At 37.3% G+C, this 57,671-nt stretch carries 57 protein-coding genes, 3 pseudogenes and 1 riboswitch (2 of these 61 cut by a window edge); of the genes and pseudogenes, 38 read left to right on the forward strand and 22 right to left on the reverse strand.

What is annotated here, in order from left to right; all coding sequences use genetic code 11:
* A protein-coding gene (locus BR30_RS36900) for a hypothetical protein (RefSeq protein WP_026567067.1) crosses the window boundary here: on the forward strand, positions 1–42 show its end. The gene continues 204 nt to the left of window position 1, outside the view; only the last 42 of its 246 coding nucleotides appear in the window; its start codon lies beyond the left edge, outside the window; its stop codon occupies positions 40–42.
* 236 nt (positions 43–278) lie between these two features.
* Here BR30_RS36900 and BR30_RS0123090 read toward each other — a convergent pair whose 3' ends face one another.
* Positions 279–500 carry a hypothetical protein gene (locus BR30_RS0123090; protein ID WP_026567068.1) on the reverse strand — a complete coding sequence of 74 codons (222 nt, stop codon included), beginning with the start codon at positions 498–500 and terminating at the stop codon, positions 279–281.
* A 122-nt stretch (positions 501–622) separates the two neighbouring features.
* Here BR30_RS0123090 and BR30_RS38135 point away from each other — a divergent pair.
* A pseudogene (locus BR30_RS38135) lies at positions 623–742 on the forward strand (GNAT family N-acetyltransferase); the annotation flags it as partial.
* 34 nt (positions 743–776) lie between these two features.
* Positions 777–1,103, forward strand: coding sequence for an antibiotic biosynthesis monooxygenase family protein (locus tag BR30_RS0123095; protein ID WP_026567069.1), 327 nt, complete (start codon positions 777–779; stop codon positions 1,101–1,103).
* An 84-nt stretch (positions 1,104–1,187) separates the two neighbouring features.
* On the opposite strand, the gene BR30_RS0123100 is transcribed toward BR30_RS0123095, so the two are convergent.
* Both BR30_RS0123100 and BR30_RS0123105 read right to left on the reverse strand, forming a co-directional pair.
* Positions 1,188–1,406 carry a hypothetical protein gene (locus BR30_RS0123100; protein WP_026567070.1) on the reverse strand — a complete coding sequence of 73 codons (219 nt, stop codon included), beginning with the start codon at positions 1,404–1,406 and terminating at the stop codon, positions 1,188–1,190.
* A gap of 38 nt (positions 1,407–1,444) precedes the next feature.
* Positions 1,445–1,762: a hypothetical protein gene (locus BR30_RS0123105; RefSeq protein ID WP_026567071.1), complete on the reverse strand. Its 318-nt coding sequence runs from the start codon at positions 1,760–1,762 to the stop codon at positions 1,445–1,447.
* Between the two features lie 311 nt (positions 1,763–2,073).
* On the opposite strand from BR30_RS0123105, the gene BR30_RS0123110 reads away from it, so the two are divergent.
* Both BR30_RS0123110 and BR30_RS0123115 read left to right on the forward strand, forming a co-directional pair.
* Positions 2,074–2,652 (forward strand): DeoR family transcriptional regulator, encoded by a 579-nt coding sequence (locus BR30_RS0123110; protein WP_026567072.1) that lies wholly within the window; start codon positions 2,074–2,076, stop codon positions 2,650–2,652.
* A 19-nt stretch (positions 2,653–2,671) separates the two neighbouring features.
* Entirely contained in the window at positions 2,672–3,325 is a 654-nt protein-coding gene (locus BR30_RS0123115) for a YcnI family copper-binding membrane protein (RefSeq protein ID WP_026567073.1), read from the forward strand.
* A gap of 81 nt (positions 3,326–3,406) precedes the next feature.
* Here BR30_RS0123115 and BR30_RS0123120 read toward each other — a convergent pair whose 3' ends face one another.
* Positions 3,407–4,144: a metallophosphoesterase family protein gene (locus BR30_RS0123120; protein ID WP_026567074.1), complete on the reverse strand. Its 738-nt coding sequence runs from the start codon at positions 4,142–4,144 to the stop codon at positions 3,407–3,409.
* A gap of 72 nt (positions 4,145–4,216) precedes the next feature.
* Entirely contained in the window at positions 4,217–5,311 is a 1,095-nt protein-coding gene (locus BR30_RS0123125; protein WP_026567075.1) for an AbrB family transcriptional regulator, read from the reverse strand.
* Between the two features lie 163 nt (positions 5,312–5,474).
* Here BR30_RS0123125 and BR30_RS0123130 point away from each other — a divergent pair, with 163 nt between their 5' ends.
* Positions 5,475–5,990 carry a hypothetical protein gene (locus tag BR30_RS0123130; RefSeq protein WP_026567076.1) on the forward strand — a complete coding sequence of 172 codons (516 nt, stop codon included), beginning with the start codon at positions 5,475–5,477 and terminating at the stop codon, positions 5,988–5,990.
* 50 nt (positions 5,991–6,040) lie between these two features.
* On the opposite strand, the gene BR30_RS0123135 is transcribed toward BR30_RS0123130, so the two are convergent.
* Positions 6,041–7,306, reverse strand: coding sequence for an MFS transporter (locus BR30_RS0123135; RefSeq protein WP_026567077.1), 1,266 nt, complete (start codon positions 7,304–7,306; stop codon positions 6,041–6,043).
* A 236-nt stretch (positions 7,307–7,542) separates the two neighbouring features.
* On the opposite strand from BR30_RS0123135, the gene BR30_RS34345 reads away from it, so the two are divergent.
* From BR30_RS34345 to BR30_RS0123160, 5 genes are all read left to right on the forward strand, one after another.
* The gene (locus BR30_RS34345; RefSeq protein ID WP_081825547.1) at positions 7,543–8,343 is read left to right on the forward strand and encodes an HAD family hydrolase; all 801 of its coding nucleotides are present in this window, start codon (positions 7,543–7,545) and stop codon (positions 8,341–8,343) included.
* 130 nt (positions 8,344–8,473) lie between these two features.
* Entirely contained in the window at positions 8,474–9,037 is a 564-nt protein-coding gene (locus BR30_RS0123145; RefSeq protein ID WP_026567078.1) for a DUF2062 domain-containing protein, read from the forward strand.
* 103 nt (positions 9,038–9,140) lie between these two features.
* Positions 9,141–9,962: a histidinol-phosphatase gene (locus tag BR30_RS0123150; protein ID WP_035445821.1), complete on the forward strand. Its 822-nt coding sequence runs from the start codon at positions 9,141–9,143 to the stop codon at positions 9,960–9,962.
* A gap of 50 nt (positions 9,963–10,012) precedes the next feature.
* Positions 10,013–10,192 (forward strand): hypothetical protein, encoded by a 180-nt coding sequence (locus tag BR30_RS0123155; RefSeq protein ID WP_026567080.1) that lies wholly within the window; start codon positions 10,013–10,015, stop codon positions 10,190–10,192.
* A 130-nt stretch (positions 10,193–10,322) separates the two neighbouring features.
* The gene (locus tag BR30_RS0123160; protein ID WP_026567081.1) at positions 10,323–11,306 is read left to right on the forward strand and encodes a glycerophosphodiester phosphodiesterase family protein; all 984 of its coding nucleotides are present in this window, start codon (positions 10,323–10,325) and stop codon (positions 11,304–11,306) included.
* Positions 11,307–11,364: 58 nt separating this feature from the next.
* Here the strand turns inward: BR30_RS0123160 and BR30_RS0123165 are convergent, their stop codons facing one another.
* From BR30_RS0123165 to BR30_RS0123175, 3 genes are all read right to left on the reverse strand, one after another.
* Positions 11,365–12,183 carry a GDSL-type esterase/lipase family protein gene (locus tag BR30_RS0123165; protein WP_026567082.1) on the reverse strand — a complete coding sequence of 273 codons (819 nt, stop codon included), beginning with the start codon at positions 12,181–12,183 and terminating at the stop codon, positions 11,365–11,367.
* 192 nt (positions 12,184–12,375) lie between these two features.
* Positions 12,376–13,071 carry a YhcN/YlaJ family sporulation lipoprotein gene (locus BR30_RS35400; protein ID WP_026567083.1) on the reverse strand — a complete coding sequence of 232 codons (696 nt, stop codon included), beginning with the start codon at positions 13,069–13,071 and terminating at the stop codon, positions 12,376–12,378.
* A gap of 98 nt (positions 13,072–13,169) precedes the next feature.
* Entirely contained in the window at positions 13,170–14,081 is a 912-nt protein-coding gene (locus tag BR30_RS0123175) for an MBL fold metallo-hydrolase (protein WP_035445822.1), read from the reverse strand.
* Positions 14,082–14,330: 249 nt separating this feature from the next.
* Here BR30_RS0123175 and BR30_RS38735 point away from each other — a divergent pair.
* Together BR30_RS38735 and BR30_RS38140 are read left to right on the forward strand one after the other, a co-directional pair.
* A pseudogene (locus tag BR30_RS38735) lies at positions 14,331–15,444 on the forward strand (amino acid permease); the annotation flags it as partial.
* Positions 15,445–15,610: 166 nt separating this feature from the next.
* A complete protein-coding gene (locus BR30_RS38140; protein ID WP_231507775.1) occupies positions 15,611–15,763 on the forward strand; it encodes a hypothetical protein in 153 nt (50 codons plus the stop codon).
* A gap of 129 nt (positions 15,764–15,892) precedes the next feature.
* On the opposite strand, the gene BR30_RS0123185 is transcribed toward BR30_RS38140, so the two are convergent.
* On the reverse strand, positions 15,893–16,078 hold the full coding sequence (locus BR30_RS0123185; protein WP_026567085.1) for a hypothetical protein: 186 nt from the start codon (positions 16,076–16,078) through the stop codon (positions 15,893–15,895).
* Positions 16,079–16,764: 686 nt separating this feature from the next.
* On the opposite strand from BR30_RS0123185, the gene BR30_RS0123195 reads away from it, so the two are divergent.
* From BR30_RS0123195 to BR30_RS0123220, 6 genes and pseudogenes are all read left to right on the forward strand, one after another.
* On the forward strand, positions 16,765–17,772 hold the full coding sequence (locus BR30_RS0123195) for a DUF3231 family protein (RefSeq protein ID WP_026567087.1): 1,008 nt from the start codon (positions 16,765–16,767) through the stop codon (positions 17,770–17,772).
* A 246-nt stretch (positions 17,773–18,018) separates the two neighbouring features.
* A complete protein-coding gene (gene htpG, locus BR30_RS0123200; RefSeq protein ID WP_026567088.1) occupies positions 18,019–19,899 on the forward strand; it encodes a molecular chaperone HtpG in 1,881 nt (626 codons plus the stop codon).
* 222 nt (positions 19,900–20,121) lie between these two features.
* Positions 20,122–21,365: pseudogene (hmpA, locus tag BR30_RS34360) on the forward strand (NO-inducible flavohemoprotein).
* A 172-nt stretch (positions 21,366–21,537) separates the two neighbouring features.
* A complete protein-coding gene (locus BR30_RS0123210) occupies positions 21,538–22,305 on the forward strand; it encodes a TSUP family transporter (RefSeq protein ID WP_026567089.1) in 768 nt (255 codons plus the stop codon).
* Positions 22,306–22,463: 158 nt separating this feature from the next.
* Complete coding sequence (locus BR30_RS34365; protein WP_051633737.1) at positions 22,464–23,204, forward strand: GGDEF domain-containing protein; 741 nt, start codon at positions 22,464–22,466, stop codon at positions 23,202–23,204.
* A gap of 117 nt (positions 23,205–23,321) precedes the next feature.
* Positions 23,322–24,356 (forward strand): DUF3231 family protein, encoded by a 1,035-nt coding sequence (locus tag BR30_RS0123220; RefSeq protein ID WP_026567090.1) that lies wholly within the window; start codon positions 23,322–23,324, stop codon positions 24,354–24,356.
* Positions 24,357–24,466: 110 nt separating this feature from the next.
* On the opposite strand, the gene BR30_RS0123225 is transcribed toward BR30_RS0123220, so the two are convergent.
* Both BR30_RS0123225 and BR30_RS0123230 read right to left on the reverse strand, forming a co-directional pair.
* On the reverse strand, positions 24,467–24,844 hold the full coding sequence (locus tag BR30_RS0123225) for a VOC family protein (protein ID WP_026567091.1): 378 nt from the start codon (positions 24,842–24,844) through the stop codon (positions 24,467–24,469).
* 471 nt (positions 24,845–25,315) lie between these two features.
* Positions 25,316–26,209, reverse strand: a complete 894-nt coding sequence (locus BR30_RS0123230) for a DMT family transporter (protein WP_026567092.1) — start codon at positions 26,207–26,209, stop codon at positions 25,316–25,318.
* A 508-nt stretch (positions 26,210–26,717) separates the two neighbouring features.
* On the opposite strand from BR30_RS0123230, the gene BR30_RS0123240 reads away from it, so the two are divergent.
* Positions 26,718–27,164, forward strand: coding sequence for a PaaI family thioesterase (locus tag BR30_RS0123240; protein ID WP_026567093.1), 447 nt, complete (start codon positions 26,718–26,720; stop codon positions 27,162–27,164).
* A gap of 142 nt (positions 27,165–27,306) precedes the next feature.
* Here BR30_RS0123240 and BR30_RS0123245 read toward each other — a convergent pair whose 3' ends face one another.
* Both BR30_RS0123245 and BR30_RS0123250 read right to left on the reverse strand, forming a co-directional pair.
* A complete protein-coding gene (locus tag BR30_RS0123245) occupies positions 27,307–28,746 on the reverse strand; it encodes a PH domain-containing protein (RefSeq protein WP_026567094.1) in 1,440 nt (479 codons plus the stop codon).
* Positions 28,743–29,258: a PH domain-containing protein gene (locus tag BR30_RS0123250; RefSeq protein ID WP_026567095.1), complete on the reverse strand. Its 516-nt coding sequence runs from the start codon at positions 29,256–29,258 to the stop codon at positions 28,743–28,745. Before BR30_RS0123250 ends, BR30_RS0123245 begins: the two co-directional genes overlap by 4 nt.
* A 179-nt stretch (positions 29,259–29,437) precedes the next feature.
* Here BR30_RS0123250 and BR30_RS0123255 point away from each other — a divergent pair, with 179 nt between their 5' ends.
* The 5 genes from BR30_RS0123255 (at position 29,438) to BR30_RS0123275 (ending at position 35,908) form a co-directional block, all read left to right on the forward strand.
* Positions 29,438–30,487 carry a threonine aldolase family protein gene (locus BR30_RS0123255; RefSeq protein ID WP_026567096.1) on the forward strand — a complete coding sequence of 350 codons (1,050 nt, stop codon included), beginning with the start codon at positions 29,438–29,440 and terminating at the stop codon, positions 30,485–30,487.
* Between the two features lie 105 nt (positions 30,488–30,592).
* Positions 30,593–30,672, forward strand: a riboswitch (ZMP/ZTP riboswitch).
* 148 nt (positions 30,673–30,820) lie between these two features.
* The gene (locus BR30_RS0123260; RefSeq protein WP_026567097.1) at positions 30,821–32,020 is read left to right on the forward strand and encodes a phosphoglycerate dehydrogenase; all 1,200 of its coding nucleotides are present in this window, start codon (positions 30,821–30,823) and stop codon (positions 32,018–32,020) included.
* A gap of 213 nt (positions 32,021–32,233) precedes the next feature.
* Positions 32,234–33,319, forward strand: coding sequence for a GerAB/ArcD/ProY family transporter (locus BR30_RS0123265; protein WP_231507776.1), 1,086 nt, complete (start codon positions 32,234–32,236; stop codon positions 33,317–33,319).
* Complete coding sequence (locus BR30_RS0123270; protein ID WP_026567099.1) at positions 33,285–34,751, forward strand: spore germination protein; 1,467 nt, start codon at positions 33,285–33,287, stop codon at positions 34,749–34,751. Before BR30_RS0123265 ends, BR30_RS0123270 begins: the two co-directional genes overlap by 35 nt.
* Entirely contained in the window at positions 34,748–35,908 is a 1,161-nt protein-coding gene (locus BR30_RS0123275; RefSeq protein WP_026567100.1) for a Ger(x)C family spore germination protein, read from the forward strand. Before BR30_RS0123270 ends, BR30_RS0123275 begins: the two co-directional genes overlap by 4 nt.
* 125 nt (positions 35,909–36,033) lie before the next feature.
* Here the strand turns inward: BR30_RS0123275 and BR30_RS0123280 are convergent, their stop codons facing one another.
* Positions 36,034–37,635, reverse strand: a complete 1,602-nt coding sequence (locus tag BR30_RS0123280) for a PucR family transcriptional regulator (RefSeq protein WP_026567101.1) — start codon at positions 37,633–37,635, stop codon at positions 36,034–36,036.
* A gap of 169 nt (positions 37,636–37,804) precedes the next feature.
* Between BR30_RS0123280 and allC the strand changes: the two genes are divergently transcribed.
* The 3 genes from allC to BR30_RS0123295 all read left to right on the forward strand — a co-directional run bounded on the left by allC (position 37,805) and on the right by BR30_RS0123295 (position 42,208).
* Positions 37,805–39,046: an allantoate deiminase gene (gene allC, locus BR30_RS0123285; RefSeq protein ID WP_051633738.1), complete on the forward strand. Its 1,242-nt coding sequence runs from the start codon at positions 37,805–37,807 to the stop codon at positions 39,044–39,046.
* Positions 39,047–39,059: 13 nt separating this feature from the next.
* Positions 39,060–40,310 carry a pyridoxal-phosphate-dependent aminotransferase family protein gene (locus tag BR30_RS0123290; protein ID WP_026567103.1) on the forward strand — a complete coding sequence of 417 codons (1,251 nt, stop codon included), beginning with the start codon at positions 39,060–39,062 and terminating at the stop codon, positions 40,308–40,310.
* Between the two features lie 320 nt (positions 40,311–40,630).
* A complete protein-coding gene (locus BR30_RS0123295; protein WP_026567104.1) occupies positions 40,631–42,208 on the forward strand; it encodes a phytoene desaturase family protein in 1,578 nt (525 codons plus the stop codon).
* Positions 42,209–42,296: 88 nt separating this feature from the next.
* Here BR30_RS0123295 and BR30_RS0123300 read toward each other — a convergent pair whose 3' ends face one another.
* Positions 42,297–42,908 carry a cell wall hydrolase gene (locus BR30_RS0123300; protein ID WP_026567105.1) on the reverse strand — a complete coding sequence of 204 codons (612 nt, stop codon included), beginning with the start codon at positions 42,906–42,908 and terminating at the stop codon, positions 42,297–42,299.
* Between the two features lie 285 nt (positions 42,909–43,193).
* On the opposite strand from BR30_RS0123300, the gene BR30_RS0123305 reads away from it, so the two are divergent.
* From BR30_RS0123305 to BR30_RS0123340, 6 genes are all read left to right on the forward strand, one after another.
* On the forward strand, positions 43,194–43,661 hold the full coding sequence (locus tag BR30_RS0123305) for an SRPBCC family protein (protein ID WP_026567106.1): 468 nt from the start codon (positions 43,194–43,196) through the stop codon (positions 43,659–43,661).
* Positions 43,662–44,134: 473 nt separating this feature from the next.
* On the forward strand, positions 44,135–44,656 hold the full coding sequence (locus tag BR30_RS0123315; protein WP_026567107.1) for a cupin domain-containing protein: 522 nt from the start codon (positions 44,135–44,137) through the stop codon (positions 44,654–44,656).
* A 528-nt stretch (positions 44,657–45,184) separates the two neighbouring features.
* A complete protein-coding gene (locus BR30_RS0123320) occupies positions 45,185–46,132 on the forward strand; it encodes a bifunctional helix-turn-helix transcriptional regulator/GNAT family N-acetyltransferase (RefSeq protein ID WP_026567108.1) in 948 nt (315 codons plus the stop codon).
* 2 nt (positions 46,133–46,134) lie between these two features.
* Positions 46,135–46,671, forward strand: a complete 537-nt coding sequence (locus tag BR30_RS0123325) for a sugar O-acetyltransferase (RefSeq protein ID WP_026567109.1) — start codon at positions 46,135–46,137, stop codon at positions 46,669–46,671.
* Positions 46,672–47,424: 753 nt separating this feature from the next.
* On the forward strand, positions 47,425–47,604 hold the full coding sequence (locus tag BR30_RS0123335) for a hypothetical protein (protein WP_026567110.1): 180 nt from the start codon (positions 47,425–47,427) through the stop codon (positions 47,602–47,604).
* Positions 47,605–48,150: 546 nt separating this feature from the next.
* Entirely contained in the window at positions 48,151–48,549 is a 399-nt protein-coding gene (locus BR30_RS0123340) for a hypothetical protein (RefSeq protein ID WP_026567111.1), read from the forward strand.
* Between the two features lie 422 nt (positions 48,550–48,971).
* Here the strand turns inward: BR30_RS0123340 and BR30_RS0123345 are convergent, their stop codons facing one another.
* Positions 48,972–49,205: a hypothetical protein gene (locus tag BR30_RS0123345; protein WP_026567112.1), complete on the reverse strand. Its 234-nt coding sequence runs from the start codon at positions 49,203–49,205 to the stop codon at positions 48,972–48,974.
* A 209-nt stretch (positions 49,206–49,414) separates the two neighbouring features.
* On the opposite strand from BR30_RS0123345, the gene BR30_RS34375 reads away from it, so the two are divergent.
* A complete protein-coding gene (locus BR30_RS34375; RefSeq protein ID WP_051633739.1) occupies positions 49,415–50,146 on the forward strand; it encodes a spermidine synthase in 732 nt (243 codons plus the stop codon).
* 332 nt (positions 50,147–50,478) lie between these two features.
* A complete protein-coding gene (locus BR30_RS36910) occupies positions 50,479–50,634 on the forward strand; it encodes a hypothetical protein (protein WP_155928779.1) in 156 nt (51 codons plus the stop codon).
* A 184-nt stretch (positions 50,635–50,818) separates the two neighbouring features.
* Here the strand turns inward: BR30_RS36910 and BR30_RS0123360 are convergent, their stop codons facing one another.
* The 3 genes from BR30_RS0123360 to BR30_RS36170 all read right to left on the reverse strand — a co-directional run bounded on the left by BR30_RS0123360 (position 50,819) and on the right by BR30_RS36170 (position 55,154).
* A complete protein-coding gene (locus BR30_RS0123360) occupies positions 50,819–51,691 on the reverse strand; it encodes a DMT family transporter (RefSeq protein ID WP_026567113.1) in 873 nt (290 codons plus the stop codon).
* A 295-nt stretch (positions 51,692–51,986) separates the two neighbouring features.
* Complete coding sequence (ppsA, locus tag BR30_RS0123365) at positions 51,987–54,587, reverse strand: phosphoenolpyruvate synthase (protein WP_026567114.1); 2,601 nt, start codon at positions 54,585–54,587, stop codon at positions 51,987–51,989.
* Positions 54,588–54,824: 237 nt separating this feature from the next.
* Positions 54,825–55,154 carry a helix-turn-helix domain-containing protein gene (locus tag BR30_RS36170; protein WP_231507777.1) on the reverse strand — a complete coding sequence of 110 codons (330 nt, stop codon included), beginning with the start codon at positions 55,152–55,154 and terminating at the stop codon, positions 54,825–54,827.
* Between the two features lie 794 nt (positions 55,155–55,948).
* Between BR30_RS36170 and BR30_RS34380 the strand changes: the two genes are divergently transcribed.
* Positions 55,949–56,263, forward strand: a complete 315-nt coding sequence (locus tag BR30_RS34380) for a DUF192 domain-containing protein (RefSeq protein ID WP_051633740.1) — start codon at positions 55,949–55,951, stop codon at positions 56,261–56,263.
* Between the two features lie 281 nt (positions 56,264–56,544).
* A complete protein-coding gene (locus BR30_RS36915; protein ID WP_155928781.1) occupies positions 56,545–56,682 on the forward strand; it encodes a hypothetical protein in 138 nt (45 codons plus the stop codon).
* Positions 56,683–56,790: 108 nt separating this feature from the next.
* Here the strand turns inward: BR30_RS36915 and madM are convergent, their stop codons facing one another.
* Together madM and madL are read right to left on the reverse strand one after the other, a co-directional pair.
* A complete protein-coding gene (gene madM, locus BR30_RS0123385) occupies positions 56,791–57,555 on the reverse strand; it encodes a malonate transporter subunit MadM (RefSeq protein WP_026567116.1) in 765 nt (254 codons plus the stop codon).
* Positions 57,556–57,569: 14 nt separating this feature from the next.
* Positions 57,570–57,671 carry the final stretch of a malonate transporter subunit MadL gene (gene madL, locus BR30_RS0123390; RefSeq protein ID WP_026567117.1) on the reverse strand. It continues 315 nt past the right edge of the window, so the window shows 102 of its 417 coding nt (coding positions 316–417); the start codon falls outside the window, past its right edge; it ends in the stop codon at positions 57,570–57,572.

Below are 57,671 nucleotides of genomic sequence, written 5' to 3' on the forward strand. Positions count from 1 at the left end.
AACCTTGAGGATGTTGATGATGCCACTGCTCCCAAGGCATAAATTGAGATTGTGATTGACCATGACCGTGAGTCATTCATTTCACCTACTTTATAATAAATTCTATATAGCTTATGCAAAGCATGTTTTTAAGGGTATATTTCATCTGAATTTAGGCAGGATTGACGAATATTTACGCAATTGAAATTAAAAACACATGGATGTCCATACTTAAAAAAACGGACATAAAAAGAACGCACATATTAGATCAAATCTAACATGTACGTTCTTTTTCACGTTTATCGCTTTTTCTTTTTGGAATTATCGACAACAAATGTACTTTTTTTATTAACGACCTCTATGGTAACTTGAACATGGACATGTAGTTCATCAACATTTTTAACACTCGATACCTTAGCTTTACGACCTTTAATTTTTAACTCTTCACCTTCAGTTGGAACACGTTGAAGCAGCTGAGTTAATAAAACATTATTGTTTTCGATAAAATGAACAGCATACATGTTAGTCTCACCTATTTCTTTTGGTATGTGATACATAAAAAAAGCTCATATAAAATATATGAGTTAGATGAAGAGCACATTACTAATAATAAAAATTTGAAAACTGCTGCCCATATCAAACGGACGAAGCAGGGATACGGCTATATAATAAAATGGGATTTGAGATTGAAGGAACCAAACGGCATTCGTTATACATTGACGGTGAATTTGTGGATGAATACTATTTGGCAAAGCTTTTGTAATTCAATTAGAATAAACGCAGAGGGGGACGAGAATTTGAGTGGGATTGCGAAAACACCTGAACCACCTTACTACGCAGTGATTTTTGCATCACAACGAACAGAAGGTGACAAAGGATATGGAAAAATGGCGGACAAAATGGTGGAGTTAGCCGCCATGCAAAAGGGTTTCTTAGGTGTGGAAAGTGCGAGGGATGAGCAGTTAGGAATTACAGTTTCCTATTGGGATACTTTAGAATCCATTAAAGAATGGAAGGAAAATGCCGCTCACAAAGTAGCACAAGAAAAGGGGAAATCAGATTGGTACAAAAGCTTTTCCCTTAGAGTTTGCCGTGTTGAGAGAGATAATTTTTTTGAGATGTAGATATGATTTTTCAGATATGGAAATGAGTATATGTAATGTCTTTAATAAGTTTCATCTGCCATCGCAGGCAGGTGAAACTTTTTTTTAGACCAATATCTTCACATCTATTATTCTTACAAAACGTACTAAAGATGAATCAATTTTAAAAGTCCCTTGATCATTTTTCACGATAAAGTATTTGTTTTGATTCAGCTTTTCAACTACTTCTTGTTCAACATCTTCTTTTTTGACATTAGCTTCTTTAAAAAATTTTTCGATAATTATTTCATTATCAAATGTATAGCATACCGTATATTCTTTCAAACTAATTACCCTTTCTATAATTAATATGTAGATACTATTTATTTCTTTTCGACTTTGACTAACCCGTTGCCTAAATTATTCTTATCGAAATAACATATAACGACATCATGAATTTGTATCTTATCACCTGAAAGTATGTTCTTAGAAGAAAAAATTATGTCTGTACCGTCGTCACTTTTTCCGTAATATTGATTCCCTTTAATTTTAGTAATCTTATATTCTACTGTAGTGAATTTAGATGAAACTTGTTTATTTGATATTGATTCATTAACAGGAGCTGAAGTATGATTTCGTACTAATACTAAAGCTAATAATATTGATGAGAGCACCGAAAGGATGATTACTCTTTTAAACATTTGATCTCAACCTCCTTCTATGTATTTTAAGAGATAAGCAGGGAAAGTAAATCCTTCTATCTTCCTCTAGTCTTTAGACCTATGTCGGAATGCAATCGTTTTCCTGTTGATATTTATAGGTATTTTTTACCGTGCAACTGAAATAAATCCAACTGGACCTTCATACAATTATTAACATGTTACTTTTTGTGAGAAATTGTGAATTCGCTGTTGAAAATTCACATATTGTTCACATTAATACATTGTAAATGTATTAATAGCACTTTAATCTATTTATAGAGATGAAGTTTTACCCTGAAGGAGGTGCAAGTATGTTACCTATTGAACGTCGACAGCAACTATTTACCTGGTTAAATCAAGAAGGCACTCTTTCGATAACAGAGATTAGCAATCGTTTACAGGTTTCTGAAATGACCGTTTATCGAGATATTAAGCCTTTAATTGAAGAAAAAAAGATCATTAAAACTTCAGGAGGAATCTCAATAGCACAAGTTACAAATGTATCATCAACAGCATGTACATATTGCTTGAAGGAATCAAACAGCCGCCATCCTGTTCAAATTATTACACATGAGTTAAGGGTAGAACAACTATGTTGTCCTCATTGTGGTTTATTACGATATAAGGACATAGAAAAAGATGTTTCACAAATCATTTGCCGTGACTTTCTTCAAGATACGACCATTAGTGCTAAAATGGCTTACTTCTTATTGGATTCCGATTTTAATTTGAATTGCTGCCAGCCCCAAGTATTAGCATTTGATTCATTAAAACATGCAGAGCAATTTCAAAAAGGCTTTGGCGGAATTGTTCTTCGATTCGAAGAAGCTATATTAGAAATACAAATAAGAATGAATGGTCAAAGTGGATGTGGATGTAATAATAAATAAACAAAGAGGAGCAATCTAAATGAAACGTATAATGAAAAAGGTCTCTAAAGTAACTTTACCAGCATTATTAGGTTTGTTTTTATTTTCAAGTGTGGCAAGTGCCCATGTAACAGTAGTGCCGAAAACTTCAACAACTGGTGCGTGGGAAACGTATACGGTCAAAGTTCCAGTTGAAAAGGATGTAGCTACAACCAAATTCACGTTAAAAGCACCTGCTGGAGTTGAAATTAAGTCCTATCAGCCTGTCCCTGGTTGGAAATATTCTGATGAAAAAGATGAGAAGGGCATAGTAAAATCAATTACATTCGAAGCAACAGGGGAAGGGATCTTAGCAGGTCAATTCCAACAATTTACCTTTGTTGGAAAAAACCCTGAAAATGCAACGAAAGCCGCTTGGGATGCTTTTCAATATTATAAGGATGGCAGTATCGTAGAATGGACAGGGGACGAAGACTCAGATAGCCCTCATTCCATCACAGACATTGTTGTAGGAACTTCAACTGATCAGCACGCTGATAATGCTAAAAAGGAAGAAACGACAAAGGAAGAAACCAAAACTGTGGCAGCTGAAACACCAGACTCTAAAACCTCTAATTCTCTTCCACTCATTTTATCGGTTGTTTCTGTCTTGTTATCATTAGGGGCTCTCGTATTGGCCATTCGTAAAAGGTAATAAACCATCAAAAAATGACCCATTCATAATGAATAGGTCATTTTCATTTTTTGAGTGCAAATATGAAAGGGAGACTCAATATTACATATACTTCAAATGCTGATTTCCAAAAAAGCCCTTCAAAATATAATCTCCATCAGGGACATTTAGTCTTTTAAAACCCAATAAAAACTCCTTATTGTCATAAGGCACTTCTCTAAAAGCAACGGAAACTTCTCCTTGATCACCAATTGTTAGCACAGCATAGACTGCAAATGATTGATAGTTGCAGCCCAAGGAGCTTGGATTGAGATATAGTCGCCCATTGGATTTAAAGTGGTGAATCACGTGATGGTGTCCAAAACAAATGATATCGGCAGTAGATGTTCGGTAATGTTCATCAAGCTTCGCTTCGGTTGGTTCTTTATCTAATGGGATAAACACATGTTGGTCACTTAAATGGTAATGAACAAAAAACAATCTCTTATCATTGTAAACCGCATCTAGTGTCACTGGGATCTCATCTAAAAAAGGAATAAACCCCCGGTCAATATGAGCTGCAATCCATTGATGATGGACTTTCTCCTTACCTCTGCTATAGGGTTCTCTACCAGCAATGATATCCAAAATGGCTTCATCGTGGTTTCCCATGACAAAAGAAATATCAGTACGTGAAGTTAAGAGCCGAAGAACCTCGTTTGTTTCATACCCAATCCCAATCAAATCCCCTAAACAATAAATATGCTCCGTCGTTTTGTCCTTATCAATATCATCCAAAACAGCTTTTAAAGCTGAATAATTCCCATGAATATCTGTAATGATGGCTATTTTATGTTCCATTTTTATATCTCCGTTTTTCTCATAGTTTAACTACTTGTAATCAATAAAATACAAATAATTGAAACAAGAAATTTAAGGAGTGTTTACCGTCTTTCCCATCCCGACTTTAAAAATCCATCTAAGAATTGGAGGAACGACAAAGTAAATAAAAAGGAGGCGAAAGATTTGAAAGCCCGTCACCATGGATAAATCGGCATGGATGGCATGCGCGAGAATTCCCATCTGATCCATGCCCCCAGGAGCTAAGGCTAAAAAACTGGTGGAATGGCTAATATGGTAAAAACTAACGAGCAGCATACTTAACCCAATGGAGACAAGGATCATAACCATCCCACTGATGAGTGCTAGCGAAATAATTTTTGTTTTATGTTCGAGTTTCTCGGGTTTTAATAATAGCCCAATATAAGCTCCAATAAAAAATTGGGAGGCATCCAACAAGGATGGAGGTAACGCTGGCCCATGTGACCCAATTAAATTGAAAATAGCTGTTCCTATTATTGGCCCTAATAAATTCGGGGTAGGAAAGTGAAGTTTTCTAGCAAGCAATGCACAAACCACACAAATTAACCCAAACCAAATAATGTTTGGAAAAAGAGGTACATGGGAGACAGCACCACCAGTAACCAAGTCAGACACTGTGTCGGATGAATTTTTAAAAAGCGGTCCAAAGATAAGAAAGGGAACAAAGAAAATAATCATAATCAATCGAGCAACTTGAAGAAACGTAACCGTCGTTATGTTAATACTTTTTAATTCTTCTGCAAAAATTATCATTTGGGAAAGCCCGCCAGGAATACTGCCAATCAAGACGGTTGGATAATCGACCCCAGACAGTTTGGATACGACGAAAGCGATTCCAGCACAACAACAAACGAGCAATACCGTCATCAGCAACATAGAAGGCAGTTTTGCCACGATTTCCAACAGTGCTTCTTTTGTAAACGAGAGTCCGATGGAATATCCAACCATCACTAAGCCGGTATCTCGAATCATCCTTGGCCAGTAAAACTGAACTTTTCCGAAACGAGAGCCAATTAATACGGCGGACATTGGTCCAAGCAGCCAAGGAATCGGTGAATGGATTCTGGAGAACAAAAACCCTCCGATTAATGCGGTTACCAATGTAACACAAAATCGAACCCTTTTATCGTCAGTAGTAAAATTCATCAAAGAAAACCCTTCTGTCTATATTAATTGTTTAATTATTCCTGTCCTTGACATAATTTTATCATGATGTGGAAATTTTATCTAAACTTAAGTAATTTAGGATGGATTTACACATAATAAAGGAGAAAATTTATCCAATACATTCTTAAAAGGAGAGTAATATATGAAAGCACCACTTATATTAGGACTCGGTATTACCTTCTTTTTATTCGTTCCACTTGGAATCTATACAAATAACTTCCCGTTCTGCGCGATTGGATTAACTGGTGCCGGGTTATCATTTTTATTATTTAGTTTAAAAGTAAAGAATGACTGGAAGGGTTTCAATAGAGTGCAGAAATTACCCTATATCGGCTCATCAATTCCCTGGGCCTATCGGATTGGTATCCTTGGAATTGGAGCTGCAGCCTTGTATAGCGCTTCTTCCTACTGGGCCGATTCACCTGCGTACCTGAAGAAGAATTATGCGAAAATAGAGGGAATTCCTTCAAAAATTGTTTACGAGAAACTTTCTACAAAGGGTGAAATCCAAGGGACAATTATGGTTATTATCAATAACAAACGACTAATCATTTCTCCAAATCCACGGTATCCGATCAAAAACAATGTGGAAGGTCGTCATTTCCTGATTAACTATTTGCCTAACACCGAATGGGTCATGGATTATACAATCGAATGAACGAAAAAAACTAGGAAACTCACGTTCTGTTTCCTAGTTTTTTTCGTTCGTTAATTTACTTGTGTCTGGTGAACGACTTCTTTACGTTTTTCAATGATAATTAATCCACCGAATAACCCTAGAATGGAGAAAAGTACAGGGATCATAAAACCATAATGGTAGCCGACGCTACTTGCAGATGAATGGAAATGGTCTAAAACTTTCCCGAAAATGCTAGGTAAAAGCACAGCGCTTAAAAATCCACCCATGTTGGCAAAACCAGAAACCACTCCGACCTCTTTGATATCAAAGGATTTTCTGACAATCGCAAAGGTTAAGGCACTCGCACCATTTCCATACCCAATAACAAAGAAAATAATCGTAAGCATCAGGATTGGCGGCTTTCCGTTCATGATTAAGAATGACACCCAGGATAAAGCTACAATGCAGTGAACAACAATGTAGATTCGTTTAATAGAGTCGAAGCGGCTGGAAATCCAGCTAGTTAAAGGAGCACCAATAATTGCTCCGACAAGACCGATCATAATCAGCTGACTTGAATCTGAACGAGACAACCCATAAACATGCATCCCATATGGGACAGCCCACGAACCAATAAATCCTACATACGTACCTACAGCACCAAAGTGACAAAAGAATGCGGCCCATGCTTGACGTGTGGTAAAAATCCGGCGTAACAAAATCAGCGTATTTTCACGTGGTTTTTTGGGTTTATTACTAGCAGTACTTTTCCACGTCATTTTCTTAGGTTTTTTTATGAGTACGATATAAAGAAGGACGCTACAAAGAACTAATAAAATTCCTGTTGTAAAAAAAGGTACACGCCAGCCGGAAACCGTAATCCATGTCGAAAGCGGAACGGTTGCTAGTAAAAAGCCAAAACTACCTGCCATTCCCGCGATACCTAGTAATCCAACAAATTCTCTTACTTTAAACCACTGACTAAGGATCAATACTAAATTAACCCATATCGCCGCATCACCCATACCTACCAATAATCTAGCCAAAAGAAATACGACTTCTTGTGAGGCCGTACTATAAATTAACGTACCTATCCCTGTAAGCAACGCCCCTATAACTAGAAAGAAGTTAGGACCAAATCGATCGGCCAAGATCCCTATGGGAATTTGTAAACCAGCATACGCAAAGAATTGAATACTTGCCAATAATCCAATCGTAGAGGCGGTAATGTTAAAATCTTTCATTAATTGGTCGGAAATCAATCCAGGAGCCGTTCGTTGACTCACAATTAGTAAATACGTTAATAAAACTGACACAAAAACGACCCATCGATACTTGCTATTTTGTTTTTCCAATGATCTCTACTCCTGTTAGCTATAATTTTCTTATTATACTACATAAATTTGGATTTTTGTCTTTTAAGGCACTGACTTTGTTTAGTGCTACTATTATATTTAAATTATTAATTCCACGATTAAAAAGTCCTATAATACAAATGCACCAACTTTAAATGGGAAAGGCTCATATTATCATGAAAATGATTTAAACCCATATACTTAGTTTACACCATTATTAAAGGGGGAATTGGTTCATGAATCAACAAACCTTAATATTGGATTTAGATGACACCTTAATTCATTGCAATAAATATTTTGTAGAATCGAGAAACAGATTTGCAAATGTGATGAAGAAATGGTTTACATCGGTATCAAAGCAAGAAATCCTCGAAAAGCAATCTGAAATTGACATAAAAGGCGTTGAAATAAAAGGCTTGCATTCTTCCCTATATACGCAATCCTTGGTGGCAACCTATCGGTATTTTTGCCTAAGATTTGGAAGGAGACTGAAGGGGTCTGAAATTAATCAAATTGAAAAAATTGGTCAAAGTGTTTTTCAAAGAAAGGTAAAACCGTTTCCATATATGTATGATATCCTTGATACCTTACAAGCTGATGGACATCAATTATTATTATTTACAGGAGGGGATGAGGCAAATCAAAGGAGAAAAATTACCCAATTGGGCTTAACGGATTACTTTGAGGACAGAATCTTTATTTTTGAACATAAGAACACAGTTGCATTGCAGCAGATTCTAAATAAAATCAACACAGATAAAAAGAGTACTTGGATGATTGGGAATTCACTCAAGACGGACATCAAACCGGCGCTTGAACTGGGAATCAATGCGATTCATATTCCTGCAGAGATCGAGTGGAGCTATAATATTGTCGATATCGAAATCGAACCAAGCGGGACTTACGCTCAATTAAAATCACTTGTACATTTGCCAGAGTTTATTAGAGAACAAGCATATAATACTGCAATAAATAGGGGAAGGAATTCTGTCAAAGAAATACTGTCAACATATTTAAATAAAGAGGTTAAAGCCTAAACGAATGAAGTAGAGTGGTTTCCGTATGGGAACCACTCTTTATTTGTTTAAAAAGTTAATTTATTAGAATAGTAGTTATGGCTGATTTAGAGTATAATAAAGGTATCTATCGTAGTAAGGAGATACCTACATGAGCATTAAACCAAAAAAGTATAATTTTCTTCAACGATTTGGACGTGCTTTTAAGTTAAATATAATTAAACTACTCAGGTCTCCTGGTGGAGCTAAAAAAGTATCCTTAGGATTTGCACTGGGCCTTGGTTTAGAAATGTTGGTTCTGTCAACAGGATCGCTTATCTATATATTATTTGTTCCAATTGTACGTTTAGCGAAAGGTTCATTACCTGCATCGATTATTGGAAATGTGATTGGAAAATTAACACTGCTCCCAGTCATTCTGTTACCTTTTGCAAAAACATTAGGGAAATTTCTATTTCCAATGAAGGTTCATTACGGCCACCATTCCTCGTTTTCGTTAAAAAAATTAATCCATGGCGATTTTCATACGCTTGTAAGTATTCTCCATGGAGGAATTCATACGTTAATAGGAATGTCCATTTTTGGGTTAATTCTTGGCATTTGTTCTTATTTTATTGTGTATCATTTTTATGAAAAAGAAAAAGCTAAAAGGCAAAAAAGAAGACGAGATAAACGTGAAGTTCCTCTTAATTCAATCAATCAGACTTATATATAAGTGAGGTAGAAAAGAAAACATCTTCAATGGAAGGTGTTTTCTTTTTTTAGCTTGTATTAATCTTTTCTAGAGAATGTACATATTAATAATTGAGGTGAAAATTATGGATATATTACATTCGAAATTTGATTTACATACCCATCATGATCGGTGCGGTCATGCACGTGGCAAAATACGAGATTATATTGAAGCCGCAATTGAAAGAGGATTAAATGTAATTGGTATCGCTGATCATTCTCCATACTTCAGCAGTGAAGAGGATCAACTCCATCCCAACATCGCCATGGCAAAAAGTGCGTTTCCGGAATACATTAACGAAGTCCTTCTATTGAAGCAAACGTATAGTGAGAAAATTGACGTGCTGCTTGGAGTAGAGTCAGATTTCTTCCCTGAGTCAGTTGAGATTTACCGCTCCTGTTTTGAGCTATATCCTTTTGATTACATCATTGGATCGGTTCACTATGTGGACGGAGTAAGTATTTTTAATAAAAAGCGATGGAACGGTTTGACGGAAATAGAAAAAATCAAGTCGAAAGAAAATTACTATTCGCTGATTGAGCAATCCGCACGAAGTGGTATGTTTCAAATACTTGGCCATATAGATGCCATGAAAGGGTTTTATCCTGCCTTTTCATCAATTCAAACAGCTGCAGTCGAACATACCCTAAAGGTGATAGGAGAACATGATATTGCAATTGAAATCAACACCTCTGGAAAAACCAAAGACGTTGGCGGCTGGTATCCGTCGGACGATATTCTTGAAATGGCACTACACTATGGTGTGAAGGTAACCTTTGGATCTGATTCACATGATCCGCATCGAGTAGGGGACGATTTTGATCTAGTTCAGCACCGTCTCAAGGAAATTGGGTTCAAAGAATGGGTTTATTTTAAGAACAAAGAGAGAGTGATAGTAAGGATTTAGCATAATTCCATATGGTTTTACAAACACTACCTGTAAAAAGGGGTGTAACCATGGACAAAGAAAAAAAGAATGTACCACAGGAATTTCAAAATAATATTAAAGATAATAAAAATAGCGAAACCAATCTTACAGCAAACTTAGAGGATAATGATATTCAGCCAGAGAGTGCGATTATCATTGGTGGCGGAGATCCAAATCTATCTCCAGATGCCGGCAAACCGCTGATATAATTGAAAGGACACCTTTCCACATTCATTTGAATAGTGGAGGGGTGTTTTTTTGTTCCATAAAATTGTCTGGAATCACGCATTCCAGTATGATTGAATAAGGCAACCTTAATGATCCCAATGGAGGAAAAAAATGAAATTCAAAAAAGGATTAATAAGACTCGGAATATTTCTGATTATATTAATTTTATTTATGTTCTTTAATAATAGTTCTTTATTATCGAAGGATCGAGAGGGAGAGCCGCTCTTACTGGCACACCGCGGGCTTGGCCAAACTTTTACGATGAAAGGGATCGAGTGGGATACATGTACAGCGGAACGTATTTATAAACCAGAGCATCCCTACTTAGAAAACACGCTGCCCTCGATGAAAGCTGCCTTTGAGGCCGGGGCTGATCTTGTCGAATTAGATATAAAACCAACAAAAGATGGTAAATTTGCCGTGTTCCATGACGGAACCCTTGAGTGCAGGACAAATGTGAAAGGGTCAACCAAAGACTATACGATGGCAGAATTAAAAAAGGTGGATATTGGTTACGGATACACGGCTGATAACGGTATGACTTATCCTTTTAGGGGAAAGGGAGTGGGCCAAATGCCGTCGCTAGACGAAGTGATGACACATTTCGATAATAAACCATTCCTGATACATATTAAAAACGCTGAACCAAAAGAGGGGACGATGCTTGCTGGGTTTCTATCGAAACTACCGGAAAAACGTCTTGATCAGCTTACTGTATACGGGGATGATCAACCGATTGCTGCATTAAAAAAACAGCTTCCAGAACTAAGAGTGATGTCAATGGCTACGCTAAAAAGCTGTTTGATCCCCTATTTAGGAGTGGGGTGGACAGGTTATATCCCATCGACCTGTGAGAATACGCAATTACATCTTCCTGAAAAATATGCCCCACTGTTGTGGGGCTGGCCGAATAAATTCTTAAATCGCATGGATGATGTTAACACCAGAGTCATTGTGGTCGCAGGGGATGGAGGGTGGTCTGAAGGATTTGATTCAGCGGAGGATCTAAAACGACTTCCAGATCACTTTACTGGCGGAATATGGACGAATCGAATTGATAGAATTGCCCCGATGGTTAAAGGGGATGGCCAATAGTGTGTTCAGTAAAAGCAATGTACAAAAAAAACCGAAGGTAATGAGTTTTCCTTCGGTTTTATACTGAACTTTTTCTTAATTGATGTTTAAATTGATCAATCATTTGCTCAGAAATGGCGGTATAACCGGCCATATTTGGATGGACACCATCAGGAGAAAGGTTTTGCAGATGGTCCCCGTTGATGACCTTTGTGGTCTCAATGACTATTGACCCTGGGACTTTGCTAGCAGCTTCATATATATTAAGATTCCATTTCGGTAGCATTTTATCGGCCAAAGGATACAATTGGTCATCAGATGATAATGGATTGTACAATTCTAAGAATACAATCGTCGCGTTCGGGTTAAGCATGGTAATTTTCGTAGTAATGTCTGTTAGATTTTTCGAGAAGTTGGTCTTCAATTGGTCGTAGTCTTGAATTACAGAACGAATATCTTGACCCTTTGCCAGTTGAAGAATATCATTGCCGCCCACATTAATCGTGACAATATCGGATTGCTTGATCGCTTCATCAAAACGGCCTTCCTGAACGAGGCTGTTTAATTCACTACTGGTAATTCCGTTGATGCCTTCGTTTTGTGTGACTATTTTTTTGGAAGTTTGTGTTGCCAATTTGTTAGAAAATAGACTGACAAAGTTCTCGTCCTTTGGTGCACCCACTCCACGAATGATAGAATCGCCAATGGCCAAATGATGAATTTGAGTCAGTTTGGCATTACGATAATAATTAAGATAGGAGGTTTGGTTAGAGCTTTTGCTCACCACAACCGCGTGTTTTTTCATTTGGTGTATTTGGTACTGCGGATAATAAATCCACACAGAAATACCAAGGCCAATAAGCAATACAAAAACAAATAGATACTTTACTATTTTCATACCATCCACTCCTTGAATATTCTATTATATCAAGAATATCAAGTAAAAAAAGTAGGATGTGATTTCCAATTAGAAGAAGGATGAAGGCCAAACCTCTTTTGGATCAATAGAAAAAGGTCATCATACAGTTGATGATGACCAATTCTCTTCGGAAACCAGAATTATAAAAAAACTCTGGCATTTTTTTCTACATTATCTAAACATCCTGTTTACAGAATTAGTAAAGTCATTCCACAGACCATTTCTGTTTGTTCCAGTTCGAATATCATTGGAATAGTTAGTCATTTGACCGAAAGTATTGGTGTCATAAGAAATATATACATTGTCGATACTGCGATCTGCGGCACGAACTTGGTTTATGATTTTTTGATCCAGTGTATCGTTCCCACGTGCAGTTAGATCATTGGCACGATTAATACGTGCATTTGTTGTTGTTCCTGTGGTTCCAGTAATGTTTGCGTTGTTGCGATTACCTGTTGTAGCATGCAAATTGGCAGAGCCGTTGGCACCTGTCGTACCGGAATTATAGCCATTTCCATAAGTGGCATTCATATTTGGACCAGTCCCCGTTGTACCCCCACGTGCTCGAGTCCCATTTTGAGTACCCTTTAAACGAACAGCCACATATGCATCATTGTTGCGAATGATCACATTTGCTTGGTCTACTGCATTTAAGCTTTCCACGTTCCTAATGGCGCGGGCAGAAACACGTAAATTTTGGTTTGAGACATTCCTTACATTCACACCATTAATTGCATTATTTCTAACATTATTTGTGCCCAAATTGTTGGTATTATTATTGACTGCATTATCTTTATTATCTGCACAGCCGGTTAAACCGAATAAGGTAGTTGCTAAAACCAAAGTCATCCAGCTTTTTTTCACCACAAAAAATCACTCCCTTAAAAAGTCTTACAAACTTATCGTGACCTGTTTAAGTGAATGTATTCGAGGGTAAATGCAGGTAAATTTTGATTGGAATTTGGTTAAATAACCGTTTCCCCAAGTAGCAGAACTTTTAATTGTTCCTTAGGAAGTTGCTGTTTTTCCCATTCACGGAGTAGACGTTCCAAAGCTTCCGGTCCGGTGTCATCTGCTAATCGATACGTACCATAATGCATGGGCACGAAGGATTTTGCCCTTAATTCAATGTAGGCTTTCACACTGTCTTCTGGTGAAATATGAGCAGGGGCCATGAACCACTCTGGTTCAAAGGCGCCTATAGGCATAAACACCGTATCAATAGAATTAAAACGCCCCGCTATTTGTTTAAACCCACTAAAATATCCTGTATCTCCGACAAAGTAGAGCGTTTCTGGGGGCGATTGAAAAATCCATCCTCCCCAATGAGACGTATTCATATCAGTAAGAGATCTTCTTGTCCAATGTTGTGCTGGAACAAAATGAATCGTTATCCCACCAAATTCTACACTTTCCCACCAATTCAATTCAGTCACATCCGGATAGCCTTTTCTGTTAAAAAGAGACTTCAGACCAGCAGGGACAAAGTATTGGGGGTTTCCTTTTAATTTTTTTAAGGTAGGGAAATCCAAATGGTCGTAATGGCCATGAGAAATAACGACCACATCAATTTCTGGCAGGTCTGCTAACGAGATGCCAGGTTCCGTTAATCTTTTTTCTAACCCCATCCGTTTTGCCCAAACAGGATCGGTAAGAATATTGATTCCATTTAGTTGGATCAAAAAAGTGGAATGGCCCACCCATGTATAAGATGTCTTACTTTTATTTTCCTTTATTTCACGTACCATTTTTAAAGGATATTGTTCAATGTTAATTGTTAAGTCTTTCACTTTCTTTTTCCGTTCTCTCTGCCATTTCCGCAGATCTTTAAACGATTTGTAACTAGTCACATTATCTAAATTTGAATATGTCTTCATTTTTCGTCTCCCCAAATTTCTAACTTTTATGGTAAGTACAGGATATCATGGTTTATGGTAAATTTCCTAAGAAAACAGTCAGCACTTCAAATAGAATCATTTTGCGAAGCCGTGTAAATAATACCCTTATGTAATTAACAAAATAACTGGTATTGGAGTTCAAAATCAATGGAAAAAAAGCGTAAAGGGTTGTCTGCATGGCAACTGACTATGATGGCCTTAGGGAGTGTAATTGGCGGTTCTTTCTTTCTAGGTTCATCCGTTGCCATTCATGCAGCAGGGCCGTCCATTTTACTCTCCTATATTTTAGCGGGCGGATTGGTTTATCTCATCCTTTATGCCTTATCAGAAATGACAGTGGCAAATCCAACGGAAGGATCCTTTAGTACGTTTGCCACTCGAGAGCTAGGTGAGGGGACAGGGTTTGTTGTTGGTTGGCTTTATTGGACGGGAACGGTTTTATCTATGTCAAGTGAAGCAACAGCCATTTCCATCTTAATCCGCGAATGGGTCCCTAATGTTTCCATTTGTTTGTTGGGTAGTTCGATTATCATTGGTGTTACACTATTAAACCTATTAGGTGCAGATAAGATAGGTAAATTAGCAAGCGGTCTTTCAGGTATAAAAATATTCGCGATTATTTTTTTTTATCATCACAGCTATCGTATTAATCCTCGGGTTGCTTCCAGGAACTCCAACCATCGGTGTGGGTGAGTTAAGGACTGAACCGATTATGCCTGGAGGGGTAAAAGGGATTGCAGGGAGCATGTTGTTGGTGATTTTTGCTTATGCAGGTTTTGAAATCATTGGACTTGCGGCAACAGAGGCTGAAAATCCAAGGGATACCATTCCTAAGGCGATTCGATACACGGTATTTTCTCTTGTAGGATTATACATTCTTTATGCTGCAGTACTTTTACCACTCATTCCGACAGCAACTTTGAATGAAAACATTAGTCCAATGGTCGCATCCTTAGAAAGATGGGGGATTAACTGGGTCGGCAGGGCGATAAATATTGTGTTAATTTCAGCTATTCTTTCAGCCATGTTAGCTTGTATATTCGGACTTGGGAGAATGATTAGATCACTTGGCGATGAAGGACATGCCCCGAATATACTAAGAGATAAGAACGATGTACCTTACCGTGGAATATTATTTTCCGGTTTTGCGATGCTCGTTGGCCTCGGATTTGGTCTCTTGTTTCCGAGGGTTTACTTGGTCCTTATTACGACAGGAGGCTTTGCATTAATTTTTACTTATGCCGTAATTATGGCCAGCCATATTCGCTTCCGCAAAAGAAATGGATGTCCTCCCGAAGGATCCGTCAAATGCGCGGGTATCCTTATACTTCTTGGATTGCATTAATTAGCATGATTATTGTCCTAGTATGTATGCCGTTTATTCCTGGGCAAGGGGTAGGTCTCGTAGCTGGTATTGTAATGGTGGTGTATATGCTTTAATTTATTATTTTATGAGACTTTACAAGCGGTCTAGTTCGGAAAATACATTGAAAGAAGGTAGTCCGATTTTGAAAAAACAACCATCTCTTTTAACAGAATTCTCGGAGGAATTTAACGGAACAACCGAATCACAAGACAAATTGAACAGCAGCCAATCTAAAAAAAAGAATGACGAAATGTTTGAGGAAGAAGAGCGAGCGAGAGAGCACTACGATGGATGAAAGTTTTTTAATAAATGCTATGCTTCTATCTTTGAAGCATCACCTGGTGGCAAGATGAAATGGCGATGAATGTTCTTTTTAAAATGCAAAAAAAGAAAAGCACCCATAAGAGTGCTTTCCATACTATCCCTACTTACTGAACAAACCTTTTACGCCTTTGTAAATTAAGACGCATGAGAAGACAAGAACAGTTAGCATGCCAATGATATCAGTAACAGGGGAAATGCTTTCGAGAAATGAATCGGCTAAAGGAACTCTAATAAGTGCAAAACCAGACAAAATCGAAACAAAAAATAATAAAATTCGATTATCCATTGGTTCACCCTCCTTCCTATGCGATTGATAAAATATATGTCAATATCGTTACAAGTATGTCAATTATGTGAAAAATTAAAATTTAAAATAGTGGTCTAACAAGTTTGAGGAATAGACATAACTTTGAGCCCGCCCCTAAGATAAGTTGTAAAAGAGAATAATTAACGTGAAAAATGACATAATATGTTCAATATGGATAATGAACACTCTTTAGGAGTTGGAATTAACATGGTATTTATATGTGCCCTACTTGTAGGACTTATAATTACAATGATATTTATGCCGAAAAGGTTAACATTATTATTATCCCAACCGTAGGTTATTTTGCCTGGATTAGCCATATTATTGTAGGATTGATTATAGACCTTTATGACATGGGTCCTTCTAAGAAGATTGGAATGGCCGATTGGGCGCTTATCACGTTTGTACCATCATTCATTGCAGTTGTTTTTTTAAACTTTAAGAAAACGAATAATCTACTTGTTTCGCACTGGTTTGGACAGTGTTGTCCGCACTAGTTGAATTGGTTCTAATGAAATCAGGATATAGAAAAATCATGGGTGGAGTATTTGGTATTCAATTCCGATATACTACCTTGCATTTTTAATCCTTAATGGGTATTACAAACTAATTGTTAAAAAATAACTTATTAAGTATGAACAATTCTTTGATGGAGTTGAAAATCAATGGAACACCATAACCCCAAGATAACATCAGCTGAAATTTCAATGTTATGGAGTACATACATTGGTGATTCAATGGCTATTTGTATTCTTACTCATTTTTTATTAACTACTGAAGATCAAGACATTAAACCCCTTATCGAGTTCGCTCTAAATACTGCTCATGACCATCTCCATCAAATTTCAGAATTATTTACAACAGAAGATATTCCCTTGCCAAATGGTTTTGGAAAACAGGATGTGAATTTACAAGCAAAAAAGCTCTTTTCTGATGTAACATATATGCGTTACCTGCACCATATGGGAAGAACGGGATTGAATACATATAGCTTAGCTAAATCCATTTCCTCAAGAGAAGATGTTCGATACTTGTTCAAAAGGTTTTATGAACAAACGGAAACCCTTTATGACAGAAATACAAAATTGATGCAGGAAAAAGGCGTGTTTATCAGGTCTCCATATATTTCTTATCCGGAAAAAGTAGAATATATTACGGAGAAATCCTTTCTTGGAGGTTTAATCGGTCACCGTCGTCCACTGCTTGCCATGGAAATTGCCCATTGTGGGGTAAACATTGAGGTGGCAAACGTAGGTAAAACGCTACTTTTAGGATTTAGTCAGGTGGCTCAGTCCAAAAAAATAAGTGACTATTTTAAAGAGGGGTATGATTTAGGAAAGAAAATGGTGGAAGATTTTATGATAATATTAAAAGAGGATGACAATTCTTATCCTTCAACTTGGGACTCTACGATTTCAGGGAGCAAAGAAGCTCCATTTTCAGATAAACTAATGTTATTCCATACGAATACACAGAGTGCTATTGGAATTGGGGACTTCGGGCTTGCCATTGCCGCCTCACTTCGTAAGGATTTAGCCCTCATGTATGAAAAATACCTTCTGAAAGTTGGCACTTATGCGGAAGAGGGGGCAAAAATCATGATTGATCATGGCTGGTTTGAAAAACCTCCTCAGTCGTTAGATAGAGAGGCCATCCGGAACCAAAAAAAATAAGAAAAACACCACAACACTAAAAGAAGAAGGATTATTTTAACTTAAGTCAAAATAATTCTTTTTTTTATGCGAATGATGTCTTTTTCTTTAGGATGAAAAACACCAACATATTGACAGATTAACAAAAAATATGATATTAAATATATGGAATTAGCACTCAGTAAGTTAGAGTGCTAATAGTTCTGATTTACAACCTAAATAAGTGATTACATAATCGTATTTTAAAAGTGGAAAGGGGATTTTTTGATGTCGAAGAAACAGTTTCAAGCAGAATCGAAACGATTACTAGAAATGATGATTAACTCCATCTATACACACAAAGAGGTATTTTTAAGAGAGTTACTATCCAATGCAAGTGATGCGATTGATAAGATCTATTACAAAGCATTGACGGACGATACTTTACGTTTCGACAAAGATAACTATTTCATTAAATTGATTCCGGACCAAGAGAACCGAACATTGAAGATCCTAGACACTGGGATTGGAATGTCAAAGGAAGATTTGGAAACGAACCTTGGGACGATTGCTAAAAGTGGTTCCCTTGCATTTAAAAAGGAAAACGAAATTAAAGATGGCTACGACATTATTGGTCAGTTCGGGGTAGGTTTTTATGCTGCATTCATGGTAGCTGACGTTGTTACCGTCATTAGTAAGGCATTAGGTAGTGATGAGGCCTACAAATGGGAATCCACAGGTGCTGATGGCTATACAATAGAACCGGTTGAAAAAGATTCAGTTGGTACAGAGATTATTTTAAAGATTAAAGAAAATACAGAAGATGAAAACTACGATGAGTATTTACAGGAATATCGCTTAAAATCAATCATTAAGAAATACTCAGATTTCATCCGTTATCCAATCAAAATGGATGTTACCAGCAGCAGACTCAAGGATGGCAGTGAGTCTGAATACGAGGAATATCAGGAAGAACAAATCATCAATAGTATGGTTCCAATTTGGAAAAAGAATAAAAGTGAGTTAACTGATGAGGATTACGGAAACTTCTATGCAGAAAAACGCTACGGTTTTGATAAACCGATTAAACATATCCATATTAGCGTAGAAGGGTCAATACGTTATAATGCTATTCTTTATATCCCAGAAAAAACTCCGTTCGACTTCTATTCGAAAGAGTTTGAAAAGGGATTAGAACTCTATTCTAATGGGGTACTGATCATGGATAAATGCGCGGACCTGCTGCCTGACCATTTCAGTTTCGTCAAAGGAATGGTTGATTCCGAGGATTTATCCCTTAACATTTCAAGAGAAATGCTCCAGCATGATCGCCAATTGAAGCTGATTGCTAAAAACATTAACAAAAACATCAAAAGCGAATTACTTAGCCTTCAAAGAAAAGAACGAGAAAAGTATGAAGAATTTTATCAATCGTTCGGTCGTCAGTTAAAGTACGGAGTCTATAGTGACTTTGGTGCCAATAAAGAATTACTACAAGACCTGATTATGTTCTACTCATCCAAAGAGAAGAAACTCGTTACGCTAGATGAATATGTGTCAAGAATGCTAGAGGATCAAAAATATATTTATTACGCTTCTGGTGAATCCATTGACCGCATTGAAAAACTACCGCAGGCAGAATTTGTGTCAGAAAAGGGCTACGAAATTCTTTATTTCACCGAGGATATCGATGAATTTGCCATCAAAATGTTAATGAACTATAAAGAGAAAGAATTCAAATCAATCTCAAGCGGTGATTTAGGAATTGAAGGGGAAGATAGCAAGGATGCTACTGAAGCCAATGAGACGGAAAATAAAGAACTCTTCGATTATATGAAAAACATTTTAGCTGATAAAGTGAAAGATGTAAGGATTTCAAAAAGGCTAAAATCGCACCCAGTTTGCTTGGCAACTGAAGGAGATATTTCGATTGAAATGGAAAAAATTCTTGCAGCCATGCCTGATAATCAAAATATCAAAGCGGACAAGGTGTTAGAAATTAATAAAAACCATGAAGTCTTCCAATCCTTAAAAGAGTCTTTTTATAATGATAAAGGTAAATTGGACCTGTATACTAAATTATTATTTAATCAAGCACTATTGATTGAAGGATTACCAATCAGCGATCCTGTAGAATTTACAAATGATATTTGTAAAATAATGGTGTGATCCATTTAAATACTCTCATATGCCGACCTCATTTATTGTGAGGTCGGTTTTTTGTACCACTGCTGATAGAAGTCAAACAAACGGTATTCCAAAAATAATCATCCCGTTACAGAAATTACCTTAATAGTGATTTGGTACTTGGATAACCTTATTATTGAAGAAAGAAAGGGGTCCAAAAAAATGCCTGTAACAAAAATTGAAGATAAAAATTCTTGGCAAGAAGTGCTAAAGGTAGTAAAAGCACTTGATTCGAAAAAACTTGAAATCATTAAGTCAACCTTACCCGTAGTCAAAGAGCACGGTGAGGCTATTACAAAGCAATTTTACAAGCGAATGTTTAAAGAGCATCCAGAACTTCTGAACATTTTTAATCAAACACACCAGATGACGGGTCACCAACCGAGAGCCTTAGCTGATGCCGTTTATGGCGCTGCCGCAAATATTGAAGATTTTAGTAAAATCATGCCAGTACTAGAGCGTATTGGAGAGAAACATCGGAGCTTACAAATAAAGCCTGAGCATTACCCCATTGTCGGGGAAAATCTTCTGGGAGCCATAAAGGAAGTATTAGGGGATGCAGCTACCAATGAAATCTTGGACGCATGGGCAGATGCCTATGATGTCATCTCCGATGTGTTTATCCGAATGGAAAACAAAATGTATCAAACCACCGAAGCAATGGCAGGAGGATGGGCAGGATTTCGTGATTTCACTATCGAGAAAAAAGTGAAGGAGAGCGATGTGATTACCTCCTTTTATTTAAAGCCAAAGGATGGAAAACAAATTACAACGTTTATTCCAGGGCAATACATAACAGTGAAAATAGAGAGTCCTGATGAAAAATATACCCATCTTAGACAATATAGTTTGTCTGATAGCCCTGATTTAGACTATTACCGGATTAGTGTAAAGCGGGAAGATTCGAAAGGCGACATACCAGCTGGAGTGGTATCATCCTATCTTCATAATCATGTAAACGAAGGGGATATTATTCCAATCACTGCGCCTGCAGGTGACTTTTATTTAGATATGGAATCAAAACGTCCATTAATATTAATTAGTGGTGGGGTCGGACTTACACCAATGATGTCTATGTTAAACACGACAGTGAAAGAAAAACCAGATCGTGAAATTTATTTTATCCATGCAGCTATTAATAGTAATCTTCATGCATTTAAAACACACGTAAACGATTTGGCAGCAAATCATAAGAACGTAAAATCATTTGTTAGATATGAAAAGCCATTAGAAGAAGATAGGGAAAAAAAAGCTTTGATAAAGAAGGATATATTACTCTCGATTGGATTCAACAGGTTGTACCTACCAAGGATGCCGATTTTTATTTTTGTGGACCAGAGCCTTTCATGAAAGTGGTTAATAACTCATTAAAGCAATGGGGGATACCAGATGAACATATTCACTATGAATTCTTTGGGTCCTTTGGCAGATTAGACGCTGACATCTAAAACAAAAATGAACACTATTCATGACTCCCTTCTAAATTATGAAGGGGGTTTTTGATTTATTGTAAACCAAATCATTTTTTGATGTATAATGATTTGATGATATGCTCTTTTTGTGCATTTGCGTTTGAAGAGATAAATTTTTGTAGTATGAACGAAATGAAAGGCTGATTAAATGTTATTTGATTTAGATCCATCGTTATTACTTATTTTAGTTGTTTTTGGCTTTTTGGCTGCATTTATTGATTCCGTGGTTGGTGGCGGGGGGCTGATTGCCTTGCCAGCATTGTTGTTTACAGGTCTGACGCCAGCGGCTGCCGTGGCAACCAATAAACTAGCAGGAACAATTGGCTCCTTAACAAGCACGGTTATGTTTTATCGTTCAGGAGAGCTTAATTTAAAATCTGTCTATAAATTGTTTCCACTCACATTTATTGGCTCGATGATTGGTGCTTGGACGGTTCATTTAATGAATCCCGAACTACTAAAGCCATTGATGCTAATTATGCTCGCAGTGGTTGCCATTTATACAATTTTTAAGAAGGATTGGGGCAGTATTTCAACGGACAAAAAATTCGCCATCCACCATCAGATTATTTTTATGTTGATTATCTTTGCAATCGGATTCTATGACGGTTTTATAGGCCCAGGGACAGGTTCTTTTTTAATCTTTGCCTTTTTAATGATGGGCTTTAATTTTTTAAAGGCGGCAGGGAATGCCAAGTTTTTAAACTTTGGAAGTAATATCTCTGCATTGTTGATGTTCATTTATTTAGGACAAGTAAATTACGCCTACGGGATACCGATGGGTCTGGCACAAGTGGCTGGGGCAATTGTAGGTTCGAAATTTGCGATTAAACGCGGAAGCGGCTATGTCCGTGCCTTGTTTATCGTCGTTACCTTTTTATTGTTAGCGAAAAATACGTATGATTATTTTCAATAGTAGAGAATAAAAACAGTTAGAATCGAGTATTAGGAAAATTCTTATTAAGGTGGTAAACAAATTTCTTCACTTTTTTAGTACCCATAATCTGCATTTGATAATTTGCTATAGTTTTAGTATTCTGTTAAAAGATTAATAAAACTTGGAGAGAAACTGTTTTGAAAACAGAGAGAAAATATACGAAATGGTCTTTTAAAATAATTTTAATTTTAATGGGGTTACTTTTTTTAAAAGTTTTTGAAGTATTTGTATTACAACGATTAATTCATTGGATTTGGAATATACCTTTGAATGGATTGGAAGAGTTCATTGACATACTTATTACTATTTTGATTTTCGTACCATTCCTATTTATTGTGATGCATCAAAGGATTACTTTAGAGAGAGCGGAAGAAAAGTACAAAGAGTTAGCATATTATGACCCAATGACTGGACTTTCGAATCGTAGATATTTTGAAAGGGAATTGAACCATTCACTAGTGCGGCAACGTATAGATAGAAATACTGGAGCTGTCCTGTTACTCGACATAGACGGATTTAAACAGGTAAATGATTCTTTTGGCCACGATGTTGGTGACCTTTTATTAAATGAAATCGGAAGGCGACTGATGAATTGTGTTGGTAAAGAAGGTACTGTTTCACGTTTTGCAGGAGATGAATTTATCATTTTATTTCCAAACACTGACAAGCCTTTAGTTTTAAAGTATGTGAAAAGAATCATCAAAGAGATAAATATGCCTTTTACTATTAACGAAAATCTAATTTATTCTTCAACAAGTGTTGGTATTGCTTTTTTCCCAGAACAAGGAGATAAAGCAACGAATTTAATAAAAAATGCTGATATAGCAATGTATAAAGCTAAATTACATGGGAAAAACACATATGAATTCTTTTCCTAATAACGAATGTAAGAATTAAAGAACCAGCCGCCATTTGGCGGCTGGTTCTTTAATTCTTAGAATATGACTCCGAATAAAGGAAAATACTAGAAGGAAAAGTAGGTTAAGGGAGTAATCATGAAAACAATAAAACCGATTAAATTACACTCATATAAAACCGACACAAATGAAAATTTAACATCAGCAGAAATGGGTAAACTTTGGGCTACCTATATGGGAAACAGCATGGGAAAGTGCATTTTAAGTTATTATCTTCAACATGTTGAGGATAGTGATATTAAGACTTTGTTAGAAAATGCATTAAAATTAAGCGAAGAATTTATGAAAATCACTGAAGGAATATTCCAAAAGGAGAATTTCCCTATTCCGAAAGGATTTTCCGAAGAGGACGTAAACCCAGGTGCTCCTCGGTTATTTCAAGATGAATTCTATGTTCATTATCTTAAATATGCTTCGAAAGCAGGGATGAGTATTTATAACGTCGGCATCCCTCTTGTTTATCGAAAGGATATAAATGAGTTTTTCAGGTATTGTATGGATTGCACAATGGATTTAATGAGCCAAATCAAAGAAATATTAATGAATAAAGGTCTAATAATTAAGCCGCCTTTAATTCCAATTCCAGAAAAAGTGGAATTTGTTCATCAGGATTTTTTAAATGGCTTCTTTGGACATATACGACCTTTGCACGCATTAGAAATCGCACACTTTTACGATAATATTGAAAATAATGTAACGAGTAAGGCTTTAATTATGGCTTTTGCCCAAGTAGCAAAGGATGAAAAGATTCGGAAATTGTTTGAAAAAGGCAGAGATCTTACAACAACAAGTATTCAAAACTATATGCAAAAACTACATGATGAAAATTTGCCTACACCATCATTTCTTGATGATTTAGTGACAACATCTACTTTTTCTCCCTTTTCTGATAAGTTAATGCTATTTCATAAGATGGATATGTTTTCAATGAAAATAAGGGCATTTGGAAATTCATTAGCTGTAAATGGTAGACACGATGTTGGGCTCGTTTATACTAAATCGTTTACGAAAATTGCTTCTTTTGTTGAAAGTGCAGCTAAAATCTATATTGAGAAGGGCTGGATGGAACAACCGCCACATGCACCAGAAAGAGAAAAATTAGCTTCCAATTAGTCGTTGTTGTATCCATTATAAATACATTATTAGAAGATTAGACAATGTGAATCTAAAATCTGGAAAGAGTTATTTTGATAGTGATCAAAATAACTCTTCTTTTATTAATACTATTTATCTTCTCTTATTAAATAATCATTTCCATCCTGATCTTTAAAGTTGAACATGTTTCCGAATGGAAGTCGTAACATTTCCTCTACTACTACACCATTTTGCTTCATTTTTTCATAAGTAGTTTCGATATCCGAGGTGCTGAATAAAATGGATGGATGTGCAACTTTTGAAGGTTGATGCTGCTCCATTGCTGACTTTGAATAAAGTACTAAAGTAGTAAATTCATTTTCACTTGGGCCGACTTCGATCCAAAACGCGTCTGGTCCCATGGGTTGTTCCACTTTTAAGACAAAACCGACTTTATTAATCCAAAAATCTTTTGCCTCTTCTTGATTTTGTACATATACTGTTATCTTTCCAATTTTGTTAATCAAAGCGTAAATCTCCTTTTTTCATTATGTATTCAAAAATTAGTTTAGCAACCCACTTACCCAAAAGCAATATTAATAAGTAGAAGAAAAAGGGGGGATTTTTACAATTTGTAATTCCATCAGACGCTTCATTCAAGAATATGCTTTCGATACTGAAGAGCTGTCAGTAGTTTATAACCTCTAAGCTTAGGAATCATGCTATCGAGCAAAACGGGAACTTGAAAAAATCCCATCAAAAAAGCAAACAGAACGACATGAAGTAAAAACAAATCATAGAATACTCCGTTAACATGTTTTATTAATTAATATTTAAAGTCAATTGAATTATCTACTGAATTGTAGGAAAAAGCCTTTGTACCATATAAGTTTATTGTTACATTCAATTATATTTTCCAATCTAGGCAAGGTGTTGTTTCTAAAAACACTCTAAAACACAAAACAGTGGGGAACGAATGCTCCCCACTGTTTATAACGTTATTTAGCTGTTTTTTTGAATGATGGTTTGGAAAATATCATTGATTGATTTTCGCTAACAAATGTGGAACCTAAAAGCAATGCCCCACCGATCATTTGGATAACAGTCATTTGTTCTTGTAAGATTACCCCTGAAATTAGTATAGCTACAAATGGGTCTACATAACTTAGCATCGCAATACTCTGTCCCTTTAACTTTTCCATACCAGAGAAAAATAACCAAAATCCAATACCAGTGTTAATAATCCCTAAAAGTATGATAAATGGAATGGATGATCTTGATACTGCCAAGATCCCGAAACCCTCCGTAAAAAGCACATATGGCAAGAGTAGTAAAGCAGTTGTTCCAAGTTGGATGATTGTAATCTCTAACTTGGATATGTTTTGAATAAATTTATTCAATAACATTAATGCAGCGTAAAATGCAGCTGCAACTAACCCAAAAAAGATTCCAAGTAGATCACCTTTTCCAGATGCACTTATGCCATTTCCAACAATCAGTAACATTCCCAATATCGCTACACCAATACAAACAATCTTTTTGATAGGTAATTGTTCTTTAAGGACAATTGGTGAGAGAATCATGACAAACACTGGTGCAAAGTAATACGCTAATGTTGCGTTAGTGACTGTTGTATAGTCGTATGATTGATACAGGAAAATCCAATTCCCTCCTAATGCAATACTAGAAAGAAATAAGACGAAAGCATTAGCTTTCACTAATTTCCACGGAATGGATTTTTTCATCACAAAAAATACCAACGTTAAAAATAGGCATCCGATTGAACTACTTAGTAAAGCTGTTTCACTCGAAGATAAATCAATGTATCTTACAACTAAACCAATTGTACCGAAAATAATCATTGATAATATAAACTGAATGTTAGATTTCATCGTCTACTCCTTCGAATCTACGAAACAGCTTATATTTCGCAGATTCTTAATCTGTTTTTAATATAAGCTTATTCAGTGCTGATAGGGCAGCTGGAGTAAACGGTGGTGGTGGTGATGTTGAAAATGGCTTCCAAGTGTATAAATTTATATTTGATAATGGCATAATAATCCCCCTGTTTCTATTAGTATATTAATAATATCAATTAAACTATTTAAAAGCTAATTGAATGAACAGATGCAAAAGTTGAAGATCCGGCTGTCAGTCTTGGCAGTTTTTCTTTTGCACTTAAGGGAAGGTTAAGGCTTTATTTTTAGATTCATTGATAATCAAGGATTAGAACCATTTTATTTTTCTGCAGGGCTCATCGTTAGTTAAAGAAGGGAATTAAATTTATTCGTGGAATATCATAAGGTAAACATTTCCTTTAGAAAGGAATATCTATGGAGGTTCCAGTAAGTCAGAAAATAGATTTTTTATAAAAAACTTAACTATTTGGAAGGTGAAATAATGAATCATTTAGAAGGATTAAAGAAAATGATGGCAGGTGAAATACCTGGACCACCAGTTGCCCAAGTACTAGGTTTTAAAGTGGCAGAAGTAGAAGAAGGTAGAGTTGTGATTGAACTGGAAGCTTCTGATCGGCTTCATAATCCGATGGGTACGCTACACGGTGGAATACTTTGTGATATAGCTGATGCAGCAATGGGATATGCTTTTGTTAGTACACTGGCTGAGGACGAACTTTTTACAACGGTTGAGATTAAATTGAATTTCCTTAAACCCATTTTTAATTCGAATCTTAGAGCTGAGGGTCAACTAATTAAAAAAGGTTCCAAAATTGGATTACTAGAATGTCATATATATGATGAAAAAGGAGGCCTTGTTGCTCATTCAACAAGTACATGTATGATATTAGATGGAAATTCTAACGGAAAAAGAGCAAGGATAAAATAAACAAAACCTAATGCAAGGTTTGGACGTAACAAAAATAAAGAAACTCGCCAATTTTAAAACGGCGAGTTTTGCCTTTTTATACCAATAGCAATGCCAATCTTTCTGTCACTTCACCTTTACAAAACGGAACTTATTTTTATTGTTACGAGGCGGATTTTTTCTTGTACCAGGTATAAAAAGTTCCTGCTTCTTCCTTGGAAACTCCATAAATCTTAGTGTCATGTGTTGGTTTAGCCTTATTTGAGAAATGAAGGGTAGCTACACCGAAACGACGCTGCAGCCATGAGTGCTTCACCGTAATTTGTTGGATACGTGCACGATGGGTGACAAAGGTTTCATTTGTTAAGCCGCCTATTTTGATTTGGATCGTATTTCCTTCACGGAGATAACTGGTGAACCAGTAGTCTAGGACCCGAATCAATACGGAAATGACAAAGACAATTCCAGCGATCCATAGCCACCCCGGTTTAACAATCCACAGTCCAATAACCGCCAGTATGGTTAAATAATAGGGATGGAGGAGCTTAAGCCAGAGAACTTTCAGCGGGAAACGATTCATATTTTCTTCGATTCGATAATCAGGCAGGATCGTGTGCAAAACCCGATAGGCTTCCTGCTTAGGCATAAAGGGATATAAAGAACTGGTTTCCTGATTTTCTTCTTCGAAGCCACCTGCACTAATAAGCTTGATGGCAGCGAGTCCGAGAATCCGCTTCAGGATGGTTTGTTCAACAATTATGGCTTGAACTCTATGTTTTGGAATGGAAAAGCTGACAAAATGGCCGACACCTTTTTCAATATAAATTCGCTCATGATCGTCACTAATGACATAATTTCCATACTTCCACGTGGTTTTGATAAAGCCGATTAAAACGGATAGTCCAAGTGCTAAGATAAAAAGTGCAATCATTATCCACCAATGGATCAACAAGTAATCAAGGGCATTCTCCGCAGTTTCCTCAATTTGAAAGTACTCCGCTAGATTGGTATAAATCGCACCTAATAAAGGGAAAATTGCCAGGAAACTGAGCGAAGTGAAAGACGCTTTGATAATATCTTTCTTGGTTGATCGGAAGTGTATCTTACGTTCCCCGATTTGATTTACTAATCCTTCTTCTCTAGCCTCAATAGAATCTTGTTTTTGCTTCAAAAGGGTTATAATTCGTTCTTTTTCTTCGTTTGTAATCACGGGAAACTCAGCGGAGGCATTTTCTCCACTTGTACCGGTATCAAGAGTTAAGGAAGTAAGACCAAACCATTGATGTACAAAAGTGGTGCTCGAAGTTTGGTTATGGACCCGGTCTAAAGCAAATGTATGCTGTTCTTTAACAAATACACCTTCGTATAGAACAATAGAATCCCTGCCAATTTCATAGCGGTGGAAAAACCATCTCAATAGGATCGAAATTAATCCCCATAATGTAGCGATGAGAAATAGATAACGGCCCCAAATGACCCAATTTGATGTGGAGGATGCTTTAAGCACAAATAAAAAGAGAAAGAACCAAATTGAATTTTTGATTAATTTTACCATCTCGACAACGATTATGGCAGGATGATACCTTTTTGCCACTTGGTTCATACTCCTTCTCCTTCCACTAAATCTGTATCCTGGATTTTGGCATACACTGCAATTTCTGCTTGCAGTTTTTTTGCTTCGTCTGATGCAATGGCCGGAATGACATGACTGGAAGTAGTGGTGCCAATTTCTATTTTGTACAGTTGATAACGCCGCATGATTGGTCCTTGTTCAGTGCGAACGTATTCAACTTTTTCCATCGGAATTAACGTGTGTTGTATTTGCCATTTCCCATGTTTCAATTGAACAAATTGGGGGTCAATTTTATATCGCCACGTCTTTTGTAGAAAGACTGGTGAGATCAGTATTGAATAGACCGAGGATATCACAGTGATAACACCAATTAAATAAAGAACAATTCCAATCCATCCATACCAATCCAATTTTTCTGTGCAAACAATCAAAACAGCGATAAAAAGTAAGGCGATCCCGTGCCCAACTGAATTTGATATTCTCCACATTTTCACCGCATTATCCGAAATTTTTTCTGCCGGTTCATCTATTTGTAAGTACATATATTTCACCTCAAATATCGTATACGTTTCTTTCTATCAAAGAGTTTCATCAATTACAGGATAGATTTATCTATATTTTTTAAAATTGGCGCCAATTTCCCTATTGTTTTAGCTTACTTCATATTATGATACGATGGAATGGTAAAGAAATATTCAATCATTAAAACGGGGGCACGATCATGTATAGCTTTAAGAACGATTACAGCGAAGGCGCACATCCTAGAATTTTAAATGCATTAATAGAATCCAACCTGGTTCAAGATGATGGATATGGGGAAGATCAATTTTCTCGACATGCGGTTGAACTGCTAAAAGAGAGAATGGGAGAGCCAGACGTTGATGTTCATCTCTTATCAGGCGGCACACAAACAAATTTGATTGCGATTTCAGCTTTCCTAAGACCGCATGAAGCGGCCATGGCAGCAAGTACCGGCCATATTCTTGGCCATGAAACGGGGGCAATCGAAGCGACTGGCCATAAAATCCTCTCGATTGAAGCGGAAAACGGTAAATTAACTCCATCAGATGTACAAGCGGTACTCGATGGTCATCCTGATGAGCATATGGTCAAGCCAAAGTTAGTATACATATCAAATTCAACTGAAATAGGTTCCATATATACCCGAAATGAACTGGAGCAGTTAAGTGATTTTTGCAAAAAGAACCATCTTATATTGTATATGGATGGGGCACGACTTGGCTCAGCTCTTTGCTCGGAGGAGAATGACCTGCAATTAAGTGATCTCCCTGGACTGGTCGATGCATTCTATATCGGAGGAACAAAGAATGGGGCACTTCTTGGTGAGGCTTTAGTCATCTGCCGCGATTCATTAAAGGAAGATTTTCGTTACCACATGAAGCAGAAAGGGGCGCTGCTAGCAAAAGGGAGACTATTGGGCATTCAATTTCTTGAACTGTTCCGGGACGATTTGTTCTTTGATTTGGCCACGCATGCGAATAGGATGGCAGCAACACTTAGAGAAGGAATTAGCAAAGCAAATATTCCATTTCTAACCCATTCACCATCGAATCAAATCTTTCCCATTTTACCAAATGAGCTGATTGCAGAATTAGAGAAAAACTATGCGTTTCATCTCTGGGAAAAGGTGGATTTGGAACACTCGGCCATTCGCCTTGTGACATCCTGGGCAACAAAAGAAGAAGAGGTAGCAGCCTTCCTTGAGGATGTTATGGGATTATTTATACAGAAGAACATTAGGGAATCATAATAACAAAACTGTGAAGTCAATAAGTTTTATAAAAAAAATTAATTTTTTAAAAGTTCAATATGCTTGAATATTCTTAGAAAATTTGTTATTTTTAGAGAAATGAAAAAGACGATGTGTAACTGGCGAAACACGGATTACCGTGAGGGAGCACATATAAGTCGTAGCCGTTCGCCTGGGCAGAGGTAAGGAAACAAATCCTTGCCTCTTTCTGTATATTAGGGGGGGATAGAACCGGCTAGAAAGACTGTTAAATTTCTTCATTCTAATAGAAACATATCCTTATATAAAAAGAGAGATTGAAAACTATAATAGAAGAGCAGAGGAGAAAACAAAATGAGCACAACTATCTTAGACAAAAAGCAAACAATCAAAACGTTAAATAATATTGCTGAGAGCGGGCTAAAGGTCTTCAATCAGGATACTTTCACGATTGATAATGACAGTGTAAATCCGGATGCTATTGTGGTTCGTAGTTTTAATATGCATGCCCTTGAATTGGGCAATGAGTTGAAGGCTATTGCACGTGCCGGAGCGGGTGTCAATAATATTCCGGTCGATAAATGTACAGAGCAAGGAATTGTTGTGTTTAATACTCCTGGTGCAAATGCGAATGCGGTAAAAGAAATCGTACTCACCACATTAATGGCTTCATCCCGTAACCTGTTTGACGGTATTGAGTGGACAAAGAATTTATCAGGCGAAGGTGAACAAATTCCGAAACTTGTCGAAGCTGGTAAGAAACAATTCGTAGGTAAAGAAATTAAAGGAAAAACACTAGGTGTCATCGGTTTAGGTGCAATCGGTGCACTTGTAGCAAATGATGCTCTTGATTTAGACATGGATGTCATTGGCTTTGACCCGTTCATCTCTGTTGATACAGCTTGGAATTTATCACGTAATGTTCAGCGCGCAATGACAATTGAACAACTTTTTGCAAATAGTGATTATATCACTGTGCACGTTCCATTTACCGATGACACAAGAGGGATGTTTAATGAAGCAACTTTCAGCATAATGAAGCCGGGCGTTCATATTTTAAATTTCTCTCGTGGAGAGCTTGTGAATGAAAAGGATATGGCTGCAGCCTTAGAAAGCGGTCAGGTTGGTAAGTTTATTACAGATTTCCCGAATGAAAATGTATTGGGAATGAAAAATGTGATTCCGATTCCGCATCTCGGTGCTTCTACCCAAGAATCAGAAGAAAACTGTGCCATTATGGCTGCCCGTCAAGTGAAGGATTTTCTAGAAACAGGAAATATCAAAAACTCAGTGAATTTCCCAAATGCGGCCCTTGATTATACAGGGAAACGCCGTGTGGCGGCATTCCACAAAAACGTTCCAAACATGGTAGGTCAGTTGACGCTAGCAATCTCAGGCTATAATCTTAACATCGCTGACATGATTAATAGAAGCCGCGGAGAATACGCCTATACGATGATCGATATTGATAATAAAGTAAATGGCGAAGTCATTCCTGGTTTGTTAGAAAAAATCAATCAAATTGAAGGTATTGTAACAGCGCGTGTTATATAAGAGTAATAAAAGCTCGTGTCTCATTAATAAAATTGATGAGACACGAGCTTTTTTTTACTTTCAATGTGATTCTTTTTTAGCCGACCGTTTCGGTTGTAATCTTTGAAGGGCACATATATTTATCATTTTTGGTGATAATATTACCTAAAATAATAAAGTTCGGTGATTATAATACAAAACTTAATTAAAATACTCCTTCCAAGACAATTATTTTTGTTACTGATCCTTTCGACAGGTTTACTAAATCATGTCCTGCTTATACCAAATATACTCACCGCAGCTGGAAGAGACAGTTGGTTAAGTGTCATTGTGGCATATCCGATTTCTCTTTTCTTTCTCTGGCTTGTGTATTTTATTGTAAAAAACAGTCCAAAAGAAGGCTTCTTTTCCATGATTCGACAGCGTCTTGGAAGGACTTTTTCTACCGTTTTTTCGATTCCTGTCATCCTATTTTTATTCACAAGCTCTTATGTAACTTTTAGGGACTTAATGATCTGGTTAAAGTCCTATTTTCTCTCGGATGCTTCTGTTTTTATGATTAATTTTATTTTGATTTTTGTCTGTTTTTTAATCACACTTGCTGGGGTCAAAAGCATGGCTATATCTAGCGGTTTTTTACTACCGCTTGTTGTGTTATTTGGCATATCTATTGCAATTACAAACACAAGCTTAAAGGACCCAAGTTTATTATTTCCTGTGTTTGTAGACGGCTATTCTCCTCTAATTAGAGGGGGATTCTATGTTCTATCAGGTCTTCTTGAGATTTACATGGTTATCCTGTTGCAGCCATTTTCACAGGGACCGATTAAATTTAAACAGATGTTTATATTATTGACTTTTTTAACAGGCTTAATATTAGGGCCGCTTTCGGCATCAATCATGGAGTTTGGACCTACTGAATCAGTCTACTTCCAATATCCGGCTTATGAGCAGTGGCGTGTATTAAGCATTGGGGAATATATATCACATCTAGATTTTTTTGCTTTATATCAATGGCTTAGCGGTGCGTTGATTCGAATTGGATTATTCATGTATCTGTTAGGTACATTTTTTACCCATAAAAAGAAACATTATCGACTGAACCCTAAGCTTGTTGGAGGCATGTATCTCATGTTGTTCGGTCTGATGACCATAAAAGTAGAAACCTATTATTTCTATAAGGCTATTTATAAATACTTTTTACCGGCTAGTATGGTATTTTTCCTTTTTCAAATCCTGCTATCAGCCGCCATTATTCTAGTTTTAAAGAAGAGGGATAAACAACATGGTAAGAAAAATACTCTTGAATCCACTTCGTAATGAAAGGCTAAGGCTAAAGGAGAAATCCGAACATCTTAAAAATCAATTTAAGAAAAGTCAAGACCTACGACTGATTGAGCACCATACAATCATGGACACGTTTGAAATGATCTATTTTGAAACCCTGATTGATAATCATTATTTAGATCAATATATTTTACCTAAACTCAGTGAGGATAAAGAAGATTCTGTCAAAAAAAAGCTTAAATCTTTTTTCCAAGCAGAAGATGTAAGTTTGGAATCCCTAGATGATCTATCAAATTTACTTTTTGATGGAAATGTCTTATTTTTATTCGGTGATTCGTTTTTAAGTATTCAAGCAGGATCCTTACCCATGCGGCAACCTGAAGAATCCGCGATTGAGAGCTCAATAAGGGGTCCAAAGGATGGTTTTGTAGAGGATCTAAAGACAAATATCTCCTTAATAAGGCGAAGACTTAACACCTCGTCTTTATGTTTAGAGAAATATACGATTGGTAAAAGAAGTAGAACAAAAGTAGTACTCATGTATATAGATGATTTAATTGATCAGCGAGTTTTGGATGAAATCCATAAAAGGTTAAATAAAATTGAACTGGATATCTTGACGAGTATTCATGAACTTGAATCATATGTTCGTGATAGACCGTTTTCAATCTTCCCGAGTATGGACTATACGGGTAGACCTGACTTTATTGTTCAGGCGCTGAATCAAGGGCGTTTTGCTCTCATTGTTGATGGAAATCCTACAGTCACTTTTGCACCGGTCAATATATTATTGCAGATTAAATCCCCTGAGGACACTTACATAAGTTATGCTTATGTATCAATAGAAAGAATTATCAGGATAATAGGGTTGATCATATCTGCTTTTTTACCTGGTGCATGGATCGCATTTTCTGCCTATAATATTGAACAGGTTCCCTATTTACTGGTTGCGACTATTACAATCTCGCGTTTTGGGCTGCCCATTTCTTCACCACTAGAAATGTTTATTGTTCTATTTTTGTTTGAGCTATTTAATGAAGCGGGGGTACGCTTGCCAAGAGCAATTGGGCAAACTGTAGCTGTTTTAGGTGGCTTAATCGTAGGGGATGCTGCCATTCGGGCGGGGTTAACTTCACCGACCATGCTGGTCGTAGCGGCCATTACCTACATCTCGTCTTTTACGTTAGTGAATCAAACTTTAAGTACGGCTTGTACAATCTTAAGATTCACGATTATCTTAATGAGTACCTTATTTGGATTATTCGGTGTCATTATTGGCTTTATTCTAACGGTTTTTTACTTTTCAACCATTTCTTCCTTTGGGTCTCCATACCTAGGCTCTCTTTCGCCAATCAATCTAAAAGGAATGATTAAGTCATTCCTTAGGGCTCCAATCCAATTTTATAAGTCAAGAACAAACTTAACCAGTCCAGATGATCCAACAAGGGGTGGAAATCAATCATGAATAGGAAATGGATGATTTCTTTTTTAGCGGGTTGTCTGCTTCTTTCTGGTTGTTCAGGTTTAAAAAATATTCAAGATGTAACCTATGTGGTGGCAATTGGTATGGACTATGATGAAGAAAAGAAGGAGTATATCGCGTATCTTCAATCCTTAAATTTCGCGAATGTAGCAAAGGTGGAAGGGGGCAAACCTACTGAACCCATCCCGATTTTTATTGCATCAGCAACAGGAGAAACACTAAATTTAGCGGTTGGTAACCTTTATAAAAAGTCGGAGCCTCCTTTATTTTTTGGACACGTAGAAACACTTGTTTTAAGTCAAAGAATAGTCAGGAATCATTTTAAGGAAGTAATAGTAGAAATAGGAAGAAACCGTTCGCTCCGGCATACCTTACGAGTCATGACAACAGATGAAAATATTAGCAAAGTATTTAATATAAAGGCATTATTTAATTATCCAGCAATATACACGGTTCTTTTTAGAAAGGAAAAGAACGAAGTGTATCAAGATGAGATCAAGCCGATGACATTAATGGATTTTTTAAGAGCCTATTATGAGCCTATGGGGGTGGCCAAACTACCTAATGTAAAAATTGACTCTCAAAGCTGGAAGGCTGACGGAAATTATCCCATTGTATTTTTCGATGGATATGCCATTTTTCAACGGCAAAAATTTAAAAAAGTCCTTCCTTTCAAGGACGCTGTTTATGTTAATTGGTTATTAGAAAAAAAGGTATCTTTAGATCAAAGAGTAGAAGATGATGGAAAGCTTGTAGCTGCAATGAAACTAGCCACTCCTAAAATGAAGGTAAAATACAAGAAGAGAACTACAACCCCAAAGTTTTCCCTAGAAGTGTATGTACCAGCAGATTTGATCGAAATAATCAAAGATATTCCCGAACCGAAATTAACGAAATTAATTGAAGACGATATAACAAGAAAACTCACTTCCATTTATAAACGTGGAGTTAAAAATAAAACAGATTTATTAAATGTTGGTGAAAAATGGTATAGAAAACATCCAAAGCAATATAAGGAATTAAAAAAATCAAACAGCTTTTATTTAGATAAAGACTCCTTAACGAATATAAAGGTTAAGGTGCAAATCTTTCATTTTAATAGCTATAAGTATGAACAGAGAGATCAAAGAGGTTTCTAACACCACTCAAGCAGCAAACAGGAATTTCCCCAACAGCTCGCCAATTGGCGAGTTTTTTTGTGACTAATAAGAGTCCTTATGGAGATCTGTGCTTAGTCGCATTTGCTTGAGTGGAAATATTTCTTTTAAGTTTGTAACAGTGCTCTGATCCTTAAGGCAAGTCTAATTTGCATCGTTGTTTCTGAATCCTTTAAGCTTTTTCCGAGAATTTCCTCACACTTTTCAATTCGATAGATGACCGTGTTACGATGAACAAACAACCGTTTGGCCGTTTCGGAAATTTGGCAGTGTGTTTCCAAATAGACAGACAACGTATCTAGCAGTGTCTGTTCATCTTCAACTTTTGTGTCTGCCAATCGGCTTAGGGCAAATGTATAAAAATTTTTTAACTCATCTTTGGGGACCATTCGCAATAATTCCATAACGTCCTTAGTATGATATGTTTGGATATAGGCTGTTTTCTTGGAAAGATGCCCCTGTGATAAGGCGTCTACAGCATCTTTGTAAGCATTTTTTACATCAAGAAACGTATGACTTACATTACTCACACCAAAGGAAATCGTATTCCCGAAGTAAGTAAATACGTTTTCCTGAAGGAGAAGTAAGGTCGATTCACAGTAAGTGCTAGGCGTTGAGATTGTTTCTTGAATTTCAAATAAAAGAATACAAGTTTCTCCTTTTGTGAAAAAGTGGATGTAGGGAGTTATAACAGAGACTTCCCCTTCGATAAAATCATAAATATCATCTGCTTTTTCAAGGCGCTCAGTATAGGTAGGGTGACCGTCGTTCCTGTCGATTTTACCAACTGCACAAATAAACTTCTGGTCATTTTTTAATGAAAACTCCGCTGCTCGACCGATGATTTCCTCTTGAGAAGAAAACCTACCATCTGAAAAATGAAGAAAGAAATCATTTCGTATACTTCGTTCTTTCTGTCGTAGTGCATGTTCCTTCATAAGTGCAAACGAGATTACATTAGTAGCTTGTTCTATTGTTAATGAAATCAGATGATCGGTTTTCTCAATCTCCCCTATAATCATAAGAAATCCTTTTTTCTTTTCACTCATGTGTACAGGGAATAAAGTACAGGTCTGTTTAGTGGATCTTACTGACATGGAAATGGGTGAATTCATCAAAGAAGGAATTTTGAGACCATCCAGAGTTAAGGGGAAGTCTAGGTTTGTCATAGGTTGATAAATCGGCTTAAAATACTGATCCATTAATAGAACAGGTCGCCCGATCACTTGAGATAAATCTTGAAGTAAGAATTCAATCCCTTTACCTTCCATAATGATCTTGGTAAATTGCTTGTGGATCTCTAATGCAAGCGTCAATTCAGCAGCCCGTTGGTCAAGTATTGCCCGTAATGTATGATTGACAATTTCCCCAAGTGATAATTCTAATGGGAGTTCAATAATGGGTAAAGCTAGCTCGTTTGCCAGAATCATAGCTTCTACTGGTACTTTATCTAGAAAGCGTTTTGTCTTGATTCCTAATCCAGCACACCCTTGTTCAGCCATCGCTTGAACTAGCTCGATTAGCTTATTGGGCTGATCTTTGAAATGATAAGCGGTTGTGATAAGAAATTCATTCTCATGTAAGAATGGAATAATATCGGGTGCATCCATCATATTGACTGATTCCACTTCACGTTCTGTTCCGGATTCACCGGCGATAATCGTCATTCCTGCTAAATGTGGGATTGTTAAGACTTCATTTACTAACATGGAAAACACTCCTTGTAAAAAACATAACGATAACATTTTTCATTTATTTTATCATGATTTAGTTAATCTGCATAAAAATTTGCGATAATTTTTACGTTTTCTCTAATGAATTTCATTTTTATTGATTGTAAACTAGGAATATACGTAGTAATGGTGAGGGGTGAAGTGGATGGGCATTCAAGTAGACAACTTGGAAAAAGGTCAGGTGGAAGCAATGATTGAATGGCTTGCTTCGATTGGAGAAACGGAGAACGGGGGAGTAACAAGACTTTTGTATACTCCATCTTGGCTGGAGGCACAGCTAGCATTAAAAAATATAATGGAACAATCGAAACTGCAAACGTACTTTGATAGTGTCGGGAACTTATTTGGACGGTTGCCTGGGACAGATTCAAGTGCGAAGACGATCTTGACCGGCTCTCACGTTGATACGGTCATCGATGGAGGAAAATACGATGGTGCCTATGGGATTCTTGCTAGTTTCATAGCTGTAATGAGGTTATTTCAAGCATATGGATACCCAAAGAAAACAATCGAAGTGGTCTCTTTATGTGAAGAAGAAGGGAGTCGTTTTCCCCTTACCTTTTGGGGATCAAGAAATATTTGTGGTACCTACACCCTTGATCGGGTAAAAGAGGTGAAAGACTCAGCGGAAATTCCATTTTTAGAAGCGATGATAGTAGCGGGTTTTGATCCTGAAAAGTATTCTACTCCCGTTCGCGAAGATGTGGAACGGTTTGTTGAGATCCATATCGAACAAGGGATGGTACTTGAGAAAAATCAGAATCAGGTGGGGATCGTGACTCATATAGTCGGACAACGCCGTTATACCATTCACATCAAGGGAGAAAGTAACCACGCAGGGACGACCCCGATGCCATATCGGAAGGATGCGGTTACTACTGCTTCCCATTTTATTTCCTTTTTAACGGAAAAAGCGAAAGCGGTCGACCCGCAATTAGTGGCAACGGTGGGAAGGTTACAAGTAAAACCGAATGTGCCGAATGTAGTCGCTGGTGAGGTAGAATTTAGCCTGGATATTCGCCATCATCAGGAAGAGGTTATTGATCAATATTGTAAGGAGATTTTCACAGAGTTTAAACGATATACTGAAAGCCTAAATATGGAAATTGCAATCTCCCAATGGATGGATGTAAAACCAGTAAAGATGGACGGAGAGATGTGTGAGTGGGCAAGGGAAATCGCAGTACGGAAAAACTACCGTTATCAAGACATAATCTCGGGTGCAGGGCATGATTCCCAAGTATTTGGCACGAAATGCCCCACATCCTTATTATTTGTCCCAAGTCAAAATGGAATCAGTCATTCACCAAAAGAATTTACGAGTTTGGAAGATTTAGAAACAGGAATTGACCTATTAACTGAAGTCTTATATAAACTAGCATATTAAGGAGTGGTTAGAAATGGCTTTTTCTGAGTTGCACACCCCAATGAGAACGATTATGACCCCAGGGCCGGTGGAAGTTGACCCTAGAGTATTGCGTGCGATGAGCACACCAATCTTAGGTCAATTTGATCCTGCTTTTACAAATATTATGAACCAAGTCATGGAAATGCTTCGCCAAGTTTTCCAAACGAAAAATCGCTGGGCATTTCCCATCGATGGCACATCCCGTTCCGGAAATGAAGCCATCCTTTGCAGCATCATCGAACCAGGAGACCGGGTGCTTGTACCGATTTTCGGGAGATTCGGACATTTATTAGTGGAGATCTGTGAAAGATATGGTGCAGAAGTGTATACGATGGAGTGTCCATGGGGTAAAGTATTTGATCCGCAAACGGTAATTGATGAAATGGAGCGGGTTAGGCCCAAAATTTTGGCGATTGTTCATGGCGAGACATCTACTGGTAGAATGCAGCCGCTGAAAGAAATTGGTCTAGCATGCCGTGAGCATGACGTATTGCTTGTGGTGGATGCCGTCGCTTCTATCGGTGGTGTTGATGTTAAAACCGATGAATGGTGTATTGACGGTTTAATAGGCGGGACGCAAAAATGCTTATCCGTTCCATCAGGGATGGCACCAATTACTTTTAATGAACGAATTGAAAGCATTTTAACTTCCCGTAAAAAGGTCGAACGCGGGATTGCGACTGAGGAGGATCTGCGTTATTCCCGCAGCAGCCATCCAATCGCCAGCAATTATTTTGATTTAAGCATGCTCCTAGATTATTGGGGTCCCAGAAGACTCAATCATCATACCGAGGCCACTTCGATGATTTACGCTTTGTATGAGGGGCTTCGATTAGTGTTAGAGGAAGGACTTGAACAGCGATTTGAACGTCATAAGTATCACGAAACCGCGTTAGTTGCAGGGCTTGAGGCAATGGGATTGCAGCTATTTGGCGATGCCGAGCATAAACTGCCTTGTGTCACCTGCGTAGAAATTCCAGGCGGGGTGGACGGAGAATCCGTCCGAAAAATGCTGCTTGATGCCTTTAGTATTGAAATAGCTTCCTCCTTTGGACCGCTCCAAGGAAAAATCTGGAGAATTGGAACGATGGGATATAGCTGCCGAAAGGAAAATGTGTTGTCTGTTCTTGGTGGATTAGAAGCGGTATTGATTCGTCACGGAGTAAAGGTAAATCATGGACAAGCATTACAGGCTGCGCTTGATGTATATGCAGTGGAGAATCGTATGTTAGTGTTGAAGTAGAGAAGAATAGCTGATTTTTGAGGTGCCGCTCCTTGTTGTTATGGGGAGCGGTGCCTTTTTTTCTTTTTAGTGGATCCTTCATTTCCAGAGAGCAATATATTTTGCATTTGGGTAAATACAGTTATACCCCAACAGCATGAACGGGTGGTACATTCTCGTATATTTCGAATGCAACTCTTCTTATTGCTAGGTTTCCTAATAAACATAGTAGTTAATGATAATTAAATTTTTAAAAATGTACTAGATTTAGTACTTAGTATCCAGACACCAGCATATCTTTTTTCGTATGTATGGCTTGAACATATAGAAGGAGAGATAAGATGGAAAATTATGATGTCATTATTATTGGCAGCGGCCATAACGCTTTAATTACTGCTGCCTATTTAACGCGCGCGGGACGCAGTGTACTAGTGTTAGAAAAAAATGATCGTCCGGGCGGATTTCTACGCACCGAAGAGCTGACGCTGCCAGGTTTTAAACATGATGCATTTGCGGCTGCACATCCTCTTTTTACCACCGGACCAGCTTACGCGGAACTAAAAGAGGAACTAGAAGCACGTGGACTTCGTTATTTAAATACGAACCTGCCGACTGGTGTTTCGATGGAAGATGGACGTACGGCTGTCCTGCCTAACTCGTTTGAGGGACTTATGGTCGAGGCGGAACGACTGGCACCTGGTGACGGTGCTGCTCTAGCTGGTATGTTTGAACAGTTAAATCCATATGTCAACGATGTATTTGGTTTATTCAATATGGATCTCTCTAGCCCTGAAGCTGCACCGATCCTGCAGCGCTTGCTTCACGAAGGTGACGGAGCGGGCTATTCACCATTCGCTGCCTCACTAGTTTCAACCGCCCGTAATACTGTAAGTTCTTTAAAGTCACCGGTGACGCGGGCGATGCTGGCCTCCTGGGTTACACACCTTGGCCGGACACCAGATGAAGTCGGCAGCGGAATTTGGGTGCCACTGACAGTGATGGCACTGATAGGCGGCGGGATGCCTATACCAGAAGGCGGCAGTGAGAAATTAATTCAAGCATTATCACAGCTGATAAAGGATCATGGCGGCGAGATTCTAACACACACTCATGTAGAGCGGATTTTAGTGGAGAATGGTCGAGCGATTGGCGTTAGAACCGCAAAGGGGAAAAAATATCGGGCGAAGCAGGCAGTCGTGGCCTCAACCACACCTGACCAACTCTATCTCTCGCTCTTGGCCGATACCGAGATATCCCCGCCGCTTCGTGCACAAGCGAAACAGTTCCGATATGGCCGCGGATGTTTGCAAATTCATTTAGCACTAAGTGAGCCGCCAAAGTGGGCAGATAAACAATTTAACCGTGTGGGGCAACCGCATCTAACAGACGGATTGGATGGATTTACTCTAGCAATTGCCCAAGGAGCAGCTAATCTGCTCCCATCGAATCCTACCTTTACGGTCGATTGTTCTACGAACCTCGATCCGACGCGTGCACCGGAAGGAAAAGCGATTATGCGTGTTCAAGTGCTGGAAGTGCCTATTCGACCACGCGGGGATGCTGCAAACCAAATCGATGTAGGAGATGGTTCGTGGACACTTGATTTAACTGAGCGGTTTACTGAACGTGTGCTAAATGTGATGAGTAAGCATATTCCAAATATACCAAGTGCAGTAATTGGAAAATATGTTGTGACACCAGACACGATTGCTAGATTTAACCCGAACTCAGGACCGGGGGATCCGTACGGCGGCGCACACGATTTGGCGCAAAGCTATCTCCTTAGACCACTACCTGGTCAACCGGGTCATCAAACAGCTATTCCCAATGTATATATGCTCGGTGCCGCAACCTGGCCAGGACACGGAGTGAACGGCGGATCGGGGTATATTGTTGCCCAGAAGCTACTCTCGCAATAAATTTTTATGAAAAAATCGTTTAAGAAGCCCTATGTTCCGTTGGAATTAGGGCTCTTTTTTATAAAAAAAGGAATAAAGATGTTTCCTTCTATTTTTTAAAGACATGTTGTCCAATAACCAATGTTGTTTTTCTTGAATCGAGCCAACGACTGGTTGCGATAGCGGGATTATAGAAAAATAATGCTCCTGGTGCCAGTTGGCGTTGTTCAAATAATGCTGCTTTAACAGCTTTAATAGATTCCTTATCAGCTGGTTTGTTGATTTCACCATTACTAACAGGTTGAAATTGACCAGGGGCATAAATGACTTCTTTTATGGTGTCCGGAAATTTTTTGCTTTCAACTCTATTAAGTACCACACAAGCCACCGCAATCTTTCCTTCGTAAGGTTCCGTCTGTGCCTCCGCCCGAACTAACCTAGCGAGCAGGTCTATTTCATTGTTTGAAAGACGTATTTTGATGGAATCTTTTTTGGGGGATTCATTAGTAGTATGATGTTTTGTAGTAGCAGCTTTCACACGAATAGAAAGTAGATCAAGGTCATCTTTGTGTGGAGTGATCGCTGCCATCTCTTTTTGATTTATTTTATGTACTTTTAAACTATTAGACAGCGTGTCTCCTTGTTTAATCGGAAAAGCAAAAGCAGGGGAAGCAAATAAAAGTGACGCGAGTAATAGAAATACCATGGTAAGATTTTTCATTTTTCTAGTCCTCCTAGTTAGTTATCGATAAATCTATTACTATGAATGTAATAATAGATTAGTATTACATTTAAGAGAGTTTAGTTTTACAGTTTAGTTACATAGAAATGAGAGCTTGCTTCTAAAAACAAAAACAACGACATCGAATTTTTCGATGTCGTTTTTTATTTGTGTTTTTGAGATTATTTTTTAACAATCCGGACTTTCGTTGAATATAAATAAATGATTGAAATTTTATATAACATGGATGGAGCTTTTTAGCCTATGGTCATAGGAGGGGAAACTTTGAAAATTGAGTACGAGTATACATTCGGATTGCCAAGGAATATTGTATGGAAGTATATAAAGGATGAAAAAGTTCTAAGGAACTCCATCCCTGGATGTAAGTCTTTTATTGAAACATCAAAGGGTGTATACCAAGCGGAATTGGAGATCAAGATGGGTCCGATTCAAGATCTCTTTACTCTTGAGATTCGGCTCGAGGAAAAGAAGTCCGCTTCCTTATACCGGCTTCATGTGAAAGGTAAAGGTAATATCGGTGAAATCGCAGGTAAAGCCGATCTGTATATAAAAGACTTCGAGGGGATGGCTAAACTGCACTGTAAAGCTGAGGCACAGGTAACCGGGGCAATTGTCTTAGCAGGTCAGCGCTTTTTAGAGAGCGGGGCTAACAAGAATATGGAAACATTTTTTCAAAAAGTAGAAAAAGAAATAAAACGAACTCTTTATTATTTGAAACGAAGGAGCAGGTGACCTAGAAAGGTAGTCACTTGCCTTTTTATTTTGAAATTGACTAAAGAGAAACATGAGAAACATAAAGTAAGTGTAATAAAAGATTAACCAATAATTTATAGCAAATTAATACTTCTTTTACATTGGACCATTATTATGAAGTAGTACAAAGATTAAATCATTTTTTGAAATCTACTATGATCCATTAGGAGTGGTTAATATGTTCTCGAAGATTATTAATTGGTTCAAAAATAGTTGGTTTAATAATAGAGAAAATGATACAGATTATTATGGAGAAGATAATGAGTTTGAAGGATTGGAAGGATTTTGAATTCATTAATATCAATAATATCCTTTGTATTTAAGAGTCCTTCTAGGGCTTTTTTTATGCGTTTCTTTCGCAAATCCTCTAGATACTAGATTCGAAGTGGAGATCGTGTGTTAATTATTTCATTCGAATTGGTGCAAATTAGGGAAAAGGAGTGATTACCGTCGTGCATATAAATGAAGTACATAACTGGGTGACCAAGCTAGGACTTTCGCCACATCCAGAAGGAGGGTTTTACAAAAGGACGTTCGAGTCGGATGAACAAATCACAGATAAGGAATTATCCGTGATGTTTGAGGGGCAGCGCAAGTTATATACAAGTATCTACTTTCTATTAACTTCAGATGATGTTTCCCATTTTCACCGGCTCAAGTCTGACGAATTATGGTATTTTCACGCGGGCAGTCCGTTGACGATCCATGTGATCGATGAAAATGGCGAATACCAGGAATTGAAATTAGGATTGAATTTGGAAAAAGGAGAAGTACCTCAAATCCTAGTGAAGAAGAATTCAATCTTTGGATCGTCTGTGATGGAAGAGGATACATTCTCCTTTGTAGGATGTATGGTTTCTCCAGGATTCGAATTTCGAGACTTTGAATTATTTACACAAAACGAACTCATCCAAAAATATCCGAATCATGAGGATATTATTATGAAATTAGCTTACCGGCAGCTTCCAGAGTAAGTTTGAAATTGGAGAATTGAATGGTGTGATTTTGAAAATGTTTAACTTCTGGAATGACTAAGTCGAGTGGAGAGAATAGTGAAGAATATTAGTAGGGGTGAGCAAGTGAATGTTACGTATTTAAAATATACCTGTACTTGATAGGGGAAGATAAGAGTAAAGAAAGAACATCGACACTACATTAAGATACAAATGGGAATCAAAATTACAATTCTAATCATGAACTCGAGCATGCAACCCACTCCTTTCAAAATCATCCTTGTTACCATTATTATAGAAGAGTTTTATTAAAAATAAGTTGATAAGGTGTAAATTTATTGTAAAAAGCCCATCTTAGTTGCCTGATGTCAAAAAAGACTCAGGCTGTTTTTATTTATAATTGAAAAAGGCTATATTGTTCAAAAGTAGTTTCTTTATGATGCATAGTTGAACCGTTCTTGGTGATATATGACATTTAGTTGACTAAATCAACTAAATCCCGTATGCTATTGTTATTGTTAAATATTCTGAATATTAAGGAGGAAATAGATGGAAAAGAATCAATATGTAGAAAAAATTCGGAAATTTAATAGGTATTATGCAAATGTCTTAGGTAAAATTGACCAAGAAATCTATAATAAACCTTTTCCTTTAACAGAAGCACGTGTAATAACTGAAATCAATTTTAGCAATGGTTGTACGGCAACGGAAGTTAGAGAAAATCTTGGAATAGACCGTGGACAAATGAGCAGAATCGTTCAAAAATTTGAGGATGATAACATTATTTTTAAAAAGCAAGCATCAGACGATAAACGCCAATACTTACTTTATCTCACTGACTCTGGTAAAGAAATTTTTAATGACTTAGTTGAAAATGCGAATCACGAAGTTGGAAAAATGATCCAAGAAATATCTAATCGTGATTTGACCAAGCTAATCAGATCCATGGAAACCATAGAATCCATCTTCACTAAAGAACATCCTTCTCAATCAGAAGTATCCATCCGAACTTTTCAACCAGGAGATGTTGGTTTCGTAGCGCACCTTCATGGAACGTTGTACGAAAATACTTATCAGTTTGGACCAGTGTTTGAATATTACGTGATGAAGGGTTTAACTGAATTTATGATCAATACGGATGGAGGAGAGCTGTGGATTGCTGAATTAGATGGTAAAATGGCGGGTTCAATTGCGATTACTAAATTCAATGATCATGTTGCCCAATTAAGATGGTTTATTATGGATGAAAATTATCATGGTATGGGTATAGGTAAGAAACTGATGGACACTGCTATCGATTTCTGTAAAAAACAGGGATACAAACATGTTTTCCTATGGACGGTAAGTATTTTAGAGACTGCAAGATATCTATATCAAAAATATAACTTTATAATAACAGAAGAAAAACAAAATGATGAATGGACTGGATCGAAATTAGTAGAAGAGCGATGGGACCTAGAACTTTCCGATGAAGTAACTGAAAAGAAAGGGGAGTAGGGATGGAAGGTAAAGAGAAGGTATATTACGAACGAGGTACGGATGAACTAAGAATGAAAAATATCCGTGCTCATAAACTTGTTCGAGAATATAACAATTGTCCAATCGAAGATTCAACAAGAAAAGAGGAAATTATTAAGGAATTGTTTGGAAGTGTAGGAGTAAATCCAAGTATTGAACATAATTTCCATTGTGACTTGGGATACAACATTCACGTTGGAGAGAATTTCTATGCTGGATATAACTGTACGATATTAGATATGGCAAAAGTAACGATTGGTGATAACTGCATGATTGGTCCTAATGTTGGACTATACACGGCAGGTCATTCAATCGAATCAAAAGATCGGAACAAGAGTGGTTATGCGATTCCAATAAAGATAGGAAATGATGTCTGGATTGGCGGAAGTTGTGTTATCTTACCGGGAATCAAAATTGGAGATAATTCAATAATTGCTGCTGGTTCTGTTGTTACGAAAGATGTATCCACTAATTCAATAGTGGCGGGAAATCCTGCAAAGATAATAAAAAATATTTAATGTAATACTAACAAACGATAGGAACTACAAGAACCTGAGACTTTTTTCTGTCTCAGGTTTTCTTAGGTTAAGTAATGGATTTTTGCTTGGAGCGGCCTTGTCTTAACTTTTCCTTGATGTACTACCTAGTGCAATATATCTCAAATAATGGAGCTTTTTAATTAAATGAAATCTTGTGTAAAATTACACTTCAAAAACCCCTCTATGAGCGAATATTAGAGCTTTATGAGCGAATATTTGGTTTCTATGAGCGAATATTGGGCTTTTATGAGCAAATCAAAGAAGCAACAATTTATTAGAAAATAGTTTTTCTAAAAGATTGTTGCTTTCAGATTATGTTCTAATTGTTAGCAGGTTTAAAACTTCAACTGCCGCAGGAACAGGGGAGCAAGGGACGTATCTAGCACTAATGATAGGGGAATAAACCTAATGTGGTACTGTCAAAAATAAATTGACTGGACACCAATTTAAAGGGTGAGTGATTTTGAATGATAAAAATCAAGAGCGTGATGTTTATGTAGCCTTCGCTGACCTAACAAGACGTAAATTGCTACATATATTGGCAGATGCAGATGAGTTACCTCTTCACGATATTAGTTTTAATAAAGCACACACGAACCTTGTATTTTATCTGGAATAAGTTATGATTCTAAATGAAGAGCCAATACAGCATTTCTAGTATACTCATATAAGGATTAATTCATTGTATATGACAGATTATTTAAAAATCTAGGGGAGTAACTAGGAAAGATCATGAAAATATATAAGCTAAAGAATGATTTTAAAGGTATGAAAAAGGGAACACAATTTTATTTGATTGCTGAATCTGAATTTATCGGTGTCAAAGATTTTGTTTTACGAACGAAAGACTTAGCAATTAGGATATCAATTAATGAAAGGGAGCTTCATAAAGATTTTATTTTATTGAAATAATGGTGAACGGTTTAACTAGTTAATTCTATTAAAGTTAATAGAACAAGGGTTTTGAGCAGAGCCTGCTTTTTGTAAAGTTTTAGAGTTAGAAGGAGACCCATTTGAGTAACTTTTAGACTACGGTAGAAATATGGGGATGATTTAATTTACTTATTCTTTGACGTGGGCCTTTCTTTGAAAAGACACCATCGGGCGCTATCCTGTAACAAGGAAAAGCGTCTGAATTAATTTTAGGGCCATGGCTATGTCTGCTTTTATGGCATTATTGTATTAGTTTGCTTTGTGAAAACAAACGCCGTACTATTACGGGAATCTACAGAAGAACTTTATTTTTATAAGAAAATGTTATCTATAATTGGGTGATTTCACTGGACAGCCGTCCAATTCCCAGCGAGTACATCTACATATTTATACAAGAAGGTTCTATATCTGAATAATATTTATAATTCTCAAACTTACGAAATGGGGTGAACCATGAATTTGAATTAAAAATGAAAGTTGGACATGAAAAGACACGATAGCATGGAGGGAGGTTTACAAATTACAATGAAAGAAAAAAAGAAGCGACATAAGGAAAAACCAGTAAGCGAAAAAAGTAGAAAACCTAAAAAACATAAACACCGTAGATCGACAATTTCTCCCAAAACAGAAGAGATCGGTCAAATAGCCAAAACTGATCCTAATTTACCCACTGATACTCCTTCAGACTTCTTGGAGCAGGATATGCCCATCACTGAAAAATTAATCATTAATGAAACTAAGGAGATCTTTTCCCTCTCTACTTACTCACCTATTACCATAGTTTTTAACGGAATCACGATTAAATTTGACTTTCGTTGTCTTAAAATATCCACGAATGAACTGCCTGCTGATGAAGTACTCCCATTTATTGAAAAATGTTTAAACAATTGGTTGATTCAGTTATGTTTCATGGAAAATTCTTAGAGGGAAGAATGCCCTTCTCATAATTAGATAGGAAGGGGTGATAAAAACTCCGTTTTCCTGTACCACCGTCCGTGCCATAATGTAGTCAGTGATTCTCTAAACTTAAAAGGAGACATCGAAGTCCTAGGGATAATCAGTATTTCCTAGGACTTTATATAGTGAGGTGATGACAGTGAAGGCTCTGTTCAAGTTTTGGCTTTGCAGGGTTCATCTTTAAGGATCTTTCGATTGGATTAGCCTCAAATTTGATTAGCATTTCTGTTTCAAGCGTTCTCCTCATTCTTCCTTAATGATTCCCTATTAGATAGCTACCCTTGCTTTTGCAACACTGCCCCTTTAGAATCTCTAGCCTATTGACTTGTTTAACTGAGTGTACATAAAAAGAAGGAAGGGGGGACCCCCTTCCTTCTCTACTTAATTAATTATGCACGTGGTAAAAGATTTCCTAACAAGTTACCAACAGCACCTGCAACTTGCTCAACATTAGCTTGTTGTGCGGCTGTTAGAGTGCCAGAACCAGGATTGGAAATTCGAAGGCACAAATCTTCAAGGTCGATGTGAATTCCTAACAAGACAATATGAACTCCTCCAGGAATACTCACACAAAGAATGTCTGTATCTGCACAACAACTTTCACATTGTTGAGGTTGACCCATATAATCAACTCCTTTCTTTATGAAGTTAATATATTTGTATGAAAAAGCTTGTCCACTTGGTATAGATGTTTTCATTATTTTATTAATATAATAATTCTTCAAACCTTTTTTTGAACAACACGTACTCTCATGTTACTTGTTTATACAAATAAAAAACCCTATGAATACTCTATATAGTACATCATCCAATTAATCAAGGAGTGTCATAGATGAATCAAATAGTTTATAAGGGATCAAGCCCTTTCCAAAACATTACGGTTCTAGATAGAAGCAGGTTTGGCGGGATGCACGGCAGTTTTCGCTTACTTAAATTTACTGAAGATATTGTTCAGGGAGTGATCGATTTGGAGAATCCATCCCGTTTGGTGCTGTCGTACTCCCGTACTGTAGTGGATCTTATTGATCACTACGCACCTGATTTCAAAGCAGGTTTCATAATCGGACATGGAATTGGTGTAATAAGTTCATATTATTCAAGTAGAAATTTGGTAACTGCAGAGATTGATCCATTAGTAGTCGAATTATCCAAAAAGTATTTTGGTTATTTGGGCAATAAAATCGATATTGGAGACGGACGTGAGCTATTGAAAAAACAGGTGGACAAATCTCAGGATATCATTTTCTTAGATGCCTACAATGAAAATAATATCCCAGTTCACCTAACCACCCAAGAATTTTTCTTTCTAACGAGTCAAAAATTGACCAAAGATGGAATCCTATTTGTCAATTATATTGGAAGGGTCAAGGGTGATGAAATATTGCCAAAATTGTTTGCGACAATTTCCAGCGTTTATCCTTATGTGAAGGTGTTTGCTCCTCAGCCACAGAGAAGAATTTTACAAAATATTTTTTTTGTTGCAAGCCAACAAGTTCTGGAAGACTATTCACCGCTTGAGGCGAGTCCTATACAAGTTATTGGCGGAGAAGTACTTAGTGATTAGGAGAAGTATACTAATGGATTAGTTTGATACTTTAAACGGATTTAGGTTTCCTTAAACAAATGAACTAAGCTGTTTAGCCTATTTTGGAGAGGTTTTAAGGGGATTAAAAAATAAAATGATTCCTTAATAATTTGTCCTTATCAAAAAATCGTCCTTTTGCATTTAATATAATGTGAAGAAAATCTCACTTTTGTCTGGTGTATTTTTTCCAACAATTGTACAAGCTTTTTTGTCGACCTCTATCGGTCAGCCAAAAAATATTCGAACAACTCTAATGTTATAACCGACCAACACCAGTGGTGTTTTAAATTAATATGAAGGAGGTGAACTTTATGGGATGTGGTTGTAATGGCAAGCAAAATAAAACCAATGCAAGCCAAAATCAAACCTATAAAAAATACCTACAAAATGATACGAAGTATAAAAGTCAAGGAAAAAGCAATTCAACCAATATAAATAGTGAAAAAGAGGAAAATGATAAAAAATAAAGGTCGTTGGAATGCGTTAAGAAGTGGAATGTAAAGAAAGGGAAGAAAGAAAGGCAGAGTGATCTATCTTTCTTTCTTTTTTTACACTCATTAATAGATTTATAGCTATATCTTAGATGATTTAACACAGTGCTGTTACACATGAACCCCTTCAGATAAAATTGAGGGGGGTTTTTAAATACTATTATTTTTCTTTGATAACGAATAAAACACCTATGAGAATTAGGATTGAGCCTATCCAAAACATCACATCTATGTTCTCTCCTAATATAAGCCAGCCAAGCAATGCTCCAACCACGGGTTGAAAGAAGAAAAATATCCCCCCGCTTGAGGCGTTAAGCATTTGTAATCCACGATTCCAAAGTAGAAATCCACATGCCGTTGAGATAATGCCCAAATACAAGACTCCTCCCCAAATAGTTGGGTGAGTCAATTGAGAGATATTAATTGCGTGTAACCGTGGCAAAACAAAAGGTGTCAACACGATTAGGGCTACCAAGATGGAGTAGGTGGTTACCACAATTTGTGAATAATCGCTTGGCAACCGCTTTACGAGTACAGACATGAGTGCCCATGTTAAAGCTGCAATTATTAGTGCTATCCCTCCAAGTGTATCGGACATGTTCACGTCACCAATTCCAACGATGAGAAGCACTCCGATTGTCGCTAAACTAACGGAGATACCCTTTTTTAATGTCAACCGTTCATTAAGGAGTAAGCGAGCAAAAATAACCATAAATGCAGGTGTTGAAGAAGTGATAATGGCTCCCATCTGTGCTGTGGAAAGCATAGTACCAGTTTCCTGAGCCACAATTGAAATGGCATTACCAATGATTCCAATGGCTATGATTATTAAGATATATCGTTTTTCGATTCGCCATTTTTGCCTTGTTATCAAGCCGATTATAAGAAGTGCGACAATAGCCACTAAATATCGCAACCATACAAGTTCCAGTGGGGGTATGACCGCTACTACAACTTTAACAACAACATACATGCCGCCCCAAATACTTGAAGCAAAAATTAAATATAAAGAACCTAATAAGGTGTTTTTCATTTATTGTACCCTCCGTCTTTTGTTTAGGTCATGAAAGCCCCTAACGGAGAGAAGTAGTCACCTTCACTCCATTAAGAGCAGAAGCGTGCTACTGGTACATCATTTTCAAATAATGGAGTCCTATACATTTAGATTCACCTCTAGTCCAATCTACTACAATTTTCTTTTTTTATTATAGCAACATTATTCAGCCTGTGTCATTCATTAACGATTATCGGAATCTAACGTTTTATTGGAATAGACTTCGGTAACCACAGGAGCGGTACTACTAATTAAACCTAGACGTATTCAGTATTTACAATATTTCGATATATCCTTCTGTTCCATGCACACGAATTCGTTGGCCGTCTTTTATCAGTTTGGTCGCATTCTCCACTCCGACAACTGCTGGTAATCCATATTCACGTGCGATAACGGCGCCATGGGTCATTAGGCCGCCAACTTCGGTGACGAGACCTTTTATGGATACAAACAATGGTGTCCAGCTAGGGTCAGTAAAGGCTGTAACTAAGATATCTCCATCTTCTAGATTTGCATCTTCCATTTTTAGGATGACGCGTGCTCTTCCTTCTATCACTCCGGAAGAAACCGGCAGACCTACAATCGCTTCGGCTGGGAGATTTTCTCGTTTGTACTCACCTGAGAGTGTTTCACCATCAGACGTGATCACACGTGGGGGAGTCAGTCTTTCATATAATTTGTACTCGTCTTTTCGTTTGTTAATGATCTGGTAATCCAATTTATTTGTGTGTACGACTTCGTGAAGTTCTTCAAAAGTGAGATAGTATATATCTTCTTTTTCATGAATAACATCCGCCAGTGCGAGTTGTTCGGCTTCTTTAAGTAAAGCCTGCTTATAAATGAAGTAGCGATTAATCATGCCGTATTTTGGATATTCTCGGTAACCGATGTAATTCCGGATAAGGTCGATCATGCGTTTTGTTTCCTTGGCTTTTTGTTCACCATCCGGTAATTTCTTCAATCGATGTAAAATCTCTTGTTCTTTTTTCAAAGCTTCCTGTAGTCCATGCTCGAATTTACGATTGCTGGCATTAGGCTCAAAGTTTTTGATGTTACCCAGAATCATAGGGACAAGTATAATTGGTTTTTCGCTCCAACGTGTTCTTGTAATATCAATTTCACCGGCACATCTCATTCCATATTTGTTGAGAAAAGTATTGAAAGCGTCTCGGGTTTCTCTTCCTCCTTCAAACTTATCCAGTTCATCCAAAAAGTTTTCATCTTTTACATGATGTAAATAATCAATTACTTCCGGATAAGGACGAATCACATCGGCGACATCCAATAGCGCTAGACCCATTTCTGAAGTAATATTGTTTGGCACAGATTGAGAAAGTGTGTCTGCTGCGTTTTTTTCACCTAACCACTCGTTCATTTTTTCATTGACCCATGTTGAAGCATTCATAGCTGCCATAAATACACGCGAACTCTGTGGGTTAAATAAAATCTTCTTTAATTCCTGGATATCATCTAGAATAAAATGAAATAAATCCAATCCTGATTTCGTTTGGATGTTTTGTTTTAACTCTTCTATCGACGTTTGAGTACTCTTGATCAATTCAATAACGATTGCCGGATCGTTTTCGATTTCTGCAAGCATATCTGTATTGTTTCTGCTGGGTCTTGGTGATATTTCATCATTTGGTACCGATTTTATAAAATCTCCTCGTTCTACTACGGTCATAAGTGCGTCTTTCATGAGCGGATCGTGTTGTTCCATGGCATTTAATAACATTTCTCTACTAACTGGTGAAGCCAGATGAGGTGTGACATCAACAAACAGCCTGCCGCCAGCTTTACGCATCGGTGCAGGAGTCGTTAACAGGAAAAATGACAATCCCAATGGTTTCATAGAATCGGTCATCATTTGTTGATGACCAACAGATACATAGACGTGATTTTCTTGATCATTCGATTCAGGGAAGGGGAATAAAGTAGTGATGGGACGACTTTGGACGATAAAAAAGGTATCATCAACCAAACACCATTCGATATCTTGTGGGCAACCAAAATAAGCTTCGATCTGTCTTCCAATGCGTGCTAGTTTTAAAATTTGTTGGTCAGTAAGTGTTTGCGTCTGTTGCTGATCAAAATCGATCTCGTGTGTCTCTGTTCCGCCTTCTTTCCGTCCATAGATAGCCAATTTTTTTGATGCTATCCTCTTTTCGACAATTTCCCGATCCTGTACTTTATAACAATCGGCAGACACCAAGCCGGAGACCAGTGCTTCACCAAGTCCAAAACTGGCATCGATGGATAGTAACTTTCGGCTAGAGGTTAGTGGATCAGCGGTAAATAAAATCCCAGAGGCCTGTGGGAAAACCATCTTTTGAATGATAACGGATAAATATATTTGACTGTGGTCAAATCCGTTTTGCATACGGTAAATCACGGCACGATCCGTAAATAGGGAAGCCCAGCATTTTCTGATATGCAGAAAGATGGCTTCTTTTCCAATGATATTTAAATAGGTGTCATGTTGACCGGCAAAAGAGGAATGTGGTAAATCTTCAGCAGTCGCACTTGAACGGACGGCATAAGCATGTTCATCGCCATACTGGGAGAGATTGTGAGCAACGGCTTTGACAACATCGGAAGGAATTTCTACTTCCATAAGGATTTGTCGAATCTTCCTGCTGATTTCACCAATTTGATCTCGATCCTCTACGGTTAGCATTGTTAGTTGATCCAACAATGCTTGAAACGCTTCGTTTTGTTCGATGGCTTTCTGATATCCCACTGTTGTAACACAAAATCCTTCAGGTACTTGTATTTCTTGAATTTTTGATAATTCACCTAAATTTAACCCTTTTCCGCCAACGAGCAAAAGCTCTGTTTTTTCCATTTCCTGAAAACCGAGAACCAAAGAACTCATTCTACATCTCTCCTAACCATCAATGTGCTATTGATTTTAGCAGTAGTAACTGAGAATAAAAAGTCTATATTGACCATTTTTTATCTGTTATAATTAAAGTAGGAAGAGTTCAATTATAAAAAAAATAGCAAGTCCTTAACATATAGTTAACTGGTGCCCCTGTTTATCCTCTCGAATGCCTCTCATATACCCTTAACCTTCAATAAGATTTATTATCAAACTATCTTTTTTTCATACTTAATTTAAAGTCAAGGCAGCTTTCTTTCGATAATCCTGAGGTGTCAAACCCGTTTCCTTACGAAAAACATATGAAAAATAGCTCGCACTTTGAAAACCACACACCATCGCTATTTCACTGATCGATCTATTTGTCTCCAGCAGCATCTCACAGCTCTTTTGAATACGGTATCGTACCAAATAGGTGTTGGGTGTTTGACCAATATGATTACTGAACAACTCACAACATCTGCTCCTACATATAGAACCCGCGGCTGCAATATCATCAAGTGTTATCTTATGGTCATAGTGATGATGGATGAATCCAGTCATTTCCCAACAGCCATCCATGACTGATCATCGTTAAGATGCCCAGAAACTTTTTGGATATGGTCTCCTATACAGGCGCAAAGAGACGTAGCCTGTGAAAGAAGACGAAGTGGATTGCGGCACTGTGACCCATCAGGTTAGCATAACTGGCCTCTACCCCTTGGATAGGCATGACGAAGGAATGAGAGGGCAATTTGACCCGTTGAGACATGGGAGGGAAAGCCTCCAGGGGCGGCGTGGAGATGTACATTATATGGTAAAATATGGAGTGGTAGCTGACTCCTTTATTTAACTATGCCTTCACGAAGCCAAAATGATCTGAACTCATTTCATTTATCTGTAACTCCAAATACAAGGGTTATGAAATCCTGCGAATAAGTGAGCATTCGAGAGATATACGTATCAAACTGAGGGAGTTGAACAAGAAAAATAAAAAACATTCTAAATTGAATGCAGCTGCCAGACTTGGTGGCTTTTTTTATTGCACTAACGAAAGCAGCTTAGTTGAATAAAGCTGCCTTAATCTTTTTATAAATTGTAGATGTGATTAATGAAAATAAAGTATTAAATGTATAACCATTAAATAAGTATAGGAAGTGTAAAGGAGTTTACCTCGTTGTTTTTTTCTTCTTTTTTCGTTTTATCTCCAACTTTCTTCCTATTAATTATAAAGGGAAAAGACAAGGAGGGTGAATAGGTTGAAAAATCGATTTAAATGAATCGGTTTTCTTCTTCGTCAAGAAAAAGAAGCAAGTCTTCAAACAAAAATAATTAAAGTATCTAATGGAGAAAGGACAACTAAATTAACCGTTCAAGTGGCAGATACTCAAGAAAAAAGAGATAAGGGATTAATGTTTGTTGGAAAATTACCCAAAAACGAGGGGATGCTATTTGTGTTTTCAAGAAAAACATATGGCGGTTTTTGGATGAAAAACACCTTAATTCCTTTATCTATTGCATTTCTTGATTCAGATGGGAAAATTCTAAAAATATTAGATTTGGTCCCTTGTAAAGAGGATGAATGTCCTACTTATGATCCGGAACTTTTTTATCATTATGCAATCGAAGTAAATCTTGGATGGTTTGAAAAGAATCAAATCAAAGTAGGAGATTTTGTAAAACTTGATTAAAATCACCTCACCTCTATGAGTTCTTAGAGGTGGGGTGATTTTTTAAAAGATATTCGACTTTCTTCAGTTTTCCCCTTAGAGGAAATGATCCTCGCTACGTCACTGAATTTTCATTTGAAATGAAAAAGATTTGAAGATACATTCTTCATAATAATCATTATCGATGTTTTTGCTGAAATAACTATGCCATATAAAGACAACGTACTAAGCGGACATAAAATCTTCGTTACTGCTACATACTATAGTTATCAAAATATTTTAATGAATTGAGGGTTTTGAAAATGAATGAAATGAGAAATACGAATCAAGTAGAAGAAGTAAATAAACACCTTAAAGAAATTCCCAAGGAAGTTGAAGAAAGAAGAATTAAAAATCAGCCTCAAACTGGTAAAAACGAGAAAGCCATTGAGCCGTTTTAAGCACATAAGAATTGTAGGTTTGCCACAAGTCTGAACTGTCGTGGTAAACAATAATAAAAGAGTATGGGGAATTTTCCCATACTCTGCTTTTATTTTAATGAAGAGAGGTTATCCAAATATGAACTTAGTAGCCAAGAACAACACGGATGGACATAACAGACATCCTATACCTGTGTGAAACGTCGCTCCCATAGCACCATAAGGCACCAATTTAGGATTTGTTGCAGCTAGTCCGCCGGCAACACCGCTGGCAGTTCCCATGGCTCCGCCAAAAATAATAGCGGTTCTGGGATTGGTTAGACCCACAAACTTTGCCATATACGGTGTCGTAAGCATCACGGTAATGGATTTAATCACTCCTGCTGCAATACTAAGGGCCATTACCGTAGAATTTGCACCAATCGCTGCACCTGTAACAGGTCCAACAATATAAGTAATGGCACCTGCTCCAATGGTGGTTAAGCTGACTGGATCCTTGTAACCGAAGGCTAAAGCTACGGTAACCCCGACAATGAAAGGAACGACAGTACCGACCAAGAGAGAAATCAGGCCAATTAAACCGACTTTTTTTATTTCCTCAAACCTTGCTCCAAAAACAGTGGCAACAATGGCAAAATCACGGAGCATGCCTCCACCCATTAAGCCTATCCCTGAGAATAATGAAATATCAGCAAGACCTTTTTCGCCGCCGGTACTTAGCCCGCCGAAATAGGCAAGGACTAACCCAATTATAATAGCAATAGCGGAACCATGCACTCTGCCTCTGGTAAACCTGCTCGAAATAAAATGGGAAATGTACATCGTAATTCCAATAACCGCAAATGCAGTAATAAGACCGTTATTCATCAATGAATTAAAAAACACTTCAAGCATTTATTTCCCCCCTATTATTTTGCTTTTAACTTCAAATTAGGTTCCATTAGACCTTCTTCTAAATCATTACTATCTTCCTTTTTTCCTACTTTATCTAAAAGCGGAATAAGTAAAAA

The sequence above is a fragment of the Bacillus sp. UNC41MFS5 genome (genome assembly GCF_000686805.1).

Excerpts from the sequence above, each read along its gene's own strand:
- BR30_RS0123090 (WP_026567068.1), bottom strand. The coding sequence starts at position 500 with ATGTATGCTGTTCATTTTATCGAAAACAATAATGTTTTATTAACTCAG.
- BR30_RS0123105 (WP_026567071.1), bottom strand. The coding sequence starts at position 1,762 with ATGTTTAAAAGAGTAATCATCCTTTCGGTGCTCTCATCAATATTATTA.
- BR30_RS0123110 (WP_026567072.1), top strand. The coding sequence starts at position 2,074 with ATGTTACCTATTGAACGTCGACAGCAACTATTTACCTGGTTAAATCAA.
- BR30_RS0123115 (WP_026567073.1), top strand. The coding sequence starts at position 2,672 with ATGAAACGTATAATGAAAAAGGTCTCTAAAGTAACTTTACCAGCATTA.
- BR30_RS0123120 (WP_026567074.1), bottom strand. The coding sequence starts at position 4,144 with ATGGAACATAAAATAGCCATCATTACAGATATTCATGGGAATTATTCA.
- BR30_RS0123125 (WP_026567075.1), bottom strand. The coding sequence starts at position 5,311 with ATGAATTTTACTACTGACGATAAAAGGGTTCGATTTTGTGTTACATTG.
- BR30_RS0123130 (WP_026567076.1), top strand. The coding sequence starts at position 5,475 with ATGAAAGCACCACTTATATTAGGACTCGGTATTACCTTCTTTTTATTC.
- BR30_RS34345 (WP_081825547.1), top strand. The coding sequence starts at position 7,543 with ATGAATCAACAAACCTTAATATTGGATTTAGATGACACCTTAATTCAT.
- BR30_RS0123145 (WP_026567078.1), top strand. The coding sequence starts at position 8,474 with ATGAGCATTAAACCAAAAAAGTATAATTTTCTTCAACGATTTGGACGT.
- BR30_RS0123150 (WP_035445821.1), top strand. The coding sequence starts at position 9,141 with ATGGATATATTACATTCGAAATTTGATTTACATACCCATCATGATCGG.
- BR30_RS0123155 (WP_026567080.1), top strand. The coding sequence starts at position 10,013 with ATGGACAAAGAAAAAAAGAATGTACCACAGGAATTTCAAAATAATATT.
- BR30_RS0123160 (WP_026567081.1), top strand. The coding sequence starts at position 10,323 with ATGAAATTCAAAAAAGGATTAATAAGACTCGGAATATTTCTGATTATA.
- BR30_RS0123165 (WP_026567082.1), bottom strand. The coding sequence starts at position 12,183 with ATGAAAATAGTAAAGTATCTATTTGTTTTTGTATTGCTTATTGGCCTT.
- BR30_RS0123175 (WP_035445822.1), bottom strand. The coding sequence starts at position 14,081 with ATGAAGACATATTCAAATTTAGATAATGTGACTAGTTACAAATCGTTT.
- BR30_RS0123185 (WP_026567085.1), bottom strand. The coding sequence starts at position 16,078 with ATGGATAATCGAATTTTATTATTTTTTGTTTCGATTTTGTCTGGTTTT.
- BR30_RS0123195 (WP_026567087.1), top strand. The coding sequence starts at position 16,765 with ATGGAACACCATAACCCCAAGATAACATCAGCTGAAATTTCAATGTTA.
- htpG (WP_026567088.1), top strand. The coding sequence starts at position 18,019 with ATGTCGAAGAAACAGTTTCAAGCAGAATCGAAACGATTACTAGAAATG.
- BR30_RS0123210 (WP_026567089.1), top strand. The coding sequence starts at position 21,538 with ATGTTATTTGATTTAGATCCATCGTTATTACTTATTTTAGTTGTTTTT.
- BR30_RS0123220 (WP_026567090.1), top strand. The coding sequence starts at position 23,322 with ATGAAAACAATAAAACCGATTAAATTACACTCATATAAAACCGACACA.
- BR30_RS0123230 (WP_026567092.1), bottom strand. The coding sequence starts at position 26,209 with ATGAAATCTAACATTCAGTTTATATTATCAATGATTATTTTCGGTACA.
- BR30_RS0123240 (WP_026567093.1), top strand. The coding sequence starts at position 26,718 with ATGAATCATTTAGAAGGATTAAAGAAAATGATGGCAGGTGAAATACCT.
- BR30_RS0123245 (WP_026567094.1), bottom strand. The coding sequence starts at position 28,746 with ATGAACCAAGTGGCAAAAAGGTATCATCCTGCCATAATCGTTGTCGAG.
- BR30_RS0123250 (WP_026567095.1), bottom strand. The coding sequence starts at position 29,258 with ATGTACTTACAAATAGATGAACCGGCAGAAAAAATTTCGGATAATGCG.
- BR30_RS0123255 (WP_026567096.1), top strand. The coding sequence starts at position 29,438 with ATGTATAGCTTTAAGAACGATTACAGCGAAGGCGCACATCCTAGAATT.
- BR30_RS0123260 (WP_026567097.1), top strand. The coding sequence starts at position 30,821 with ATGAGCACAACTATCTTAGACAAAAAGCAAACAATCAAAACGTTAAAT.
- BR30_RS0123270 (WP_026567099.1), top strand. The coding sequence starts at position 33,285 with ATGGTAAGAAAAATACTCTTGAATCCACTTCGTAATGAAAGGCTAAGG.
- BR30_RS0123275 (WP_026567100.1), top strand. The coding sequence starts at position 34,748 with ATGAATAGGAAATGGATGATTTCTTTTTTAGCGGGTTGTCTGCTTCTT.
- BR30_RS0123280 (WP_026567101.1), bottom strand. The coding sequence starts at position 37,635 with ATGTTAGTAAATGAAGTCTTAACAATCCCACATTTAGCAGGAATGACG.
- allC (WP_051633738.1), top strand. The coding sequence starts at position 37,805 with ATGGGCATTCAAGTAGACAACTTGGAAAAAGGTCAGGTGGAAGCAATG.
- BR30_RS0123290 (WP_026567103.1), top strand. The coding sequence starts at position 39,060 with ATGGCTTTTTCTGAGTTGCACACCCCAATGAGAACGATTATGACCCCA.
- BR30_RS0123295 (WP_026567104.1), top strand. The coding sequence starts at position 40,631 with ATGGAAAATTATGATGTCATTATTATTGGCAGCGGCCATAACGCTTTA.
- BR30_RS0123300 (WP_026567105.1), bottom strand. The coding sequence starts at position 42,908 with ATGAAAAATCTTACCATGGTATTTCTATTACTCGCGTCACTTTTATTT.
- BR30_RS0123320 (WP_026567108.1), top strand. The coding sequence starts at position 45,185 with ATGGAAAAGAATCAATATGTAGAAAAAATTCGGAAATTTAATAGGTAT.
- BR30_RS0123325 (WP_026567109.1), top strand. The coding sequence starts at position 46,135 with ATGGAAGGTAAAGAGAAGGTATATTACGAACGAGGTACGGATGAACTA.
- BR30_RS0123335 (WP_026567110.1), top strand. The coding sequence starts at position 47,425 with ATGAAAATATATAAGCTAAAGAATGATTTTAAAGGTATGAAAAAGGGA.
- BR30_RS0123340 (WP_026567111.1), top strand. The coding sequence starts at position 48,151 with ATGAAAGAAAAAAAGAAGCGACATAAGGAAAAACCAGTAAGCGAAAAA.
- BR30_RS0123345 (WP_026567112.1), bottom strand. The coding sequence starts at position 49,205 with ATGGGTCAACCTCAACAATGTGAAAGTTGTTGTGCAGATACAGACATT.
- BR30_RS34375 (WP_051633739.1), top strand. The coding sequence starts at position 49,415 with ATGAATCAAATAGTTTATAAGGGATCAAGCCCTTTCCAAAACATTACG.
- BR30_RS36910 (WP_155928779.1), top strand. The coding sequence starts at position 50,479 with ATGGGATGTGGTTGTAATGGCAAGCAAAATAAAACCAATGCAAGCCAA.
- BR30_RS0123360 (WP_026567113.1), bottom strand. The coding sequence starts at position 51,691 with ATGAAAAACACCTTATTAGGTTCTTTATATTTAATTTTTGCTTCAAGT.
- ppsA (WP_026567114.1), bottom strand. The coding sequence starts at position 54,587 with ATGAGTTCTTTGGTTCTCGGTTTTCAGGAAATGGAAAAAACAGAGCTT.
- BR30_RS36170 (WP_231507777.1), bottom strand. The coding sequence starts at position 55,154 with ATGGATGGCTGTTGGGAAATGACTGGATTCATCCATCATCACTATGAC.
- BR30_RS36915 (WP_155928781.1), top strand. The coding sequence starts at position 56,545 with ATGAATGAAATGAGAAATACGAATCAAGTAGAAGAAGTAAATAAACAC.
- madM (WP_026567116.1), bottom strand. The coding sequence starts at position 57,555 with ATGCTTGAAGTGTTTTTTAATTCATTGATGAATAACGGTCTTATTACT.